Annotated in this window: 51 protein-coding genes (1 of these 51 running past the window's edge); 12 read left to right on the top strand and 39 right to left on the bottom strand. The window is 71.5% G+C overall.

The annotated features are described in order from the left end of the window. The 6 genes from IE198_RS22435 to IE198_RS22410 all read right to left on the bottom strand — a co-directional run. A protein-coding gene (locus IE198_RS22435; RefSeq protein WP_189889392.1) for a SigE family RNA polymerase sigma factor crosses the window boundary here: on the bottom strand, nt 1–330 show its 5' end (the start). The gene continues 333 nt to the left of window position 1, outside the view; 330 of the gene's 663 nt are visible here — the first part of the coding sequence; the start codon lies at nt 328–330; its stop codon lies off the left edge, out of view. A gap of 379 nt (nt 331–709) precedes the next feature. Beyond that, a complete protein-coding gene (locus tag IE198_RS22430) occupies nt 710–1762 on the bottom strand; it encodes an aspartate-semialdehyde dehydrogenase (protein ID WP_189889390.1) in 1053 nt (350 codons plus the stop codon). Nucleotides 1763–1787: 25 nt separating this feature from the next. Continuing rightward, the gene (locus IE198_RS22425) at nt 1788–3059 is read right to left on the bottom strand and encodes an aspartate kinase (protein ID WP_189889388.1); all 1272 of its coding nucleotides are present in this window, start codon (nt 3057–3059) and stop codon (nt 1788–1790) included. 430 nt (nt 3060–3489) lie between these two features. Then, nucleotides 3490–4149, bottom strand: coding sequence for a DUF5063 domain-containing protein (locus IE198_RS22420; RefSeq protein ID WP_189889386.1), 660 nt, complete (start codon nt 4147–4149; stop codon nt 3490–3492). Beyond that, nucleotides 4142–4741, bottom strand: coding sequence for a recombination mediator RecR (gene recR, locus IE198_RS22415; protein ID WP_189889385.1), 600 nt, complete (start codon nt 4739–4741; stop codon nt 4142–4144). Before recR ends, IE198_RS22420 begins: the two co-directional genes overlap by 8 nt. Nucleotides 4742–4820: 79 nt before the next feature. Continuing rightward, the gene (locus IE198_RS22410; protein WP_100108321.1) at nt 4821–5156 is read right to left on the bottom strand and encodes a YbaB/EbfC family nucleoid-associated protein; all 336 of its coding nucleotides are present in this window, start codon (nt 5154–5156) and stop codon (nt 4821–4823) included. Nucleotides 5157–5522: 366 nt separating this feature from the next. Between IE198_RS22410 and IE198_RS22405 the strand changes: the two genes are divergently transcribed. Further along, entirely contained in the window at nt 5523–6266 is a 744-nt protein-coding gene (locus IE198_RS22405; protein ID WP_189889383.1) for an SLATT domain-containing protein, read from the top strand. 152 nt (nt 6267–6418) lie between these two features. On the opposite strand, the gene IE198_RS22400 is transcribed toward IE198_RS22405, so the two are convergent. The 4 genes from IE198_RS22400 to IE198_RS22385 all read right to left on the bottom strand — a co-directional run bounded on the left by IE198_RS22400 (nt 6419) and on the right by IE198_RS22385 (nt 11493). Next, nucleotides 6419–7375 carry a class I SAM-dependent methyltransferase gene (locus IE198_RS22400; protein WP_189889381.1) on the bottom strand — a complete coding sequence of 319 codons (957 nt, stop codon included), beginning with the start codon at nt 7373–7375 and terminating at the stop codon, nt 6419–6421. Between the two features lie 92 nt (nt 7376–7467). Beyond that, nucleotides 7468–8118, bottom strand: a complete 651-nt coding sequence (locus tag IE198_RS22395) for a putative DNA-mimic protein (RefSeq protein WP_189889552.1) — start codon at nt 8116–8118, stop codon at nt 7468–7470. 190 nt (nt 8119–8308) lie between these two features. Then, the gene (locus IE198_RS22390; RefSeq protein ID WP_189889379.1) at nt 8309–10720 is read right to left on the bottom strand and encodes a dolichyl-phosphate beta-glucosyltransferase; all 2412 of its coding nucleotides are present in this window, start codon (nt 10718–10720) and stop codon (nt 8309–8311) included. Beyond that, nucleotides 10717–11493: a GntR family transcriptional regulator gene (locus IE198_RS22385; protein WP_189889377.1), complete on the bottom strand. Its 777-nt coding sequence runs from the start codon at nt 11491–11493 to the stop codon at nt 10717–10719. Before IE198_RS22385 ends, IE198_RS22390 begins: the two co-directional genes overlap by 4 nt. Before the next feature lie 82 nt (nt 11494–11575). Between IE198_RS22385 and IE198_RS22380 the strand changes: the two genes are divergently transcribed. Then, nucleotides 11576–12058 (top strand): hypothetical protein, encoded by a 483-nt coding sequence (locus IE198_RS22380; protein WP_229834225.1) that lies wholly within the window; start codon nt 11576–11578, stop codon nt 12056–12058. Nucleotides 12059–12070: 12 nt separating this feature from the next. On the opposite strand, the gene IE198_RS22375 is transcribed toward IE198_RS22380, so the two are convergent. After that, complete coding sequence (locus IE198_RS22375; protein WP_189889375.1) at nt 12071–13081, bottom strand: GlxA family transcriptional regulator; 1011 nt, start codon at nt 13079–13081, stop codon at nt 12071–12073. 120 nt (nt 13082–13201) lie between these two features. Between IE198_RS22375 and IE198_RS22370 the strand changes: the two genes are divergently transcribed. Next, nucleotides 13202–14146, top strand: a complete 945-nt coding sequence (locus IE198_RS22370; RefSeq protein ID WP_229834223.1) for an NADP-dependent oxidoreductase — start codon at nt 13202–13204, stop codon at nt 14144–14146. 254 nt (nt 14147–14400) lie between these two features. On the opposite strand, the gene IE198_RS22365 is transcribed toward IE198_RS22370, so the two are convergent. Continuing rightward, on the bottom strand, nt 14401–15756 hold the full coding sequence (locus tag IE198_RS22365; RefSeq protein WP_189889373.1) for an aspartate aminotransferase family protein: 1356 nt from the start codon (nt 15754–15756) through the stop codon (nt 14401–14403). A gap of 176 nt (nt 15757–15932) precedes the next feature. Here IE198_RS22365 and IE198_RS22360 point away from each other — a divergent pair, with 176 nt between their 5' ends. From IE198_RS22360 to IE198_RS22350, 3 genes are all read left to right on the top strand, one after another. Beyond that, complete coding sequence (locus IE198_RS22360) at nt 15933–16526, top strand: DJ-1/PfpI family protein (RefSeq protein WP_189889371.1); 594 nt, start codon at nt 15933–15935, stop codon at nt 16524–16526. Further along, nucleotides 16523–17023, top strand: coding sequence for a MarR family winged helix-turn-helix transcriptional regulator (locus IE198_RS22355; protein ID WP_189889369.1), 501 nt, complete (start codon nt 16523–16525; stop codon nt 17021–17023). Before IE198_RS22360 ends, IE198_RS22355 begins: the two co-directional genes overlap by 4 nt. Nucleotides 17024–17123: 100 nt before the next feature. Further along, a complete protein-coding gene (locus IE198_RS22350) occupies nt 17124–18803 on the top strand; it encodes a serine/threonine-protein kinase (protein WP_189889367.1) in 1680 nt (559 codons plus the stop codon). 32 nt (nt 18804–18835) lie between these two features. On the opposite strand, the gene IE198_RS22345 is transcribed toward IE198_RS22350, so the two are convergent. Then, nucleotides 18836–20185, bottom strand: a complete 1350-nt coding sequence (locus IE198_RS22345; RefSeq protein ID WP_189889365.1) for a S1 family peptidase — start codon at nt 20183–20185, stop codon at nt 18836–18838. Nucleotides 20186–20521: 336 nt separating this feature from the next. Here IE198_RS22345 and IE198_RS22340 point away from each other — a divergent pair, with 336 nt between their 5' ends. Further along, complete coding sequence (locus tag IE198_RS22340) at nt 20522–22369, top strand: serine/threonine-protein kinase (protein WP_229834222.1); 1848 nt, start codon at nt 20522–20524, stop codon at nt 22367–22369. Between the two features lie 127 nt (nt 22370–22496). Then, a complete protein-coding gene (locus IE198_RS22335) occupies nt 22497–24023 on the top strand; it encodes a substrate-binding domain-containing protein (protein WP_189889361.1) in 1527 nt (508 codons plus the stop codon). A gap of 5 nt (nt 24024–24028) precedes the next feature. Here IE198_RS22335 and IE198_RS22330 read toward each other — a convergent pair whose 3' ends face one another. Next, nucleotides 24029–25669 (bottom strand): serine/threonine-protein kinase, encoded by a 1641-nt coding sequence (locus IE198_RS22330; RefSeq protein WP_189889359.1) that lies wholly within the window; start codon nt 25667–25669, stop codon nt 24029–24031. A 211-nt stretch (nt 25670–25880) separates the two neighbouring features. After that, on the bottom strand, nt 25881–27164 hold the full coding sequence (locus tag IE198_RS22325) for an adenylosuccinate synthase (protein WP_189889357.1): 1284 nt from the start codon (nt 27162–27164) through the stop codon (nt 25881–25883). Nucleotides 27165–27368: 204 nt separating this feature from the next. On the opposite strand from IE198_RS22325, the gene IE198_RS22320 reads away from it, so the two are divergent. After that, nucleotides 27369–28133: a diacylglycerol kinase gene (locus tag IE198_RS22320; RefSeq protein WP_373299940.1), complete on the top strand. Its 765-nt coding sequence runs from the start codon at nt 27369–27371 to the stop codon at nt 28131–28133. A 79-nt stretch (nt 28134–28212) separates the two neighbouring features. Here the strand turns inward: IE198_RS22320 and IE198_RS22315 are convergent, their stop codons facing one another. The 21 genes from IE198_RS22315 to IE198_RS22215 form a co-directional block, all read right to left on the bottom strand. Next, nucleotides 28213–29430 carry a cytochrome P450 gene (locus tag IE198_RS22315; RefSeq protein WP_189889353.1) on the bottom strand — a complete coding sequence of 406 codons (1218 nt, stop codon included), beginning with the start codon at nt 29428–29430 and terminating at the stop codon, nt 28213–28215. 18 nt (nt 29431–29448) lie between these two features. Then, nucleotides 29449–30108: a response regulator gene (locus IE198_RS22310; protein ID WP_189889351.1), complete on the bottom strand. Its 660-nt coding sequence runs from the start codon at nt 30106–30108 to the stop codon at nt 29449–29451. Continuing rightward, nucleotides 30105–31442, bottom strand: a complete 1338-nt coding sequence (locus tag IE198_RS22305) for a sensor histidine kinase (protein ID WP_189889349.1) — start codon at nt 31440–31442, stop codon at nt 30105–30107. The genes IE198_RS22310 and IE198_RS22305 overlap by 4 nt, the downstream gene beginning before the upstream one ends. A gap of 95 nt (nt 31443–31537) precedes the next feature. After that, nucleotides 31538–32203, bottom strand: coding sequence for a response regulator transcription factor (locus IE198_RS22300; RefSeq protein ID WP_189889347.1), 666 nt, complete (start codon nt 32201–32203; stop codon nt 31538–31540). Next, entirely contained in the window at nt 32200–33513 is a 1314-nt protein-coding gene (locus IE198_RS22295) for a sensor histidine kinase (protein WP_189889345.1), read from the bottom strand. Before IE198_RS22295 ends, IE198_RS22300 begins: the two co-directional genes overlap by 4 nt. Further along, on the bottom strand, nt 33506–34669 hold the full coding sequence (locus tag IE198_RS22290) for an acyltransferase family protein (RefSeq protein ID WP_189889343.1): 1164 nt from the start codon (nt 34667–34669) through the stop codon (nt 33506–33508). The genes IE198_RS22295 and IE198_RS22290 overlap by 8 nt, the downstream gene beginning before the upstream one ends. After that, a complete protein-coding gene (locus IE198_RS22285) occupies nt 34662–35621 on the bottom strand; it encodes an alpha/beta hydrolase (protein ID WP_189889341.1) in 960 nt (319 codons plus the stop codon). The genes IE198_RS22290 and IE198_RS22285 overlap by 8 nt, the downstream gene beginning before the upstream one ends. Nucleotides 35622–35778: 157 nt before the next feature. Then, a complete protein-coding gene (locus tag IE198_RS22280) occupies nt 35779–36600 on the bottom strand; it encodes an NAD(P)H-binding protein (protein ID WP_189889339.1) in 822 nt (273 codons plus the stop codon). 51 nt (nt 36601–36651) lie between these two features. After that, nucleotides 36652–37524, bottom strand: coding sequence for an alpha/beta hydrolase (locus IE198_RS22275; RefSeq protein ID WP_189889337.1), 873 nt, complete (start codon nt 37522–37524; stop codon nt 36652–36654). A 287-nt stretch (nt 37525–37811) separates the two neighbouring features. After that, entirely contained in the window at nt 37812–39005 is a 1194-nt protein-coding gene (gene kynU / locus IE198_RS22270) for a kynureninase (protein ID WP_189889335.1), read from the bottom strand. Then, complete coding sequence (locus IE198_RS22265; protein WP_189889333.1) at nt 38998–39816, bottom strand: tryptophan 2,3-dioxygenase family protein; 819 nt, start codon at nt 39814–39816, stop codon at nt 38998–39000. The genes kynU and IE198_RS22265 overlap by 8 nt, the downstream gene beginning before the upstream one ends. 87 nt (nt 39817–39903) lie before the next feature. Continuing rightward, the gene (locus tag IE198_RS36395; protein WP_308426839.1) at nt 39904–40470 is read right to left on the bottom strand and encodes a DUF3152 domain-containing protein; all 567 of its coding nucleotides are present in this window, start codon (nt 40468–40470) and stop codon (nt 39904–39906) included. Nucleotides 40471–41076: 606 nt separating this feature from the next. After that, complete coding sequence (locus tag IE198_RS22255; RefSeq protein WP_189889328.1) at nt 41077–41490, bottom strand: DUF3151 domain-containing protein; 414 nt, start codon at nt 41488–41490, stop codon at nt 41077–41079. Nucleotides 41491–41528: 38 nt separating this feature from the next. Then, the gene (locus IE198_RS22250; RefSeq protein ID WP_189889546.1) at nt 41529–43049 is read right to left on the bottom strand and encodes an MFS transporter; all 1521 of its coding nucleotides are present in this window, start codon (nt 43047–43049) and stop codon (nt 41529–41531) included. A 156-nt stretch (nt 43050–43205) separates the two neighbouring features. After that, nucleotides 43206–44228 carry a class II fructose-bisphosphate aldolase gene (fbaA, locus tag IE198_RS22245; RefSeq protein ID WP_189889326.1) on the bottom strand — a complete coding sequence of 341 codons (1023 nt, stop codon included), beginning with the start codon at nt 44226–44228 and terminating at the stop codon, nt 43206–43208. A 188-nt stretch (nt 44229–44416) separates the two neighbouring features. Beyond that, on the bottom strand, nt 44417–44956 hold the full coding sequence (pyrE, locus tag IE198_RS22240; RefSeq protein WP_189889324.1) for an orotate phosphoribosyltransferase: 540 nt from the start codon (nt 44954–44956) through the stop codon (nt 44417–44419). A 10-nt stretch (nt 44957–44966) separates the two neighbouring features. Continuing rightward, nucleotides 44967–45764, bottom strand: coding sequence for an aldose epimerase family protein (locus IE198_RS22235; RefSeq protein ID WP_189889322.1), 798 nt, complete (start codon nt 45762–45764; stop codon nt 44967–44969). Between the two features lie 19 nt (nt 45765–45783). After that, entirely contained in the window at nt 45784–46896 is a 1113-nt protein-coding gene (locus IE198_RS22230; RefSeq protein WP_189889320.1) for an SRPBCC family protein, read from the bottom strand. Between the two features lie 123 nt (nt 46897–47019). Next, nucleotides 47020–48612 carry a polyamine aminopropyltransferase gene (locus tag IE198_RS22225; RefSeq protein WP_373299930.1) on the bottom strand — a complete coding sequence of 531 codons (1593 nt, stop codon included), beginning with the start codon at nt 48610–48612 and terminating at the stop codon, nt 47020–47022. A 53-nt stretch (nt 48613–48665) separates the two neighbouring features. Further along, nucleotides 48666–49235, bottom strand: a complete 570-nt coding sequence (locus tag IE198_RS22220) for a DUF2617 family protein (protein ID WP_189889318.1) — start codon at nt 49233–49235, stop codon at nt 48666–48668. A 362-nt stretch (nt 49236–49597) separates the two neighbouring features. Beyond that, nucleotides 49598–49825, bottom strand: a complete 228-nt coding sequence (locus tag IE198_RS22215; protein ID WP_189889316.1) for a hypothetical protein — start codon at nt 49823–49825, stop codon at nt 49598–49600. A gap of 188 nt (nt 49826–50013) precedes the next feature. On the opposite strand from IE198_RS22215, the gene IE198_RS22210 reads away from it, so the two are divergent. Continuing rightward, nucleotides 50014–51222 (top strand): pyridoxal phosphate-dependent aminotransferase, encoded by a 1209-nt coding sequence (locus IE198_RS22210; protein WP_373299928.1) that lies wholly within the window; start codon nt 50014–50016, stop codon nt 51220–51222. 84 nt (nt 51223–51306) lie between these two features. Here the strand turns inward: IE198_RS22210 and IE198_RS22205 are convergent, their stop codons facing one another. Continuing rightward, nucleotides 51307–51843 (bottom strand): type III secretion system chaperone family protein, encoded by a 537-nt coding sequence (locus IE198_RS22205; RefSeq protein WP_189889312.1) that lies wholly within the window; start codon nt 51841–51843, stop codon nt 51307–51309. Between the two features lie 138 nt (nt 51844–51981). Beyond that, on the bottom strand, nt 51982–54573 hold the full coding sequence (gene clpB, locus IE198_RS22200) for an ATP-dependent chaperone ClpB (protein WP_189889310.1): 2592 nt from the start codon (nt 54571–54573) through the stop codon (nt 51982–51984). A gap of 148 nt (nt 54574–54721) precedes the next feature. On the opposite strand from clpB, the gene IE198_RS22195 reads away from it, so the two are divergent. Beyond that, a complete protein-coding gene (locus tag IE198_RS22195) occupies nt 54722–55126 on the top strand; it encodes a pyridoxamine 5'-phosphate oxidase family protein (RefSeq protein WP_189889308.1) in 405 nt (134 codons plus the stop codon). A gap of 119 nt (nt 55127–55245) precedes the next feature. On the opposite strand, the gene IE198_RS22190 is transcribed toward IE198_RS22195, so the two are convergent. Then, entirely contained in the window at nt 55246–55563 is a 318-nt protein-coding gene (locus IE198_RS22190) for a Rieske (2Fe-2S) protein (RefSeq protein ID WP_100108277.1), read from the bottom strand. 326 nt (nt 55564–55889) lie between these two features. Here IE198_RS22190 and IE198_RS22185 point away from each other — a divergent pair, with 326 nt between their 5' ends. Further along, nucleotides 55890–56885 carry a helix-turn-helix transcriptional regulator gene (locus IE198_RS22185; protein WP_189889305.1) on the top strand — a complete coding sequence of 332 codons (996 nt, stop codon included), beginning with the start codon at nt 55890–55892 and terminating at the stop codon, nt 56883–56885. Nucleotides 56886–57032 lie beyond the last annotated feature (147 nt).

Genomic DNA, 57032 nt, shown 5'->3' with positions numbered 1-57032 from the left:
CGGGTCCCGCACGCGACTGCGCGCCGAGTGGACGCGGATGAACGCTTCCTGCACCACGTCCTCGCACGACGCCGTGTCGTCGAGGAGCAGCGCGGCAAGACCCAGCAGCGACCGGTAGTGGGCGCGGTAGGTCTCGGTGAGGAGGTCGACGGTGGTGCCCACGGCCATGGCGTCGTCAGCGCCTTGCTGCTGAGAGGGCATGCGGGTGGTCCGCGAAGCAGGCACGGGTGCGATCACCGGCATGCCGCCGGCCGGGCGGGGCCTTCGGTACGGGCGCACCGAAACGCCGCGGACCGGGGCCACCCTTGCGATGTCGAGAACCTCTGCCACGCCTGTTGGACACGCTGCCCCCCGCCAGGGTTGTACGCGTACGTCACCGCTTTTGACGGCGAACGAAATACCCGCATGCGCACCGCTCTTCCCCTATGCCCCTTTTTTACGGGCACCGCGTCGAGGTGCCCGTAAGGACGCCTCCCGCCCAACTACCGGTTGCAGCAAGGGAGAAGCGAATGATCAAACATGCCGATGCCCCAGTTCAAGTGGTGCAGACCATCGATTTCCTCACAGGGCATTCACAGATCCTACAAAGAACGGCGCCTGCACCACGCCGCATTAACTGCTGGGACCATGAGATTACGAGACGGCACCGACAGCCCGGCCGCCGCCTGCCCCTGAGCCGCGCCCGGGGCCTTGTACGGAGGGGCGGGACTCAGGTGTACTCGGCGGCCACGGCCTCGGCGATCTGGGCCGAGTTGAGGGCCGCGCCCTTGCGGAGGTTGTCGCCGCACACGAACAGCTCGAGCCCGCAGGCGTCGTCCGGCGAACGGCGAACGCGTCCCACCCAGGTGGGATCGGTTCCCACCACGTCCGCGGGCGTGGGGAAGTCGCCCGCCTCCGGGTTGTCGTAGAGCACGACACCGGGCGAGGTCGCGAGGACCTCGTGCGCCCGCTCCACGGTGATCTCCTTCTCGAAGCTTGCGTGCACCGACAGCGAGTGCGCGGTCAGCACCGGCACCCGTACGCAGGTCGCGGACACCTTCAGTGTCGGCAGGCCGAGGATCTTGCGGGTCTCGGACCGCAGCCCCAGTTCCTCGGAGGACCAGCCGTCGTCGGCGACCGTCCCAGCCCAGGGCATCACGTTGAGGGCCAGCGGGGCCGCGAACGGCCCCAGGTCGTCGCCCACCGCACGCCGTACGTCTCCGGGCCCCACGCCCAGCTCCGTACCGGCGACCAGCGACAGCTGCGCCCGCAGTGCGGCCACGGCCTCACGGCCCGCGCCGCTGACGGCCTGGTAGGACGAGACGACCAGTTCCTGAAGGCCGAATTCGGCGTGCAGCGCGCCGACGGCCGGGAGCATGGCGAGTGTCGTGTCGTGCGGGCTCGCGACGATGCCGCGCGGCCGCACCCGCACCGCGTGGGGATTGACCTCGGGCACGACCAGCGGGACGTCGGGGTCCGCCCGGAAGGCCGGTGAGGCGTCGACAACGACGGCGCCTTTGGCAACGGCCACGGGCGCCCATCGCTCCGACACCTCGCCAGGCACCAGGAAGATCGCCACGTCGATGCCGTCGAAGATGCTCTCGCCGAGCTCCAGTACCTCGCACTCCTCCCCGCGCACGGCCAGCTTGCGGCCGGCCGAGCGCGGGGAGGCGGCGAGTCGTATCTCGCCCCAGACGTCCGCGTGCTGGGACAGGATCTGGAGCATCACCGCACCGACGGCTCCGGTCGCTCCGACGACCGCGAGCGCCGGCTTGCAGGTCATCGCCGCACGCCTGCGTGCCGGCGGGTCATCGCCCGGTGCCTCCGTAGACGACCGCTTCGTCGGAGTCGGAGTCGAGACCGAAGGCAGTGTGCACGGCGCGCACGGCCTCGTTGACGTCGTCGGCCCGGGTGACCACCGAGATGCGGATCTCGGAGGTCGAGATCAGCTCGATGTTCACGCCCGCGTCGGACAGCGCCTCGAAGAACGAGGCGGTGACGCCCGGGTTGGTCTTCATACCGGCGCCGACCAGGGAGATCTTGCCGATCTGGTCGTCGTAGCGCAGCGAGTCGAAGCCGATGGAGGACTTCTGCTTCTCCAGGGCGGCCATCGCCTTGGCGCCGTCCGTCTTGGGCAGCGTGAAGGAGATGTCGGTCAGGGCGGTCGTGGCCGCCGAGACGTTCTGCACGACCATGTCGATGTTGATCTCGGCATCGGCGATCGCGCGGAAGATGGCAGCGGCCTCGCCCGGCTTGTCGGGGACGCCGACGACCGTGACCTTGGCCTCGGAGACGTCGTGGGCGACTCCGGAGATGATGGCGTGCTCCACCTTCTGATCCCCTCGCGGTTCGTTGCTGACCCAGGTGCCGCGCAGTCCGGAGAAGGAGGAGCGGACGTGGATCGGGATGTTGTATCGGCGTGCGTACTCGACGCACCGGTGCAGCAGCACCTTGGAGCCGGAGGCGGCGAGCTCCAGCATGTCCTCGGAGGAGATCCAGTCGATCTTCCGGGCCTTCTTGACGACCCGCGGGTCGGCGGTGAAGACGCCGTCGACGTCGGTGTAGATCTCGCAGACCTCGGCGTCCAGCGCGGCGGCCAGCGCCACCGCCGTGGTGTCGGACCCGCCACGCCCCAGGGTGGTGATGTCCTTCTTGTCCTGGGACACACCCTGGAAGCCGGCGACGATGGCGATGTTGCCCTCGTCGAGCGCGGTGCGGATCCGGCCCGGCGTCACATCGATGATGCGCGCTTTGTTGTGGACCGAGTCGGTGATGACGCCTGCCTGGCTGCCGGTGAACGACTGGGCCTCGTGGCCCAGGTTCTTGATCGCCATGGCCAGCAGGGCCATGGAGATCCGCTCTCCCGCGGTCAGCAGCATGTCGAACTCACGCCCGGCAGGGATCGGGGATACCTGCTCGGCGAGATCGATCAGCTCGTCCGTCGTGTCACCCATCGCCGACACCACGACGACCACCTGGTGGCCGTCCTTCTTGGCATCGACGATTCGCTTGGCGACCCGCTTGATGCCTTCGGCATCGGCAACGGAGGAGCCTCCGTACTTCTGCACGACAAGGCCCACGTGCGCTCCTCGCTCGGTCTTCTGCAGTCACTACTGCGGTCGGCTCAGTCTATCGAGCGGCCGCGGATCGCCCCTGTGATGTCACATCGTGAGATGTCCCGCTCAGCAAGTGATCACCCGGTGGTCCCGGAGGGCACCCGCGGCCGTTCGGACTGGCTACTGCCCAGGGCTCGCCGGGGTACGCGAGTATGTGGGCCGGCTCACACGCACCAGGTCGGCGGCGTCGGCCCTGGCACGCCGTGACCATCGGGGACGTGGCATCGGGGACGTGGCCCCGGGGACCCCACCAGGTTCCGCGCGGCCCGCCGGCGGCCGACGCCCACATCGATACGGCGGTCGGCCTCGGCCGACGCGTCGCGGCGGGCTGGGCCCGCAGGGCGCCGTGGCAGAGGTCCGGGGCAGAGGGGTCCGTCACGGCCTCATGGACAGTTCAGTGGGTCCGCCGCAGTCCCAGCGGAGCGGCGATCTCCTGGACCATGACCTTGCCGGCCTCTTCGGCCAGCGCGTCCTCGGTGAGGTCCTCGTCGGTGTCGAGGCCGTCCAGCTCGGCGAGGGGCTGGTCGAGACGGACGTGCGCGACGAGGGACTGCAGGGCGCGCAGGGTCGCGGAGGCCGTCGGGCCCCAGTTGGAGAAGTACGAGAACTGCCACCACCACAGCGCCTCTGTGGTGCGTCCCGCCCGGTAGTGGGCGAGGCCGTGGCGCAGGTCCATGATGATGTCGGCGAGGCTGTCGGAGATCCGTGACGGGACGGGCGCCTTGCGGGGCTCGTACGGGTCGAAGACCTCGGAGAAGACGTCGATCGGCTCGAGCATGGTCGCGAAACGCATGCGCAGCCCGTCGACGTCGAGGTCCGGCCCGATGTCCGGCTCGTACCGCTCCTCCGGGACGATGTCCTCGTGCGCGCCGAGCCGGCCGCCGGTCAGCAGCAGCTGGGAGACCTCCAGCAGCAGGAACGGGATCGCGCTGTCGGGCTCGTCGCCCTTCGCGACCTCGGTGGTCGCGACGATGAAGGATTCGATCGAGTCGGCGATCTGGACCGCGAAACTGTCCGGGTCCTGTCCTACGGCGTGCAGCATGGCGTCAGACATCGAGCAGTCGTCTCCCCTCGAAGGCCCGCCCGAGCGTGACCTCGTCGGCGTATTCCAAGTCTCCCCCCACAGGGAGTCCGCTGGCCAGCCTCGTGACCTTCAAACCCATCGGTTTGATCATGCGGGCGAGGTACGTGGCCGTCGCCTCGCCCTCCAGGTTGGGGTCCGTGGCCAGGATCAGTTCGGTGACCGTGCCGTCCGCGAGGCGGGCCAGCAGCTCGCGGATGCGCAGGTCGTCGGGACCGACGCCCTCGATGGGGCTGATGGCGCCGCCGAGGACGTGGTACCGGCCGCGGAACTCCCGAGTCCGCTCGATCGCGACGACGTCCTTCGGCTCCTCGACGACACAGATGAGCGTCGGGTCTCGGCGCTGGTCGCGGCAGATGTTGCACTGCTCCTGCTGCGCGACGTTGCCGCACACCGCGCAGAAACGGACCTTGTCCTTGACCTCGAGCAGCGCGTGCGCGAGGCGGCGGACGTCGGTCGGCTCGGCCTGGAGGATGTGGAAGGCGATCCGCTGCGCGCTCTTGGGACCGACGCCGGGCAGCCTGCCCAGTTCGTCGATGAGGTCCTGAACCACGCCTTCGTACAACGGAACGCCTCTCCTTGGAGTGCTTGCTGCTTACGGTAGTTGGTGCCGGTGGCCACCAGAAGGGCAACCGCACGAACGGTCAGAAGGGCATGCCCGGCATGCCGCCCAGTCCCTGCGCCAGGGGCCCGAGCTTGTCCTGCTGGAGCTGCTGGGCGTTCTCGTTCGCGGCCTGGACCGCGGCGACGACGAGGTCCGCGAGGGTCTCGGTGTCCTCGGGGTCCACGGCCTTCGGGTCGATGACGAGACCCCGCAGCTCGCCGGAGCCGGTGACGGTGGCCTTCACCAGTCCGCCGCCGGCCTGGCCGTCGACCTCTGTCTGCGCAAGCTCCTCCTGGGCCTTCGCCAGGTCCTGCTGCATCTTCTGGGCCTGCTGGAGCAGCTGCTGCATGTTGGGCTGGCCACCACCGGGGATCACGGTCACTCCTGGCTATGTCGACGGCTGAAGGCGCTGTACGCTTCGGTACCCCGAGCCTACGTGTTCGCCCAGCCGGCCGCCCCACCCCGCATCGGGTAACTCTTTCGAGTGAGCCGGACGAGCCTGATTAACGCTCCCATACCTGACCAGGACCCCCGTGCGGGCGGAAATACCGGGATCCCCGGCCCGCAGACCACCATTCGGCGGTATGAAGGGCCTGAGTCGCATCAGAACGCACGCGCGCCACGTACGTCACGCGGTGTAACGTCAGCACCTTTTCAGCACCTTTTCGGACCTGATAGTCAGTCCTGGCGTCAGTCCTGGGCGTCAGCCCTGGTCGTCAGCGAAGCGCAGAGGAGTGCACCGGTGAGCCAGCCGGAGATGCAGCCCGGGGGGCCGGCCCGCGGCGAGGGTGGCGAGGCGCCGCCGAGTGACCTGACGGGGCGGAGATTCCCCCTCGGTGACTGGGGCGAGCCTGCGGCCCGACTGGACGAGCTCTATCGCTGGGTCGAGGCGGACGCGCTGCGCACGGCGGACTGGTATCTCTCGGACCGGGTCCGCAAGCGCCGGGCCGCGCGACTGCTGCGCCTCGGCACTGCTGCGGGAGGCGTCACCGGTGCGGTCCTCCCCCTCCTGGACCTGACGCAGGCGATCTCCGGAGCCACCCCCTGGGGCTACCTCTCCCTGCTTGTGGCCGCCGCTTGCCTGGCCTGCGACCGGTACTTCGGCCTGACGGCCGGCTGGATGCGGGACGTGGCCACGGCGCAGGCGGTGCAGCGCCGGCTCCAGGCGCTGCGGTACGACTGGGCCTCGGAGAGCGTGCGCGAGGTCCTGGGCCCGACGGAGGGCACGGCGAGCGAGGCGGCCGAGCGCTGCCTGGGCGTGCTGCGGCGCTTCTCCGAGGACATCGCCGACCTGGTCCGGTCCGAGACCTCCGACTGGATGACCGACTTCCGACCTGGTCCGGCCCCGTTGCGCCTCTCGCCCACCCCTCAGCGCCCGGAGCCCGCGTCGCCGCCGCCCGGCGGCGTCATCCAGGGCCGCTTCCCCCTCCCGCCGACCACCCGCCCCAACATGCCCCGCCAGCGGCCCCCGGAGCCGCCGCGCTGAGGATCACCGGCCGGTCCGGTGGGTTCGTAGGTCCTCGTGGACCACAGGCTGACGGTAGAGGCTGTGCGAACAGCCGGGGAGCGACACGGAGAAGGACGCCCACGGGCCGGCGCCGGCAGGAGAGCTCCTGCCGGCGCCGGCCCGTCATCGCGTCAGCGGAAGGCCCGGCGAAGGGTGCGGGTGAGGATCGGCGGGAGGAGGTCGCGGGCCAGGCGGCGTGGCAGGGAGCGGCCGGCGGGGGGTGTCGCGGGGGACGGCGCGGGGACCGCGGGCTCAGGGGCGGGTTCGGGGGCGGGTTCGGGTTCGGGAAGGGGCTCGTGGCGGGAGGCCGGCGGGGGCGGGGCGGCGGCCTTGGGGCCCTTGATGCGGATCAGCGGCAGGCCGGCGACCTCCTCGACCCCGTGCCAGACGTCCGTCCGCGTCGCCAGCCACTCAAGGAGCGCCTCGGTCACGGGTGCCGGGTCGCCCCAGGTGCCGTAGAGCTTGCTGCCGGTGATCACGATCGGCTTGAGGCCCGTCGTCGGGACCGCGCCCCACACGGCCGCGGAGACGCCTGGGCAGTGCTCGGCCCGGAAGTCGTCGAAGGCGACGATGCCGTCGGCGTGGAGGAGTGCGCGGGCCGCCGCGATGTCGCCATGGACGTGTTCGTACAGGTGCGACGCGTCGACGTGGACGAAGCGGCAGCTGTCCGGGGCGACCTCGGTGGTGATCACGGAGGTGGGCGCCTGCACCACGGTGGGCAGTTCGTCGTGGAAGGAGAGGTAGTTCGCCTCGAAGGCCCGCCGGGTCAGGGTCGAGTAGGAGCGGCCCATCTCGGCGCTGTTGGGATCGTCCGGGGCCGGGGAGTCGAAGAGGTCGCAGACGGTGAACTTCTCACCCTCACCCAGGTACTTGCCCAGGAAGATCGCGCTCTTGCCCATGTAGGCGCCGAGTTCGAGGAGGTCACCCTGTCGGCCTGCCTCTCTCTGACGGGTCAGGAACCAGTCGAAAACCATCTGATCGACGGGCCAGAACCAGCCCTTGACGTCGGCGAACCGCTCCGGCCTGGGAAGTTCCTCCGCGGCCGTTCCCTCGGTGGGGGTGTCGGCGGAGGTGCTTGTCTGCGACATGTCCCGGTCCTACCGGGACAAGGTGTCCGACACTCGTCGGGCACCTGTCCGGCGTCTTAACCTCGCGGAGCGCGTAGCGGCGCGACGGGCTGTCAGCTGAAGATGATCATGGACCCCTGACCGAGACTCCGGGTCGCCGCCGCGTGCAGCCCAAGCCATACGTGCCGTTCGCGCGCGAACGGGCTCTCGTCGTACGGGATGGGCCCCGCCGGCTCCTCCAGGGCCGTCGGGCGCTCCGGGGGCTCCGGCGCGGCCGGCGGGTTCGCCGGGTCGATGCCGATGGACGGGGCCACGTACTCCAGCTCGCGCAGCAGGCCCTGGGTGGAACCAAGGGGGCCGCCGCCCTCGAGGAGTTCGTCGTTGAACAGCGGGGCCTGGAAGTCGACCGGCACGTACGCGCCGGCGTGGTCGTAGTGCCACACCAGATGGGACTGCTGTGCCGTCGACTCGAACATCTCCAGCAACTGCTCGTAGTCGCCGCCGAGTTCGTCCACCGGCGTCACTGCGAGCCCGCACAGCTGCAGCAGATAGGCACGGCGCAGGAAGTGCAGAGCGTCGTAGTCGAACCCGGCCACCGGTGCGACGTCGCCCGACAGGCCTGGCATGTAGGCGAAGACGGGCACCGTCGGCAGGCCCGCGCCGGTCAGTGCCTTGTCGTAGGACGCGATCTCTTCGGCGAAGGGGTTGTCGGGGCTGTGGCACAGCACGTCGACGAGGGGGACCAGCCACAGGTCACAGGCCAAGGGAGGGCTCGCTCTCAGCAGTTCGGGCACGGGTGGTGCGGTCGAGGGTCACCGGCCGTACGGGCGCGGAGCCGGCAGCCGGAGGTGAAGGAAGCGTGAAAAAGGACGATGGTCACAGCAGCGTAGTGCGACGGCAACGGTCCGCGAAGGGCGCGTTCAGTACGGTTCCGTACGGTCCAGTACCCCCTTGTCACTCCTCTCCCACGTCCCATACCCACACCCCGGCCACCCTCTCCCCCGGCCGGCCCAGCAGTTTCTCCACCGCCTCGTACAGCGGCCCCTCGTTGTACTGCGGCGCCAGCACCACCGCGCCCGCGTTCCACGCCTCGAGGTCGTGCCGTGCCTGCGCCCGCCAGTTGGGGCCGATCACGGGGACACGACCGGAGTTGCGGACATCGTTCAGGAGGTTGGAGGTGTGGCGCGGGGTCGCGCCGTAGATGCCGATGCGGTCCGGGCCCCACGGGCCGTTGAAATAGCCGCCCGCCACCCTGAAACCGAGTCCCGTCGCCGACTGCCAGTGCAGTGCCTCCGCGCTGCCCGGGTGCGGCAGCGGCACGGTGACCAGCGACTCGCCCTCCGCGAGGTACTTCTTGTACGTGCCCTGCACAATGAATCCCGGTATCTCGGACCGCTCGCGTACGGGGTACGGCGTCGGCAGCACCGGGACCAGTGCCGCCGCCAGCGCGGCGAATCCCAGCCCGCGCAGCACCGGACACCAGGCGGTCAGCCGCTGCGCCGTCAGCGCGAGCAGCATCCCGAGGACGGGCGCGCAGATCATCGCGACCCGCGACTCGATGACCGACTCGAACAACGGCTGGTGCGCCAGCGCCCGCCAAGGACCGGTCAGCACGATGTCCGTGTACGGGATGCGGAACTTCGGCCCGAGGGAGAGGAACGCCGCGGCGACCGCCGTGAAGGCGAGCGCCTTGACCAGCGGGAGCCGCCACAGGCGGATGACGATCGCGAAGGCCAGCGCGATCAGCGGCCAGCCGAAGAAGGCGTTCTGCTCGGTGCGGTTCATCGCCAGCGGATCGGCCCCGGCGTCGGAGCCCATCAGCGCCCGGCCGGAGAACTGCAGGAAGGCGAGCGGGCTGTTGCCGGCGTTGTCGCCGTGCAGCACGCTCTTGTAGCTCTGCGGCCCGAAGAACTGCCAGCCCAGCGGGAACGCCACCAGCGGCAGACACACCAGCAGCGCGATGCCGGTGCCGCGCAGCAGCGGCCGCCACGCCGCCCTTGCCACGTCACGGGTGGCGAGCGCGTACGAGAGCACGAACAGCAGCAGACCCATGGCGGCCAGCAGCAGCGGCTCCTCGCCGAGGAAGATCTGATAGGTGGCGAAGAGCCCCAGCAGTATCCCGTCACGCCGGACGCTCTGCCCCTCGCACAGCCGCAGCACCCGGTCGATGATCACCGGGAGCATGAACAGGACGAGGAAGTTCGGGTGCGCGTTGCCGTGCGACATCATCGGCGGCGCGAACGCGGCGAACGCCCCGCCGAGCGCCGCCGCCCACCGGTTGCGTACCAGCCACCGGGCGATCAGCCAGTACCAGGCGGTCGCGGTCGCGGCGAGCCCCAGGGTGAGGACGAGCGCCCAGGTGACGGTCGGGCCGAAGGCGAGCGTGACCGGGGTGAAGGGCACGGACAGGCCGAGCATCACCGTGTTGGCCATCAGGTTCACGCCCTCGGGGTTGTTCTGGAGGGTCGTGAAGAGCGGGTTGCGCAGATGGACGACGTTGTCGGCGGTGACGGCGAAGAACCACTCCCACTGGTTCTGGTCCTGGCCGGCGTCGCGGAGGTAGGCGTGGTCGAGGTCCGCCCACAGGCCCTTGTAGAGCAGTACGGAGGCGAGCAGAAACAGCCCGGTGACCACCAGGTCCACCCGGCGCACGGCACGGGTGCGCAGCCGTAGCAGCTCCAGCAGCACCTTGCCGTAGTCGGCCGGCCTGACCTTCGAGCCGGCCCGGTGCGACCAGCGGACGGGGACCTCGGTCACGGACCAGCCCGCCCGCCGGAAGAAGCGGAGTATCTCCACGTCGATGGCCCAGCCGTCCAGCCGGGAGTCGGCGAACGCGGCCCGGGCCTTGTCTCCGTCGAGGAGTTTGAAGCCGCACTGGGTGTCCCGGATGCCCGGGACGGCGACCGTTCGTATCAGGCGGTTGCCCATCCGGCCGAGCCACTCCCGGAGCCGCCGCTGGTGCACCTCGATCTGCGCGTCGGGGTGGGCGCGGGAGCCGATCGCAGCGGCGCCGCCGGTGGTCTCCAGCTCCGCCTCGAGCCGGTCCAGTTCCTCGACGGGTGTGGCCAGGTCGGCGTCCGTGATCAGCACCCGGGTGCCGTAGGAGGCGAGTACGCCGAGGCGCAGGGCGCTGCCCTTGCCTCGGTTGGTCTCGCTCGAGACGAGCTGGATCCGCGGTTCTTCCGACGCGGCCTCCTGCGCGATCTTCGCGGTGGCGTCGGTCGAGCCGTCGTCGACGACGATCAGCTCCCACTCGCCCCAGCGGTCCGGCTCCGCGCGGAGATATGCGCAAATGGCGTCCAGCGTCGGCCGCAGCCGCGCCTCTTCGTTGTACGCCGGGACGACGACGCTCAGATCCACGCTCACCGCTCTTGCCGCCCCCGCCGGTCCTCGTCCCGCCCGTCCTCGTCCGGTCGGCCCTGCTCCCGCCGGTACCGTCTCTCCAGCCGGTCCGCCCACGCCAGCGCATGGTCGTTGTACGCGCGGATCACGGCGCGCACCGCGGTCCTGTCTCCCCTGGTCACCGCGTCGACGACGTCCTGGTGCCCGGCCCAGAGCCAGGCGGGGAGCTCCGGATCGGCGCGCAGGAACGGCACGGAGAACACCCATCCCTGAACCCGCAGCCGGTGCAGGAAGTCGCAGAGATAGCGGTTCGCGACGAGCGCGCCGAGCTCACGCCAGAAGCGCAGGTCGTAGCCGACGAGGATGTCCAGGTCCCCGGCGCGCGCCGCCCGCGACGCCTCCTCGGCCCGGCGCCGTACGGACAGCACCGCCTGCGGGGCCGGCGGGCAGGGCCGGTCTCCCGCCATGTGCCCGAGGATGGCCTCCACGACCATCGACCGGGTCTCGACCATGGTCCGGTAGTCGTCGACCGAGAACTGATGCACCTTGAAACCGCGGTGCTGGTCGGAGTCGAGCAGACCCTGTGCCGACAGATCGACCAGGGCCTCGCGGACGGGCGTCGCGGAGACGCCGTACTGGTCCGCTATCTCCTTGACGGTGAACTCCTGACCCGGCTGCATACGGCCCGCAAGCACCTCGTCACGGAGCGCGTCGGCGATCTGCTGCCGCAGAGTACTGCGGGTGACGGCGCTCGTACCGCCGTTCCCGCCACCGCTGCCGCTCCCGTAGCCGGGCATCGTGGCCTTCTCCTTCGCCATTGGTCCCGGACACGATAGGCCAGGGGGATGGCGCGCCGGATGCGCAGCGTACGGTCTGACCGTGAGGGGAGGCGATGCCCGCGTGGAGGAGGTGTTCGAGCCGGCCACCGGCGACGGGCCCCAGGTGGCGGGCCCGAGCAGGGACGCGGAGGTGCGGACGGCGTTCGAGGGGCTGCTCCGGATCCGCCGGGTGACGAACACCACGGGCGGCGGGCCGGGCAACGAGAACGTGCCCGCGCCGTGGGAGCTGACCCGGACCGTCCGCGCCGTGTCGCTGGCCCTGGAGGCGTCCGGTTTCCCGCCGTCCGCCGTGGCCGCGGACGATGCCGGGCGGCGTACGGCCACGGGCTACCGCGTCCGGCCCGGTGACCGTCCGCGGACGGTGTACGTGGAGTGGCTCGGCCCGCCGGGCGGCGGAGCCGCCCAGGAGGAGGAGAGCCGGCTCAGGGCGTGCGCCGAGGTGCTGGCCGGGCTGGGCTGGGAGGGGCTGCTGTACCGGGGGCCGCGTAAGCGGCGGTTCCTGGAGGTCGAGCCGGGGGCGTGAGCCGGTGGCCGGTCAGGATGCGCCGGGCCGGGCGGCATGCTCGGACCCGGCGCGGAACGTCTGGCGGTACGTCATCGGAGAGACTCCGACGCTCGCCGCCATGTGCTGACGCAGCGAGGCAGCCGTACCGAAGCCGGATTCGTCGGCGACCCGGTCGACCGGGAGGTCCGTGGTCTCCAGCAGCCGGCGGGCGTGCTCGATGCGCTGCTGCGTCAGCCACTGCACCGGAGTCGTGCCGACCTCCTCCCGGAAGCGCCGGGAGAAGGTGCGCACGCTCATCCGCGCGTGAGCGGCCAGCTCGGCCAGCGTTACCGGGCGGCCGAGACGGCTCAGGGCCCAGGCCCGGGTCGGGGACGTGGTCGCGGCGGTCTGCAGCGGAACCGGCCGCTCGATGAACTGCGCCTGGCCGCCCTCCCGCCACGGTGGCACGACACACAGCCGTGCCACCCGGTTGGCGACGTCGCTGCCGTGGTCCCGGCGTACGAGATGCAGACACAGGTCGACACCGGCCGCGACGCCGGCAGCGGTGAGCACGTCGCCGTCGTCGACGAACAGCACGCCGGGGTCCACCTCGACCTCGGGGAAGGCCCGTTGGAAGTCGGCCGCCTCGTTCCAGTGCGTGGTCGCGCGCCGCCCGTCGAGCAGACCGGCGGCGGCCAGCACGTACGAGGCGGTGCAGATGGACACGATCCGGGCCCCGGGGCGCAGCCCGCGCAGCGCGTCGGCGAGCGGGGCGGGAAGCCAGTCCCTGGTCTGGTCGGGCCCGCAGGCGAAGGGCGGGACGACGAGGGTGTCCGCCGTCGCGAAGGCGTCGGCGGAGTGCTCCACCGTGACCGAGAAGTCCGCGCTCGTGCGGACCGGGCCGCCGTCGAGGCTGCAGGTGATCACCTCGTAGAGCGGTTCGCCGTCACGGCCGGCCGCGGTGGCGAATATTCGCGCGGGGATGCTCATTTCGAAGGGGTAGACGCCTTCGAGGGCGAGTACGACGACTCGGTGCGGGCGCTCGGGCGAGGACAGCGGCATGGCCAGATCCTTGCACACCCTGGCCATCCGGCCACTCGTGGGGGCGTGTTGGTCGGCGGAGGGTGGTCCTACACCCGGTTCGACCGCCTGTTGGTCGACCGCCTGCTGAAGGAGCGGAACATGCCTGCCGTCATGCGTGCCATCGGCCAGAGGACACTCGGTGGACCTGAGGTCCTGGAGGTCGTGGAGGTGGAGCGACCGGAGCCGGGCCCCTCAGAGGTACTGGTGCGGGTGCACGCCGCCGGGGTCAACCCCACGGACCGATGGCACCGTGCGACGGGCGGGCTGCTCTCGGACGGGCCGGTGCCGCTGGGTTGGGACGTCTCGGGTGTCGTCGAGGCGGTCGGGCTCGGTGTGACCATGTACCGGCCGGGCGACGAGGTGTTCGGCATGCCGAGACTGCCGCAGCCGGCCGGCGCGTACGCCGAGTTCATGACGTCGCCCGCGCGCCACCTCGCCCGCAAGCCGGCCGGGCTCTCGCACGTCGAGGCGGCGGCACTGCCGGTCGCGGCGCTGACTGCGTGGCAGTCGCTGGTCGACACGGCGGACGTCCGTCCGGGGCAGCGCGTCCTGATCCACGCCGCGGCGGGCGGCGTCGGCCACCTCGCCGTCCAGATCGCCAAGGCCCGTGGCGCATACGTGATCGGCACGGCGTCGGCGCCCGCGCACGACTTCGTGCGGGGCCTCGGGGCGGACGAGGTCGTCGACTACCGGGCGACGGCCTTCGAGACGGCCGTCGCGGAGGTGGACGTCGTGCTGGACACGGTGGGCGGCGAGTACGGGCCGCGCTCGCTCGACGTGCTTCGGCCGGGTGGCGTGCTGGTCTCGCTCGCCTCGCCGGCGGAGGCGTACCTCACGGATGTCGCCGAACGGCGCGGTCTGCGCGCCGGTTTCACGATCGTCGAGCCGGACGCGGGCGGCCTGAAGGAGATCGGGGCGTTGGTGGAGTCGGGCGTGCTGCGGGTGCACGTGGAGGCGGTACTGCCGCTGGAGGAGGCGGCGAAGGCGCATGCGATGGGGGAGGAGGGGGGCGCGCGGGGGAAGGTGGTGCTGACGGTCGGGTGAGGCGCGGGCGGGGCTGAGTCGTGGGCGGCGGACGGAGGCGCGCCTTGGCCGCCGTGCGGAGGCGGGGCGCTACGGGGCGACGGACGGGGCCGGCCCGCTGGGTGGGGCCGTTCCCCACCCCGCCCCTTCCCCCTGGGCCTGGCGGCGCGGTTCCCCGGGGCGCGGCCACCGGGCCGTAGGGGAGTTCGAGGCGCGGGGTCCGGGGTCCGGGGCGGAGCGGTCCGGGAACGGCGGGGTGGGGGAAAGGCTGCCCGCTAAGCCACCCACTCGTCCGCCACCGCCAGCGCGGCGTCCAGCGCTGCCAGCCCCTCCTTCGCCTCCGCCTCGCTCACATTGCACGCCGGCACCGCGTGCGTGCGGTTCATGTTGACGAAGGGCCACAGGCCGTTCTTCTTGCAGGCCGCGCCGAACGCCGCCATCGCGGCGTTCGCCTCGCCCGTCGCGTTGTACGGCACCAGCGGCTCGTGGGTCTCGCGGTCGCGCACCAGGTCAAGGGCCCAGAAGACACCGAGGCCGCGCACCTCGCCCACCGACGGGTGACGCTCCGCCAGCTCCCGCAGGCCCGGGCCGAGGACGGTCTCGCCGATCATCGCCGCGTTCTCGACGACCTTCTCGTCCTCCATCACCTGGATCGTGGCGACGGCCGCCGCGCACGCCAGCGGGTGGCCGGAGTAGGTGAGCCCGCCGGGGTAGGGGCGCTTGTCGAAGGTCGCGGCGATCTCCGCGGAGATCGCGACACCGCCCAGCGGTACGTATCCCGAATTCACCCCCTTGGCGAAGGTGATCAGGTCCGGCACCACGTCGAAGTGCTCCGCGGCGAACCATGTGCCCGTGCGGCCGAAGCCCGCCATGACCTCGTCGAGGACGAAGACGATGCCGTAGCGGTCGCAGATCTCGCGGACGCCCGCGAGATAGCCGGGCGGCGGCGTCATGATGCCGGCGGTGCCGGGGATCGTCTCGAGGACGATCGCCGCGATCGTCTGCGGGCCCTCGAAGGCGATGGTGTCCTCGAGGTGGGTCAGGGCGCGGGCGCACTCCTCGGACTCGGTCGTGGAGTAGAACGGCGACCGGTACAGGAACGGCGCCCAGAAGTGGACGACGCCCGCCGTGCCGTTGTCGCTGGCCCAGCGGCGCGGGTCGCCGGTGATGTTGATCGCGGTAGCGGTGCCGCCGTGGTACGAGCGGTAGGCGGAGAGCACCTTCGGGCGGCCCGTGTGCAGCCGGGCCATCCGGACGGCGTTCTCGACGGCCTCCGCACCGCCGTTGGTGAAGAAGATCTTGTCCAGGTCGCCGGGGGTGCGCTCGGCGATCAGCCGGGCGGCCTTAGAACGCGACTCCACGGCGAACGCGGGCGCGAACGTGGCCAGCTTCCCGGCCTGCTCCTGGATCGCCGCGACGACCTTCGGGTGCTGGTAGCCGATGTTCGTGTAGACGAGGCCGCTGGTGAAGTCGAGGTAGCGGTTCCCGTCGTAGTCCCAGAAGTAGGACCCCTCTGCGCCGGCGACGGCGAGCGGGTCGATCAGGCCCTGGGCGGACCAGGAGTGGAACACGTGGGCACGGTCGGCGGCCTTCACGGCGGCGCCGGCCTCGGGGTCGGCATGAGGGGTCATGCCGGCCAGCGTAAGGAGGCGCCGAGGGGCCACGACATGGCCATCTTGTATGGACCGGGCCTCATATCTGGGCAGGGTGTCGGGCCGCCCGCCCGGCAGCCATTGACAGCATGTTGTCGATATGACAGCCTGCTGTCATATGAGGCAGTGCAGGGGCACGCGTCGAGGAGGGCACCATGACCCGCAGGACCGTTCATCTGGCCGTGTACGACACCTATGCCGACTGGGAGACGGGCCACACCACCGCCCACCTCACCCAGAACGGCTTCACCGTGAAGACGGTCGGCCTCACGACCGACCTCGTCACCACCATGGGCGGCGTAGGCATCCGGCCCGACCTCGCGCTCGCCGACCTGGACCCGGCCGACAGCGCGCTGCTGATCCTCACCGGGGCGACCCTGTGGGACACGGGCGACGACCTCGCCCCGTTCACCGCCAGGGCCCGTGCGTTCCTGGACGCGGGAGTGCCGGTCGCCGCGATCTGCGGCGCGACCGCCGGCCTGGCCCGCGAGGGTCTGCTCGACGCCCGCGCGCACACCAGCGCCGTCTCGTTCTATCTGGACGCCACGGGCTACAAGGGCGGTGAACACTACGTCGACGCGGACGCCGTCACCGACGGGGACCTGATCACCGCCGGCCCCACCGAGCCGGTCGCCTTCGCCCGCGAGGTCTTCGCCCGCCTCGGGGTGTACGAGGGCGAGAAGCTGGACGCCTGGTACCGGCTGTTCCACGACTCGGACCCGTCGGCCTACGAGGTCCTGAACGCATGAGGCCCGCGGACCACCCCCAGGAGCTGCTGACCCGCACGGCTCTCGGCGTCTTCCGGCTGAACGGGCAGTTCATCACCGTCTCCGACGGCCTGGCCCGGGAGGCCGGACTCTCGGCGGCCCGCTGGCAGGTCCTGGGCGCCGTGCTGCGGGAGCCGCAGTCCGTCGCGCAGGTCGCCCGCACCATGGGCATCACCCGGCAGAGCGTGCAGCGCATCGCCGATGTGCTGGCGGAGCAGGGCCTGGCGGAGTACCGCCCCAACCCGGCCCACCGGCGCGCGAAACTGCTGCACGCGACCGAGGAGGGGCGGGCGGCGATCCAGCGGATCGACCCGGGGCACGCCCGCCTGGCGAACCGGCTGCTGGACGCGCTCGGGCCGCAGGAGTTCGCGGAGACCGTACGGGTGCTGGAGCAGCTCTCGAAGGCGATGGCGGCGATCGAGGCGGACGACGAGGGCCGGGTCCAGGACGAGGCCAGGGCCGGGCCGAAGGTGCGCTGACGCCGGGCCGGCCGCGCCGATCCTGACCTGTATGGCCGACGGCGGGCCCACTATTCTCGGTCCGTCGGGGGATTCGGTACGGGGGAAGGGCCGCGCGGCGATGGAGCAGTTGGCACCGGGGGATCCGCAGAGCATCGGCGAGTACCGGATCCTGGCCCGGCTCGGCGCGGGGGGCATGGGTCAGGTGTACCTCGCCCGGTCCGACCGCGGCCGGACGGTCGCGGTCAAGCTCGTACGGCAGGAGCTCGCCGAGCAGGAGGAGTTCCGCAACCGCTTCCGCCTCGAGGTGAGGTCCGCCCTGCGCGTGGGCGGGCAGTGGACCGCGCCGGTGCTCGACGCGGACACGGAGGCGCCGATCCCCTGGGTCGCCACCGGTTACATCGCCGGGCCGGCGCTGCACACGGTCGTCTCCGGCGAACACGGCCCGCTGCCCGAGCGCAGCGTCCGGCTGCTGGCTTCCGGACTGGCCCACGCGCTGACGGACATCCACGCGGCCGGCCTGATCCACCGTGACCTCAAACCGTCGAACATCCTGCTCACCATCGACGGGCCGCGCGTCATCGACTTCGGCATCGCCCGCGCACTGGAGACCGTCACCGACGGCGGCCTCACCCGCACCGGCGCGCTCGTCGGCTCTCCCGGTTTCATGGCTCCTGAACAGGTGCGCGGCGACCGGATCACCCCGGCGTGCGACGTCTTCTGCCTGGGGTCCGTCCTCGCCTACGCGGCCACCGGCCGGCTCCCGTTCGGCTCGGTGGACAGCGGCGGGCACGCGCTGATGTTCCGTATCGCGCAGGAGGAACCGGATCTGACCGGCGTCCCCGCCGGCCTGGCCGATCTGGTCCGCGACTGCCTGCACAAGGATGCGCAGGCACGGCCGACGCTCGCACAGCTGCTGGAGCGGACCGCCGCCGACGCCGACGGTGAGCCGTGGCTGCCGGGGGCGCTGATCGCTCAACTGGGGCGTCATGCGGTGCAGTTGCTCGACGCCGAAGCCCAGCCCCGTACACCCGCCACCCAGCCCCACGCGCCCGCAGGGCCTCCCACGCCCGAGCAGCCGCCGACGCTGACCGCTCCCCCTCGTCCGGCACCCGCGCCGACACCGCCGCCGATGCCCGCACCGGCTCCGCTCCCGCCGCACGGGCAGGCGTACGGCTACCCGCAGCCCTACCGTCCGGCCCCGTACGCACCGCCCGGCCACGCTCCCGCTGCCGCCCCGCGCCGCGGCTCACGGGGCGGGACGCTCGCGCTGATCGCCGTCGCTCTTGTCGTCGCACTCGGCGCGGGTGGCTCGGTCTACGCGCTGATGTCCAAGGACCAGCACGGCAGGAGCACCGCGGACGACCCGAAGCCGGGGCCCGTGACAACGGGCCCCTCCTCCGGCGCCCCTTCGGGCAACTCCACCCCGGCGCCCGGCACTACGCCTCCGACCGCCCGGACCGCCGGCGAGGTGCCGGGGGAGTACGTCGGCACCTGGCGGGCGTCCTTCGAGACGGCGGACGGCACCAACACCCGGATCATGACGATCACCCAGGGCACGGCGGGCGAACAGGTGATGACCCTGACCGGCACCGGCCCCAACTACGACTGCCGCTGGTCCGCCGCCCTCCGCGCCGCGGGCCCGCCCCTGGAACTCGATCCCACCGCCGTGACGTTCGGAGACAGTACGTCCTGCTCGCCTGGCCAGTGGAGCCGGCTGAACATGCCGAACGACACCACCATCGTGCGCGAACTCGTCGGCTCGGGCGGCGAGCCCCTCACGTACACCAGGACGGGCTGAGCCACCCGACGCCGCGCCCTCGGTGCAGCGGATCAGCCCCAGCTGGCGTTGTGGAAACTGCGGTACTCCCTGCGTTCCTGGGCCGACACGAGCCAGCGCGCGGCCAACAGTCCCGTCAGGCTGACGCCGATGAGGCCCGCGCCCAGCACGGGGTTGCCGATGTCGACGATCGAGGTGACCGCGCGTGACCCGAACCCTTCCTCGGTCCCCGCAGGCGATGCGGGCGGGGCGGGTACGGGCGGTGCACCGCCCCCGCTCTGCCCGTTCGCGTTCGCTTCGCCGGTTCCCGGCGGGCCGCCCGTCAGGTTCACCCCGAGGCTCTCCATGGCCGTGGTCACGGGCTGGAAGTACGTCGTGCCGCCCGTGGTGCAGTCCCCGTCGCCTCCGGAAGTGACACCGAGCGCCAGCCCCTCGGAGAACAGCGGGCCGCCGCTGTCACCGGCCTCCGCGCAGACCGTGGTCTCGATCAGTCCGGTGACCGTGCCCTCCGGGTAGTTCACCGTCGCGTCGACTGCCGTCACCTCCCCGGAACGGAAGCCGGTCGAGCTGCCGCTGCGGAACACCCGCTGGCCCACGGCCGCTTCGCCGGCCCCGATGATCGGAACACCCCTGCCGTTGCCGATGTCCACGACATTGGTGCGGTCCAGGGTCCGGGCGTCCTCGTAGCGCACCAGGGAGTAGTCGTCGCCGGGGAAGCTGGACGCGGTGGTCGTGCCGACGAGTTCGTCGCCCTGGCGGTCCCGGAACCAGGTGGTGTCCTGCGGTCCGCAGTGCCCGGCCGTCAGGATGAAGGTGTCCTGGCCGTTGGTGACGTTGAAGCCCGCGGAGCACCGCCGCTGGTCGCCGAAGACCGGGGTACCGCCGCTGACCCTGGTGGTGAAGGTGCCGGAGGTCCGCTCCATGCGGACGAACCCGCCGATCCGCTCCGCGAGCCCGGAAAGGCTCGACCACTCCTGCGCGGAGACGGTGCTGTCGGCCCGCACGGTGATGCTGTTGTCGGCGTAGTCGACCGACCATGCCGTGCCCGCCACACGGGGGGACGAGCGCAGTGTCTCGGTGGCCGAGCGGAGCCGCTCCATGCTGTGCTCGACAACCTTCGCCTCCGCGCCCGCCCGCCGCACATCCTCCGCGGCGTCCTGGTCGGTGACGGCGACGACCGTCCGCCCGTCGGCCCCTGTCCAGCTGCCCGCAGTACGGGACGCCCCGAGCCGCGAGACGAGTTCCGCGGCCGGATCCTCCGAGACCGCCGGCTCACCGGGCGGCGCCTCGCCCGCCACGGCGCCGGAGACCATGAGTCCGCCGCTGAGCAGCCCGACGGCGGCAGCCAACCGCACCAACCGCTGGAGTTTGTGTCGTACGCGCCTTTGACGTGCGTGCATCATCCGCGGCCCCAGGATCGTGACGGAACGGCTTCTCCAGTGGCGGGGGGCCTCGGGCACCGAGGCCCCCCGTCTCAGTACGTGCCGCAACGCCCGGGTGTTCACCTGCGGTCCGGACAGCCCGCACGCAGGCCCCGTTCCTGCGGTCATCGGCATGGACACCACACGGAGATGGATCCTGCGGGGCATGGCGGCGGCCCCCGTGGCGGCCGCCACGGAATCCTCCGGCCCGAAGCAGCAGCAGGCCGCCGACGGCAACCCGCCTTCCTTGCAGGGGCGTTCACCAGAGGCCCGGCCGGCGCCACCACCGTGTGCGAAGATCCGGGCGTGGATGCCTTGATGCCCGAAGACCCCCCGCAGATCGGCCCCTTCCGGCTGCTCGGACGACTCGGCGTGGGCGGGATGGGGCGGGTCTATCTCGCCCGGTCCGCCGGCGGGCGCACCGTCGCCGTCAAGCTCGTACGGGCCGAGCTCGCCGCGCAGGACGAGTTCCGTCGCCGGTTCGCGCGCGAGGTCGAGGCGCTGGAACGGGTCGGAGGGACCGGGACCACTCCCGTCATCGCGTCCGACACCGACGCCGAGTCGCCCTGGGTCGCCATCGGGTACGTACCGGGACCGTCGCTGCGGAGCGTGGTCGTCGACCAGTACGGGCCGCTGCCGGCGAACTCGGTACGCGCGCTCGCCGCGGGCCTGGCCGACGCGCTCGGGCACATCCACGCCGCCGGGCTGCTGCACCGGGACCTCAAGCCGTCCAACATCCTGCTCACCGTCGACGGGCCCCGCATCATCGACTTCGGCATCGCACGCGCCGTGGACACCGTCACCGACGGCGGGCTGACCACGACCGGCGCGGTCGTCGGCTCACCCGGTTTCATGTCGCCCGAGCAGGTGCGCGGCGAGCGGCTCACGCCCGCGTCCGACATCTTCTGCATGGGCGCCGTACTGGCGTACGCGGCCACCGGGCGCCCGCCGTTCGGGTCTGCCGACAGCGGGGTGCACGCCGTCCTGTTCCGTATCGCGCACGAGGAGCCGGACCTGGCCGGGCTGCCGCCCGAGCTGGATCCACTCGTACGCCGGTGCCTGGACAAGGATCCGGCCGCGCGGCCGGCGGCCGCCGAGCTCGCGAACGTGCCGCTCCCCGAAGAACCCTGGTTGCCCGCAGGGCTGCTGGCGGGGCTCGGACGTCACGCGGCCCGGTTGCTCGACGCCGACGGGGACCCGACTCCTCCGACGCCCGTGGGCCCCGCGCCGGCCGCGGCTGCCGCACCCGGCAGGCGGCGGCGTACCGTCCTGGCCGCCACGTCTGCTGCCGCCGTCCTCGCCGCCGCCGGCACCTTCGCCGCCCTGTCCTGGCACGGCGGCAGCGGGACGGACAACGCCAAAGGGACGCCCGGCAGGACCGGCGCCCCGGTCGCGTCGTCCGTCGGTGCCGACGTCTCCGACGGGATCGTTCCGGACGACTTCCTCGGCGCCTGGGAGGGCGTGCTGCGGGGCAGCGCCGACGCACCCTACGAGACCGGGCGTATCGAGATCACCCAGGGCCGGGCCGGTGAGAAGACCGGTGTGTACGTCCACGTGACCGGCGAGCGGCTGTGCATGGGACGCTCGACGCTCGTCTCCGCGGACGCCGACAGAATCGTCTTCGGTGAGAGCGACGTCACCACCAGCGTGCCGGAGAAGCGCTGCACTCCGGCGGCGCACCAGACCCTCACCGTACGGTCGCCGGAGGTGCTGGAGTGGACGTCGGGCGACGTCAGCGCCACGTTCCACCGGTCGAAGAACGGACCCAGGGCCCTGCCGCCCGCCTTCGTCGGTCACTGGCAGCAGAAGTTCGGCGTCCTCGACGCCCCACCCGACCACGAGGATCCCCGCACCTTCGAGATGACCGTCACCCAGGGGCCGGTCGGCGCCCCGCTCGTGCGGTTCACGGAGAACTATCCGCGCACCGACGACGAGACCGGCGAGCAGACCGGCGACCTGGTGCACTGTGAGAGCACCGCCGTGCTCGGCGGCGTCGGCGACCTTCTCGTCCTCGGGCCGCCACAGCTGGAGCCGGGTTCCGATCCCGAGTGCTCCCCGTCGGGCTCGGCGCAGAACCTGCGCATCGACCGCTTCGAGGGCAAGGAGCGCCTGCTCATGTACGGGATGAGTGCGGACGGCGAACCGGCGGAGTACTTCCGCAAGTGAGCGGCCGCATCGTCTGAACGACGGACCAACATCCGGCGTCCGGTCGCGAAAACGACCCTCTGGCAAGGACTCTCCTCCGTACGGTGGCCGCTCCATCGTGGGACGTGAGCCGTGCGAGGGGGCACCCGTGGAGTGGTTCAGTGCCGAGAACGTCGTGGCCGTGTTCACCGCCGTGCTCGGCATTCTCGCCTCCGGCGGTGTGCTCTGGTACGAGCGGCGGGTGCCGCGGCGCAGGCGGATCGGGTACCGCGTGCAGATGGACACCCCGATCGGCAGCGATGTACGTGCCGGGCGGCCCAACTTCCGGCTCGGGCTGTTCAACGACGCCCCCGAGATGTCCGACGCGACGCTCGTCCTGCTGCGCATCGAGAACGACGGCTCGCAGAGCATCGCGGACAACGACTACACGGGCCGTGAGGTGCACGGCCTGACCGCCGAGTTCACCGATCGGACGGTACGCGCCATCGCGGTCACCCAGCCGCCGGGCGCCGAGCACCTGATGGACCACTTCACGGCCGCGGCCGGCATGCGCCACAGCGAAGGAACGATCCATCTGCCGCGTGTCCCGCTCAACCAGGGCCAGCACTTCAAACTGCTGGTGCTGCTCACCGGCGGCCCGGTCGGCAGCGCGATCCGGGTCACCGGCGGTCTGCGCGACGGTGCCGTGGCCCCCAACCACAGCACCACACCCGACGACACTCCGCCGTTGTTCAGCCGGGCGGCCCGGGTGATCACCGTGCTGCTCACCGTCTGCGTCGTGGCACTCGCCACGATCATCATCGCGCGCGACGACTCCCGCCCGCCGATCGGCTGCGCCCGGGGCGAGTTGACGGTCATCGGGTCGACCGCCTTCGCGCCGGTCGCGCGGGAGCTGGCGAAGAAGTACGAGAAGGACTGCGAGGGCGCCACCGTCACCGTCGACGCGCACGGCAGCAACGCAGGGATCAGGGCGCTGGCGGACGCCGGCGCCGCGGCGGAGAACCGCTCCCCCGCGGTGATCGCCCTCGCCGACGGCCCGAAACCCGGAGGCTATCCACAACTGCGTGAGACCCGTGTCGCCGTCTCCGTCTTCGGGCTGGTCGTCAACGACCGCGTCCCGCTGAACAACCTCACCCTGGCGGACATCCGCAGGCTCTACCGCGGCGAGATCACCAACTGGCGGCAGCTCCGCGGCCCCGACCTGCCGGTCCTCCTCGTCAGCAGGGATGCCAACTCAGGAACCCGCGAGGTCTTCCAGCGCCGGGTCCTGCACCGCAACGAGCCCGCGAACTCCTCACGCGACTGCCGGCACAAGGACGACGCCGAGGCCACGGTCGTCCGCTGCGAACTCGGCAGCACCGAACAGGTGCTGGCGACGGTCGCCGAGCTGCCCGGCGCCATCGGCTACAGCGAGCTGCGTTCCGGCAGCGACCTGAAGGGCCTGCACCGCCTGACCATCGACGGTGCCGCCCCGTCCGTCGACACCATCGGCGAGACCGGCTACCCGTACCGCGAGATCGAGTACGCCTACACCTACGGCCGCCCGCCCGCCGACTCGCTCGTCTCCAGCTTCCTCACCTACCTGAGCCGCGGCGGCGGCCAGGACGTGATCACCACCCACGGCCATCTACCGTGCGCGACGCCGAAGGGCCTGCGGGTCTGCGGCGAGGGATGAGCCGTTCAGCTGTCGGTGGGCATCACGCGGGTCACCTTGCCGTCGAGGTCCGCCTCCAGATAGCCGCTGCCGCCGTACTCGTCGGACAGATAGACGGCGAGGAGCAGCGGGGTGTCGAACACGTCGTTCGGCGCCCGGACCACCAGATAGCGCATGGTCGGGTCCTTCACGTTCAGATCCTTGTGCGCTCGCTCGAGCAGGGCGGGGACGACGTCCCAGTCGAAGTCGTCCAGGCTGAACGGCATGTCGCCGCCTTGGAGGGTGCCATTGATGATGCCCTTCTTCGCCCCTTCGCCGACGCGATAGGTCCAGTCGTCGTACTTCTTGTCGCTGCCCTTGACCATGACGCTGGCGGACACGTACTCCGGGTACACGGTGAGGTCGCCCACCTTGTCCGTGCCCGTCTGCGCCTTGATGTCCGCGACGGCCGTGCGAATGCCGTCCGGCGTCAGCAGGTCCACCTGTTCGGCGCTCTTCGAAGGCGTGGAGGTGCCAGGGGTCGGATCGGGCGCGGGGGTCCTCACCCCGGTGACCGACGGCCCGGAGGGCTTCGCCCCCGCCTCCCCGCCCTCTCCCCCGCCGGGGAGCAGCGCCCAGACCAGCACGCCCGTCAACGCGGTCGCGGTGATCGAGGAGCCGATCGCGATGCGCCGGGTCGCCCGGGCGCGTCCCTCCGACACGGGCCGGGTCACCGTCGCCCCCGGCGGCACAGGCCCGGCCCACGGGGGCGGCACCGCGTCCTGGTATCCGGGCGGCGGGGGCGGCACCAGCCGGTACGAGGTCGTCGACGGCGGCGCCGAGGCATGCCCCGCCGCCACTTCGGCCAGCATGCGGTCCACCGTCGCCGGGTCGGGCCGCGCGGCCGGGTCCTTGACGAGCACGGCGGCAAGCACCGCCGCCAGCGGACCGGCCTGACGCGGCGGCGGCAGCTCCTCGCCCAGGACGGCGGCCAGAGTGGCGAGCGTGGTACCGCGCTGCAGCGGATGGTGGCCCTCGACGGCGACGTACAGCATCATCGCCAGCGACCACACGTCCGAGCCCGGGCCGCCCTCGTCGCCCGAGATGCGCTCGGGCGCCATGTAGTCGGGCGTCCCGATGACGGACCCGGTCACGGTCAGGACGGTCGACTCCCGGATCGCGGCGATCCCGAAGTCGGTGAGGACCGGGCGCCCGTCGGGCCGCAGCAGCACGTTGGCGGGTTTCACGTCCCGGTGCTGGATGCCGGCGTCGTGCGCGGCCCGCAGCGCCGCAAGCACCTCCCGTCCCAGCCGGGCCGCCTCGACGGGCGCCATCGGGCCCGTGGCGAGCCGGTCAGCCAGCGACCCGCCGGTCACCAGCTCCATGACGAGCCATGGATAGGTGCCCTCGCCGCTGTCCACGACATGGTGGATCGTCACCACGCCTGGATGCTCGACCCTGGCCAGCGCGCGGGCTTCCCGCAGCACCCGCGCCCGCAGCATGCTGGCCGCCTCCGGGTCGTACTCCGCGAGCCCCGGATCGGGCGGCCGCACCTCCTTCAGCGCCACGGCCCGGTCCAGCACCACGTCCCGCGCCCGCCACACCGTGCCCATACCGCCGCCGCCGAGCCGCCCTTCCAGCTCGAACCGGCCGTCGATCACCCGTCTGCCGGGCCCCCCGTCGCTCATGGCGGGAGCATAAGGGACGCCGGTGACGGCAGCTGCCGGGCCGTCGCCCTACGGCCGTCGCACCGCAGGTCACGTCGTGGCCTGCGGCACTCCGGGTCGCCGGCGCCGGTGGCTCGGCGCGGAAGAACCCCCGGACGCGGATCCGCGGCGAAAGCGCTCGGCCCTCGCCGCGGGTCTGCCCCTCGGGGGTTTCCAGTGTCCCGCGGATGTCCTACAGGAACGAATTGATCTCGATCGTCTCGGTCCGGCCCGGGCCGACGCCGATCGCGGAGATCGGGGCGCCGGACAAGTCCTCCAGCGCCTTCACGTACGCCTGCGCGTTCTTCGGCAGGTCGGCGAAGGTCTTCGCCTTGGTGATGTCCTCGGACCAGCCCGGCAGCATCTCGTACACCGGCTTCGCGTGGTGGAAGTCGGTCTGCGAGTAGGGCAGCTCCTCGACGCGCTTGCCGTCGATCTCGTAGGCGACGCAGACCGGGATCTGCTCCCAGCCGGTCAGCACGTCGAGCTTGGTGAGGAAGAAGTCGGTGAGACCGTTGACCCTGGTCGCGTAGCGCGCGATGACCGCGTCGAACCAGCCGCAGCGACGGTCGCGGCCGGTGGTGACGCCGCGCTCGCCGCCGATGCGGCGCAGAGCCTCGCCGTCCTCGTCGAACAGCTCGGTCGGGAACGGGCCCGCGCCGACACGTGTGGTGTACGCCTTGAGGATGCCGATGACCCGGCTGATCTTCGTCGGACCCACGCCCGCGCCGGTGCAGGCGCCGCCCGCGGTCGGGTTGGAGGAGGTGACGAAGGGGTACGTGCCGTGGTCCACGTCCAGCAGCGTGCCCTGGCCGCCCTCGAAGAGGACGACCTTGCCCTCGTCGATGGCGTTGTTCAGGATCAGCGTGGTGTCGGCGACGTACGGCCTGATCTGCTCCGCGTACTGGAGCATCTCCTCGACGATCTTCGCGGGCTCGATGGCGCGGCGGTTGAAGACCTTGCTCAGCAGTTGGTTCTTGGTGTCGAGGGCCGCCTCGACCTTCTGCTGGAGGATCGACTCGTCGTAGAGGTCCTGGACGCGGATGCCGGTGCGGTTGATCTTGTCGGCGTACGTCGGGCCGATACCCCGGCCGGTGGTGCCGATCTTGCGCTTGCCAAGGAACCGTTCCGTCACCTTGTCCACGGTGACGTTGTACGGGGTGATCAGATGGGCGTTACCGCTGATCAGGAGCTTGGACGTGTCAATGCCGCGGTCGTTCAGCCCGCTCAGCTCGGAGAGCAGAACCGCCGGGTCCACGACGACGCCGTTGCCGATGACCGGAGTACATCCGGGCGAGAGGATTCCGGAAGGGAGGAGATGCAGCGCATACTTCTGGTCGCCGACGACAACCGTGTGGCCGGCGTTGTTACCGCCCTGGTAGCGCACCACATAATCAACGGATCCACCGAGCAGGTCAGTGGCCTTTCCCTTGCCTTCGTCACCCCACTGAGCACCGAGCAGCACAAGTGCGGGCACAGGCGTACACCCCTTCCGGGCGGGGCAAGACCAAGGTCAGGGGGCCGGAGCCGTGCCTGAGTCCTGGGACAGGTTGCCCCGGAATAGACGAAGCCCCTGGCGCAATAGCGCAAGGGGCTCTTGCACAAAGATGCTACCCGAGGAAGGACCGAGGTGTCGGCTCACGACCAGCTGCTGGTGGTCATCGACCCGGTCGCCCGCCAAATGGACGGCGAGTCCGTGCGCATCGCGAAAGATGTGCTGTGCGGCGGGTCGGAGGCGAAAATCTGTTTCCCCCAGGGGCCGGAGGAGTTCGCCCGGGCACTGGCCCGCAGGGGATCCCGCCGGCCGGTCGTCGTGGGCGACGACCGCGCGTTGCTGCGCGCCGTGGCTCTGCTGCACCGCGACCGCTCGCTCGGCGACGGCGTGCTCGCACTGGTCCCGGTGGGCGCCTCGGTGCAGCTCGCGCACTCGCTCGGCGTCCCCGCCGGGGCGGTCGCGGCGGCCAGGGCCGTGCTGGACGGCAGCCCGCGCCGGCTGGACCTCCTGGTGGACGAGAGCGACGGGGTGGTGCTGGGCGACCTGGCGATCCCGGCGGCGCGCCGGACGACACCGCACGAGGAGGCGGCGTCGGTGTGGACCACCGCCCGCTCCCTGGTCCGTACGCTGGTGCGCCCCGCTCCCGCGGCCGCTCCGGTCCGTACGCACCGGCTGCGGGTGGAGGCGGACGGCGTCCTGCTGTCCGACCTCGACCGGCCCGTCGAGGACGTGACCGTCCGCGCCGGGCTCGGCGGCCGCGCCGAGGTCGTCGTACGGCACGGGACGTCAGAGGAGCCGCTGCGGGCGAGTGCCCTGTCGGTCACGGTCTCCGGCCCGGACTTCCGCTACCGCGCGGACGCGCACGTCACAGGCCCGGTCCGGACGCGGACGTGGACGGTGCGCGCGGGGGCCTGGGGGCTGACGTTGCCGGTGGCCGCTCCGGCGGCATGACGGGCGCGGCCCGGCCCACGCGCTCGGCGCGCGCCGCCCCACGGGCCGCCGACCCCGGGCGCGGCGGCCACGCCCACCGTCACAGCTCGACCCGCAGCTCCTCCAGCCCCCTGATCACAAAGCCCCCCTTCCACCGCGGCTCCGCCGCGAGCCGCATCGTCGCGCACTCCCGCAGCAGCTCTCCGAAGGTCGCCGCCAGTTCGATCCGAGCCAGCGGCGCGCCCAGGCAGTAGTGGATGCCCGCGCCGAAGCTGACGTGCGGGTTGTCCTGACGCGCCAGATCCAGCTCGTCGGGGCGGTCGAAGCGGGCGCCGTCGCGGTTCGCGGAGCCGAAGAGCAGGGCGAGTTCGCAGCCGCGCGGCACGAGCGTGCCGTCGATCTCGATGTCGTCGAGCACCCAGCGTTCGAAGAGCTGCAGCGGGGTGTCGTAGCGCATCAGTTCTTCCACAGCCGTGGACAGCAGCGAGTGGTCCGCGCGCAGCGCCGCCAGCTGCTCCGGATGCCGGAAGAGCGTCCACCACCCGTTGACCGTGGTGTTGACGGTCGCCTCGTGTCCCGCGTTCAGCAGCAGCACGCAGGTGGAGATCATCTCCTGCTCGCTGAGCCGGTCGCCCTCGTCGTATGCGGCGATCAGCGCGGAGATCAGGTCCTCGCCCGGCTCGGCCCGGCGCGCGGCGATCAACTCCCGCAGATACGAGCTGAATTCCACCGAAGCCCGCACCGCCCGTGCCGCCGTCTCCTGCGACGGGTTGAGCTCGTACATCCCGCAGATGTCCGCCGACCACGGCCGCAGCAGCGGACGGTCCCGCTCCGGGATGCCCAGCATCTCCGCGATCACCGCGACCGGCAGCGGCTCCGCGACGTCGGCGAGCAGATCGCCGCCGCCCGCTTTCCTGAAGTCGGCGACCAGGCCGGCTGCCAGCCGCTGCACGACCGGCTCCAGCGCCTGCACGGTCCGCGGGGTGAACGCCTTGGTCACCAGTCGACGGATCCGGGTGTGGTCCGGGGCCTCCAGGTCCAGCAGGCCGTTGTCGCCCAGCGTGTGGAACGGCTCGTGCGCGGCGGGCGGCGGGGTGCGGCCGAACTCCTCGTGCGTGTAGCGGTGCAGATACGTCCGCCCCAGCCGCCGGTCCCGCAGCAGCGCCGACACGTCCGCGTGGTGCGGCACGAGGAACTGCCGTGTCGGCTCGAACCAGTGCACCCGGCCCCGCGCCCGCAGCTCGGCGAGGGCAGGGTACGGGTCGGCCACGAAGGAGGAGGACCAGGGCTCGAAGGGCACGTCGTCCGAAGCGTCCATGCCGGGACGCTAACGCCGCTACCCGGGCGTGACCAGCCTCGCCTCGTACGCGAACACCGCCGCCTGCGTACGGTCCCTCAGGCCCAGTTTCACCAGGACCCTGCTGACGTGCGTCTTGATGGTCGACTCCGCGACGACCAGGTGCGAGGCGATCTCGGCGTTCGACAGGCCCTGCGCGATCAGCACCAGGACCTCCGTCTCTCGCTCGGTCAGATCGGCGACCTGGGTCATCGCGGCCGGGCGCGGTGTCTCGGAGAGCTTGGAGAACTCGGTGATCAGCCGGCGGGTGACCGTCGGCGCCAGCAGCGCCTCGCCGGCCGCCACCACCCGCACACCGTCGGCGAGCTGCCGGGCGGAGGCGTCCTTCAGCAGGAACCCGGAGGCCCCGGCGCGCAGCGCCTGGTACACGTACTCGTCCAGGTCGAAGGTGGTGAGCACCAGCACCTTGGCCCCGGGGTGCGCGGCGACGATCTCGCGGGTCGCGTCGATGCCGTTCAGCTCGGGCATACGGATGTCCATCAGGACCACGTCCGGCGTGAGTTCCGCGACCTTGGAGACCGCCTCGCGGCCGTTGACGGCCTCGCCGATGACCTCGATGTCGGGCATGGCGTTCAGCAGGACCGAGAAGCCCTCGCGGACCATGATCTGGTCGTCGACGATGAGGACCCGGATCGTCATGACGTCTCCTCGGCGGGCTTGGCGGAGTCGGCGGGTGTGTCGGATCTTGCGGGTGTGGCGGCGACGGGGATGAAGGCCGTGACCTCGTACCCGCCCTCTTCGGTGGGTGCGGCGGTCATCTCGCCGTTCAGCATCGTCACACGTTCCCGCATGCCGGTGATGCCGTGGCCGGCGCCCGGTGAGGGATGGACCGGTCCCTGCGGCGCGGTGTTGACGACCCGCAGTCCGAGACCGCCCAGCACGTAGGAGACCTCGATCTTCGCGGTCGAACCGGGGGCATGGCGCAGCGCGTTGCTGAGAGCCTCCTGGATGATCCGGTAGGCCGACAGCTCCACGCCCTGCGGCAGCTCACGCACCGCACCCGTGATCGTCTTCTCGGTCTCCAGGCCCGCCTCGCGGACGTTGGAGAGCAGGTTGTCGAGGTCCGCGAGGACCGGCTGCGGCGCGTCGGGGGCCTGGTAGTCCTCTGCCCGTACGACGCCGAGGATGCGGCGCAGCTCGGTGAGCGCCGCCACCGCGTTCTCCCGGATCGTGGCGAACGCCTGCTCCAGCTCCTCCGGCGGGTTCTCCACCCGGTAGGGGGCGGCCTCGGCCTGGATCGCGACGACCGACATGTGGTGGGCGACCACGTCGTGCAGTTCACGGGCGATGGTGGTGCGCTCCTCCAGCAGGGTGCGGCGGTCGCGCTCGGTGGCGGTGACCGTCTGCTGGGCGGCGACCTCCTGCTCCGCGTGACGGCGGATCAGCATCATGCTGACGAACAGCAGGGACACCGCGGAGGTGAAGAGCATGGCGGGGGCGTCGGAGCTGTAGCCGTTGCTGAGGACCGTGTCGGCGAAGACCGAGTACCCGGCGGTGATGAACCACATCCAGCCGGCGGCGCGCGGCCGGGTCCGCATGGCGACCACGATCAGCACCGTCAGGTGGGACAGGAAGCCGGGGGGCGACCAGGGCCAGTCCTCGTAGGAGCCGCCCAGCACGCTCACGAACGGTGTGCTCAGGATCGACACCCACCAGGCGCCGACCGGTCTGATCAGCGTTATCGCCACGGCGCCCGTCGGGACGAGTGCGAACAGCAGGGCGCTGAACTCACCGTCGCCGGTACCGCCCGCCAGCAGCAGCACGCAGAAGGCGACGAACAGCACGACGGCATGCGGCAGCCACACCGCGGCCCGGCGTATCCGTTCGCCGGGCAGCCGGCGCACCAGCCGCCCGTCCGGCCGCAGAGGCGGCAGCGGCCGGTAGGCGAAGGCGTCGTGGAACAGGTCCTGGCGGAGGCCGCTGAGCGCCCCTTGGGCCAGTCGGTACTCGGGGCTGCGGGTCTTCTCGGTCACGTGAAGAAAGGTAAGCGGCCGCCGTGGCCCCGGTCGTCAGCATCGCTACGGATCCTGCGGCCTCCCCCCTGAGTACTACCTGGTGGGCCGGGCTTTCAGTAGCCCGCCGGGCGCACGAGACCCGTCTCGTAGGCGAAGACCGCCGCCTGGGTGCGGTCGCGGAGCCCGAGCTTCACCAGGACCCGGCTCACATGTGTCTTCACGGTCTGCTCAGCGACCACCAGGGTGCCCGCTATCTCCGCGTTCGACAGGCCCTGCGCGATCAGCGACAGCACCTCTGTCTCGCGTTCCGTCAGGTCGCCCGTCCGCTGCTTGAGCGGAGCCCGCGGCGCGCCCGTCGTACGGGAGAACTCGGCGATCAGCCGCTTGGTGATGTTCGGCGAGAGCAGTGCGTCCCCGCCCGCGATCACCCTGACCGCGTTCGCCAGTTCGTCCGCGGACGCGTCCTTCAGCAGAAAGCCGGAGGCTCCGGCGCGCAGCGCCTCGTAGACGTACTCGTCGAGGTCGAACGTGGTCAGCACCAGCACCTTCACCGCGGGGAGCGCCGCGGTGATCCGGCGGGTGGCCTCGATGCCGCCGAGCTCGGGCATCCGGATGTCCATCAGGACCACGTCGGGCGGTGTGTCCGTGACCTTGGCGACCGCGTCGAGCCCGTCGACGGCCTGGCCGATCACCTCGATGTCCGGTTCGGCGTTCAGCAGCACGGTGAAGCCCTGGCGGACCATCATCTGGTCGTCGGCGATCAGCACCCGGATCGTCATGTCTGCTGCTCCGTGGGTAGAGAGTCCGTCGGTAGAAGGGCGGTCACTTCGTAGCCGCCGTCCGGTGCGGGCCCGGCGGCGAGGTCGCCGCCCAGCATGGCCGCCCGCTCGCGCATCCCGAGCAGCCCGTGCCCGGCGCCCGGCGACGGGGGCGCGGACCGGAGCGGCGCGGTGTTGGTGACGCTGACCCGCAGCCCGGGCGCGGTGTGGGCGAGCTCTATCCGTACGGCCGTGCCGGGCGCGTGGCGGATCGCGTTGCTCAGCGCCTCCTGCACGATGCGGTACGCGGACAGTTCCACACCCGGCGTCAGCGGGCGCACGTCGCCGGTCGTGACGCACCGCACGGTCAGCCCCGCGGCGCGGGCGTTCTCGACGAGGGTCCCGAGACGGGCCAGCGTCGGCAACGGGGCGTGCGGTGCGGGCTCCGCCGCTTCCGGGTTCTCCGAGCGGAGGACGCCCAGCACCCGGCGGAGTTCGGTGAGCGCGTCGAGGGCGTTCTGCCGTATGCCCGCCAGGTTCTCCCTGAGCTCCTCCGGCGGGTCCTTCACCAGGTGCGGGGCGACCTGCGCCTGGATCGAGATCACCGACATGTGGTGGGCGACGACGTCGTGCAGTTCGCGGGCGATCCTGCTGCGCTCCTCCAGGACGGTCCGGCGGGTGCGCTCCTCCGCCGTGAGCACCTCCTGCTCCACGAGCCGGCCACGCGCCTCACGCAGCCCGCGCCGTGCGGAGCCGAGCACGACGGCGACGGTGAAGACGACCCCGGAGAGCACCACCGACGAGACGTGGGGGTGATCGCCGGACAGCGTTTCGGCGGCCAGCCCCAGCAGCACGCTGAGCACCAGCGCCTCGACGGCCACCCGGGTACGCACCCGGAGGGTCAGCAGGAACAGCACCAGGGCGTGCGCCAGGATCCCGGTGAACGGCCAGGGCCACGGCCCGTCCGACCCGAAACGGTACGTCCTGCCGAACTCGGCGCCGAGCGCGGCGACCGCCATGGACAGCCACCAGGCGGGCAACGGCCGGAAGACGGCCAGTACGATCGCGCCGCCGAGGGCGATCGCGAGCGGCATCGCGTTCGGGGGCGCCATGCTGTAGCTGGTGACGAGTTGGTCCCCGTGCCCAACGGTGAAGACGATCGCCAGCCACACCACGACGGTGTGCGGCAGCCGGCGCAGCCACCGCGGACCGCGCATCGGCGGCAGCGGGTGGCGCCCGCCGGCCCCCAGGTCGCTGCGGAAGGCACGCACGGCATCCCTCAGTGCGGTGCGCGCGGCGGCGGTCGTCTTCACCGGCCCAACCCTAGACATGCGTCCTGCTCCTTCGGGCGGGGGCCGATCCGAGGACCACCCTGGAGCCCCGGCCGCGCCTCGTGCCGTGCTCGTGGGTACGGAACGCCGCCAGGCACACCGCGAGCGCCGCGGCGAACACCGGCAGCCAGGCGAACCGGGCGAACACCCAGGCCGGGCCGTCGGGGGCGGTGTGCAGTCCGGGCAGTGGCGCCCCGGCGAGCAGCCCGGCGGCGGTGACGGCCATCAACGCCGTCTGGTGCCAGAGGAAAACGGTCATCGCCGACAGGTTCAGCAGGGCGACGGCCGCCCACAGGACCGGCCGCCGCATCGCCCGGCGAAGCGGGCCGAGCAGCAGCAGCGCGGCGCCGCACTGGGCGAGGCCGAAGGTGACGGCCGCGAGCGTCGGCGGGGCGAGATTCGAGACGGCCTGACCGGGCACCCCGACCATCGACGCCGGATAACCGGCCCACAGCACGAGCCCGGCGGTCGTGACGGCACCCGCACCGAGCAGCGCCCACCGGGTGTCACGGCCGCGCAGTCCGCCGCGCGCCCAGGCGGCGCCAAGACAGTACGGGACGAGCCAGCCGGCGGCGAGGTTGATCCAGCCCAGGGCCACGGGAGCTTCGAACCCGAACCGGAACACGTCCACATGCAGCACCACCGCCAGCGGCCACAGTGGATGCAGCCGGGACACGAAGGGTGTCGCAGCGGTCAGTGCGGCGAAGACCAGCAGGAACCAGAGCGGCGACAGGACCAGGTTCAGCAAGGTGCGCAGTGTCGCCAGGGCGGTCCCGCCGGCGAGCATCGCCGCCGAGGCGACCGTCCACAGGGTGAGGACGGCCGCGACCGGACCGAAGAGCCGGGCGAGGCGGCTTCCCAGCCACTGCCCGTACGCGGTACCGCGGGACCGCGCACGGCCGTGGCTGCGGGTGGCGGCGTAACCGCCGACCAGGAAGAACACCGCAAGGGTCTGGAACGTCCATGACACCGGGGCCAGTTGGCGCATGTGGACCAGCGGGCTCGTCCCCCGCAGCTCCCCGCCGTCGGTGACGAGCGCGGTGACCAGCCAGTGCCCCAGCACGACACCGAGAACGGCGATCGCGCGCAGCGCGTCGACTGCCCGGTCGCGTCCGGGCGGGGTGGCGGCGTCGATGCGGCGCGCGAGTTCACGCACGGGTCACCTCACCGGTGCGGCCCGCGGCGATGAGCGCGAGGTTCTCCAGGGCGGTTGTGCCCGGCTTCAGGTAGTCGCTGTGCCCGCAGTCGCCGGCGTCGAAGACGCGGGCACCGAAGGCGGCGGCGACCGGATCGGTGCCGAAACCGACTTCGCTGCCGAGGAGTTCGAGCCGTATGTGGGGCACGTCCGCGATCCAGTCGCCGCCGCCGCGCCCGGCCCAGACGGTGGCACGGCTGCGGAGTTCGCGGACCGTGCCGAAGCCCGTACCCGGGCTGCCGTAGAGGGCGATGTCCGCGGCGGCGAGCCGGTGCGCGGCGCGGGCGCAGACGACGGAGCCGTACGAGTGACAGAGCAGCGACAGCCCCGCCATCGGCCGCGCCGCGCGCAACTCATCTGCGAAAGCACGAAGTTGCACAGCCGCACCGTCCGCCCGTCCGGTCGTCAGCACATCGGTGCTCACGGTCCCGGGCGTTGCGTAACCGAGCCAGGCGACGACCGCCGTACGCGGTCCGCCCGCCTTCCGCACGGCGTCGTGGAGCGCCACGGCCCCGGCGTGCAGGCGTGCATAGGTGTCGAGGTTCGTGTCGGAGCCGGGGACGAGAACGGCGATCCGGTCGGCGCGGGCGAGGTCGCCGAACACCTCGGCGCTGCGGCCGCCCTCGCGCCCGTCGAAGGTGAGGAACTGCCGTCCGGCGGCGGCCATCTCGCGCAGCGCGGCCGCCCGGGTATGGTCGCCGTGCTCGTCGGCAGCCCGTGCCGCCGCCCGGATGTTGTCGCGGTTGACGACGAACCGCTGCTCCAGCCGGGGGAGTTCAGCGGCGTTCAGCGGGCCGACGGTGGCGGGCCGCGGCGCCGGGACGGCGGAGGGCCGCGCCGCGGCCGAGACCGGGACGACCACGGTGGCGGTGACGAGGGCGGCGAGCAGAGCACGCCGAAGGCGGGACGCCATGGAGTTCCTTCCGGTCCGGATCGCTGTGTCCGGACCAGAAGTTATGAATCGGGGCGTGTCGTCTGCGTCCCGCCTCGGAGCGCATCTGCGGCGTAGCTCTCAGGTATGACGGGTAGGGGCAGCACCCCCCGGGCCGTGGCCCCCTACCCGTGGCGCATCAGCTCCTGAACGTGTCCGCGTGCTCCTGCGCCCACTCGGCGAAGGTACGGGCCGGCCGGCCGGTGACCTTCTCCACCGTGTCGACGACCGTACGGCCGACGGGCGGTGTGTTGCCGTAGGCCTCCAGCAGGAAGCCGATGACGTCTTCGCCCTGGCCTGCGGCCCGCCACTGCGCGACGGCCTGCTCCTCACTCAGCTCGACGAGCCTGATCTTCCGGCCACGGGCGGCGGCGAGTGCGTCGACCTTGTCTGCCAGGGACAGCACTTGGGGACCGGTGAGCACGTACTCCTGCCCGCCGTGGCCCTCCTCGGTGAGGGCCACCGCCGCGACGGCACCGATGTCCGCCTCGTGGACCATGGCGCTGAGCCTGCCGACGAACGGCTCACGGACCTCGGCGTCCCTGCGGATGCCGTCCGCCCACTCCAGAGCGTTCGCCATGAACTCCACCGGCATCAGCACGGTCCACGTGAAGCCGCTCGCCCGGACCGTGTCCTCCAGGAGGCTCGGACCGCCGCCGTGCAGCACGGTGATGCGCTGCACGCCGGCCTCCTTCGCCAGCTCCAGGATGCGCGTTCCGGTCTCCAACGGGGCGAAGTACGGGCCACCGAAGGTGATCAGGTGCAGGCCGGTGACGCCCGCCAGGGCGGGGGCCAGGGTCTCGGCGTCGGTGAGGTCGCCCTGCACCACCTCGACGCCATCGGGGAAGTCGGCCTTCGCAGGATCGCGGGTCAGGGCACGGACGGACTGTCCACGGCGGAGAAGCTCCGCGACCACCTGGCGGCCTACGGTTCCGGTTGCTCCGGTCACGAGATTCGTCATGGGAAGAACGTATGAGGGCTTGCGGTCAGCTTTTGTCCGCAATACCCCCTGTCACCAAGCCAGTTGGGCAATTTCCTCCGCGACCACCGCGCAGGCGTCCGCCGCCGGGTCGATCAATGGGAAGTGCCCGACCTCCTCCAGCAGCGTCCAACCGACGGTCTCGCCGGCCTTCGCCGCCGCTTCGACGTACGCTTCCGCGACAGTCTGCGGCACGACGATGTCCGCACGCCCCTGCACCACGACCGTGGCGATTCCGGTCGGCAGCAACGCGGCAGGGTCCGTGTGCGCGGCCCGCTCGTCGTACTGCTCCTCGCCACCCAGCAGTTGCCGCACCGCGCCGCCGCACACCCCGAGCTCCACGGCCGCGCCGAAGTCCGCGATCGGCGCGAGAGCGACGACCCCGCGCAGCGCGGGCGGCGCGGCGAGCCGCCACGGCGAGCCGGCCGGCAGCACGTGCCGGGCGGCCGCCCACAACGCGAGATGACCACCGGCGGAATGCCCGGTCACCACGATCCGCCGCGGGTCCGCCTGTGGCAGCGTCTTCCGCGCGAGGTCCGGCAGCGCGTCCAGTGCCGCTGCCACGTCGTCGAACGTCTCCGGCCACCGCCCGGCGACCGGGCCGGCGTCGCCCCGCTGCTGCGGAATCTCCCGGCCGCGCCGGTACTCGACGTTGGCGACGGCGAGCCCGCGCCGCGCCAGGAAGTCGGCGAACGGCGTCACATGCTGCCGGTCGTACGGCGCCCGCCACGCCCCTCCGTGCAGCACGACCACCAGCGGCACGGCGGCATGCCCGGTGCGGGGCGCATAGAAGTCGACGACCTGGTCGGGGTGAGCCCCGTACGCGGCGGATGCGTCCGCTGCGACGGCGGGATGCGACATCGCCGACGCTTCCTCTGCGGCGTCACGGGCGACGGGGTCCGGCATGCGTGCTCCAACAGTCCCGCGGTGGTGGCCTGTTCCACCTGACCAGCGCGGACGCTACCAGCCGGGGTGGTGCGGGTGGGGAGATGTCCCCCCACCCGTCCTGCCCAACGCCTGGCGGCGTGGGTGGTACCCCACACCGGGACGGGCTCGCCCGGAGTATTGCCGCGTGGCGGCAATACAGCCCGTCCGGCGCCCCCCGGACACCGCGCTTCGCGCGGTACCGGGGGTCCGGGGCGGAGCCCCGGTACCGGGAAGGGTCGGGGTGGGGAACAGCCCGCGCGGTGGCCCTACACGGAGAGCACCTCAGCCAGTACCCGCGCCGCCCGTTCCGTGTCGGCGAAGCCGACGTACAGCGGGGTGAAGCCGAAGCGCAGCACGTCCGGGCGTCGCAGATCGCCCACGACGCCGCGGGCGATCAGCTCCTCCATGACCCTCGGCGCGTCCCCGCAGCGCAGTGCGACCTGGCTGCCGCGGGACGCGTGGTCCACGGGGGTGAGGGACACGACCCGGCCTGCCAGGGCGTACGCCTCGACGCACTCCAGGAAGAAGTCCGTCAGGGCCAGGCTCTTGGCCCGTACCGCCTCGATCGAGACCCCGTCCCAGACGTCCAGTGCCGCCTCGAGGGCGAGCATGGACAGGATGTCGGGCGTGCCGACCCGGCCCCGGGTCGAGCCGGAGGCCGCCTCGTAGCCGGGTGTCATCGCGAACGGGTCGGCGTGCGACGTCCAGCCCGGCAGGGGCGAGTCGAAGGACGCCTGGTGCCGCTCTGCGACGTACAGGTACGCGGGCGAACCGGGCCCGCCGTTCAGGTACTTGTAGGTGCAGCCCACCGCGAGGTCGACGCCGTGCGCGTCGAGCCCGACCGGCATCGCGCCCGCGCTGTGGCACAGGTCCCAGACCGCGAGGGCGCCGGCGTCGTGGATCGCCGCCGTGAGGCCGGGCAGGTCGTGGAGCCGACCGGAGCGGTAGTCGACGTGGTTGAGGAGCACGACGGCCGTGGCCGGGCCGAGCGCCGAGGGAAGGCCGGCCGGGTCGACGGGAACGATCCGCCGACCGGTCATCCGCGCGGCGGACGACGCGATGTACCCGTCCGTGGGGAACGTCGTCGCATCGACGAGGACGTCGGTCCGTGCCGGGTCGTCGACGAGCCGCACCGCACCCACGACTGCCTTGAAGACGTTGACGCTGGTGGAGTCGCCGACCACGATCTGCCCGGGCGCCGCGCCCACCAGGGGCGATATGCGGTCGCCGATCCGCTCGGGCGCGGTCCACCAGTCGCCTTCGGTCCAGGAACGGATGCGCAGCTGTCCCCACTGGCGGTTCACGACGTCGGCGACCCGCTCGGGCACGTGCGCGGGCAGCGCGCCCAGCGAGTTGCCGTCGAGGTACACCGTCTCGTCGAGGGTGAACAGCTTTCGCGCATCGGCGAGTTCGTCTGCGGCGTCGAGCGCCGCGGCCCGCCGGGCCAGAGACTCAGACATGGCTGCGCGCCGTCCACAGCTCGGGGAAAACGTTCTTGCGGGCGCGCTTCTCCAGCCAGGTCACCCCGGCTGAGCCACCGGTGCCGACCTTGGAGCCCATGGCCCGCCGGGTCGCCACGAGATGGTCGTTTCGCCATCGCCAGACCAGTTCACCGACGTCGGTGAGCGCCTCGCCGAGCCGCACCAGCTCGGTCTCCTGGTCGCCCGAGTAGACCTCGGCCCAGGCGTCCTCGACCGCCTCGGACGGCTCGTACTTCTGGGACAGGTCGCGCTCCAGCACCTCGGCCGGCACCGCGTAGCCGCGCCGTGCGAGGAGCCGCAGCACCTCGTCGTAGAGGCTCGGCTCGTGCAGCGCCTTCTCCAGTTCCGCGTGGACGCGCGGGGCACCGCGGTGGGGTACGAGCATGGAGGCGGACTTGTCGCCGAGCAGGAACTCCATCCGCCGGTACATCGCGGACTGGAAGCCGGAGCCCTCGCCGAGGGCGTCGCGGTAGGCGTTGAACTGCGCAGGCGTCAGGTTGGCGATCGGCTTCCAGGAGGCGTTCAGTGCCTCCAGCTCACGTACCGATCGCTTGAGCGCGTCCATCGCCACGGGGATCCGGTCCTCGCGCAGGGCGCGTGCGGCGGTCTCCCACTCGTGGACGACGACGGTGAACCACAGCTCCATGACCTGGGTGGTGACCAGGAAGACCATCTCGCCGGGGTCGTCGGACCGCGGATGCTGGAGGTGGGTGAGGACGTCCGCCTGTACGTAGTCCTCGTACGGCGTGGTGCCCGCGAAATCCAGGTTCGGGGCGGCGTCATGTGACATCGCTGTCTCCTCGACGATCCGGGTAGCGGTCCGCCCCTTCCTGTTCCGGTGTGGGCCCCGGTCCCCACCGGCATCATAAACAGAAGTTCACGCGGGCGGGCCGGTGAGATACGCCCCTTCGTCGTCGTACGGCCAGGCGTTGGAGATGCATCCGTTCAGGCCCTTGATCTGCTGCATCATCACCGGCGCGGGCCTGCCGGGGCCGGGGCAGCCCATGTGCTGCCGGATGCCGATCTCGTGCCCGACCTCGTGGTTGATGATCAGGTGCCGGTACTCGGCGGAGGTGCCGGCGAACGTGGGCGAGCCCAACAGCCAGCGCTTGAGATTCACCACGACGCCCTCCACGGTCTCGCAGTTCAGCTCACCGTGCGTGTTGAGCCCCACGGCCAGGCACAGCTTGTCCGCGGTGGCGGGAGTGGCGATCTTGATCACGAAGTCGGCATTCGACGAGACGAGCTGGAAACGGCCCCGGCCGTTCGCCGCCCAGCCGCGCGGGTGGGCGAGGATCTGCTGGATCTCGGCGGCCGCCTGCCGGGCGGAGACGTCGGTGCCGTCCTCGACCTCCACCCGGTAGCGGCGCAGCGTGCCGCTGTCTCCGGTCGCCTCACCGCTCGACTGCGCCGCGGTGAACGTCCCGGGGCCGGAGGCGGGCACGGAGGGCTTCTTGCTTTTGGACGCGGACGAGGACGGGGACGGGGACGGCTTCGGCTCGTGCTCCGGGGAGCGCCCGGGACTCTTCGAGGGGGACGGCGACGCGGCCTCCGGTGACGCCGTAACGGACATCAGCGGCGAGACCTCCCGGCCGTCCGCCACCGTCCTGGCGGGCGGGACGCCCCGCCAATGCGCGAGGGCGGCTCCCGCGCCGACCGACAGGAGAGCCACGCAGAGGCCCAGCAGCACTATCGGACCGGTGGGACGGCGCCGGGCCGTACCCCGACGGCTCCGTCCGCGGCTGCGCCCTTTGCGGGCGGCGGCACGCTGGCCCAAGACAGACCTCTCCCCTGGTTCGGCCGGCGTTGGGGGGAGAGGTGAGTGGGGGGCCTCTGACCGGCTGTGGCTTGCTGAAACAGCAGTACGACCTGCGATAGTACCGGCCGTGCAACGGCCGGTACGGCGTCCGGTCGTCGGCCCGCGGCCACGGCATCGGCGCGGTGACGTCCCGGCGTCGCACCGCCGGCCGCCCGGCTGCGGCAGGGTGCCGGGCGGCCCTCGGCTCCGGCGGGTCTGCGACCGGAGCCGAGGGCCGGGTGCTCTCTCAGGTCAGCGCAGCGTCTCCGCCGCGGTCTGCGACGAGTCGCGCAGGAAGGTCGAACAGCGCTCGTGCTCGTCCTTCTCGCCGATCGTCCCCGCCGCGCGGGCGAGCGCGTTCAGAGCCCGCAGGAAGCCGCGGTTGGGCTCGTGCTCCCACGGCACCGGGCCGTGGCCCTTCCAGCCGTTGCGACGCAGCGCGTCGAGGCCACGGTGGTAGCCGGTGCGGGCGTAGGCGTACGACTCGATGACGTTGCCCTTCTCGAAGGCGTCGTCGGCGAGCTGCGCCCAGGCCAGCGAGCTGGTCGGGTACCGGGCGGCGACGTCTGCGGCGGCGGCGCCGCCGGCCAGCAGCTCGCGCGGACCGGGCTCGTCGGGCAGGTGGGTCGGGGGCGGGCCCCCGAGCAGGTTCTCGTGGATGGACATGGGCCCCAGTCTCACAGGTCGGGCGGCGTTCCGGTGCGTCAGTGGTGTCGACGGTCCCCGGAAGCCGGTGGTTCCAGCGGCGGCGCGGCGATACCGCAGTTGACCTTGCACTCGGGGTGGCAGACCTCGGCCTCCTTGGGCGGCACCCGTACCGTCCACCAGGCGATCAGCGCGCCGGCCACCAGCACCCCCGCACACATCGGGATCGCCCGCCGGAACGTCTCCCCGAACTCGGCCGCCGAGCGGTACGCCTCCGGTCCCATGCCTGCCAGCAGCGGCAGCGCGGCCACGGCGATCAGGCCGGCCGCGCGGGCCGCCGCGTTGTTGATACCGCTGGCGATGCCGGCCCGGGCGGTCTCCACGGACGCCAGCACGGTCGCGGTGAGCGGCGCCACCAGCGTGACCATGCCGAGGCCCAGGATCAGCAGCGCCGGCAGCACATCGGTGAGGTACGAGGCGTCCTCCCCGATCCGCAGCGTCAGCATCATCCCGGCGGCGCACAGCAGCGGCCCGACGGTGAGCGGGACGCGGGGGCCGATCCGGTCGCCGAGCTCTCCGGACCGCGCGGACAGCAGCAGCATCAGCACGGTGGTGGGCAGCAGCGCCGTCCCGGCGGCGAGGGCGGAGTAGCCGGACACGACCTGGAGCTGCAGAACGATGAGGAAGAAGAAGCCGCCGAACGCCGCGTAGACGCAGAGCGTCACCAGGTTCACGGCGGTGAACTGGCGGGATGCGAAGATCGACAGGGGCAGCATCGGTTCGGGCGTGCGCCGTTCGCGCAGGAAGAAGAGCACCCCCACCGCCCCGCCCACGAGCCCGGCCCACACCGTGGCTTCGATCAGCGCATACGTCACGAGGCCCAGCGCCACGGCGCACAGCAGCGCGCCCAGCGCGTCGAAGCGGCCGGTTGCCGCGGGGTCCCGGGACTCCGGTACATGCCGCAGCGCCACCGGCACGCACAGCGCGGCGAGCGGCACGTTGAGCAGGAACACCCACCGCCAGCCGGGGCCGTCGACCAGCCAGCCGCCGACGAACGGCCCGATCGCCGCGCCGACCCCGCCGAGCCCGGACCACAGTCCCACCGCGCGGGAGCGGTCGTCCGGATGGAAGCTCGCCTGGATCAGTGCCAGCGATCCCGGGGTGAGCAGGGCTGCTCCGATGCCTTGGAGGGCGCGCGCGGCGACCAGTACGCCCCCGCTCGGTGCGATCCCGCACAGCAGGGAGCCGACCGCGAACCAGACCACGCCGAGCACGAAGATCCGGCGGCGTCCGTAGCGGTCGCCGAGCGCTCCGCCGAGCAGGATCAGCGCCGCCAGCGTCAGCATGTAGGCGTTGACCGTCCACTGGAGGACGGCCAGGTCGGCGTCGAGGTCCTCGCCGATGCGGGGCAGGGCGACGTTGACGACGGTCGAGTCGAGCAGCGCCATGCCGGATCCGAGAACGGTCGTCAGCACCACCCAGCGGCCGGTGGCCGACGACAGCCTGATGTCCCCGGGACGGCGGTCGGCACCGGCGCCGTCGCGTCCGACCGCCCGTCCCGCGGGGTCCTCGGCCCGCATGTCGCGCTCACCGTCCGGACGTTCGCCCATACGAGGATCATCCCAGCCCACCCGCCGCGGGACGACCCGGCGCGCACCCGTTGGAGCGCGGCGACCGGCAGGGCAGAAAACGGGCAGCCCGGCACGCCGGAAGGGGTGCCGGGCCGGGGAGCTGTCCTACTTGATCCTGGTGCCGGTGGAGCGCAGGGCCGCACAGGCCTCGGTGACGCGGGTGGCCATGCCGGCCTCGGCCGCCTTGCCCCAGGTGCGCGGGTCGTAGGTCTTCTTGGAACCGACCTCGCCGTCGACCTTCAGGACGCCGTCATAGTTCTTGAACATGTGGTCCGCGACGGGGCGGGTGAAGGCGTACTGGGTGTCCGTGTCGAGGTTCATCTTCACGACGCCGTTCTCGAGCGCGGTGGAGATCTCCTCGGCTGTCGAGCCCGAGCCGCCGTGGAAGACGAAGTCGAACGGGTCCGCCTTGCCGTACTTGGCGGCGACACCGGCCTGCAGGTCCTTCAGCAGCTCGGGGCGGAGGACGACGTTGCCCGGCTTGTAGACGCCGTGCACGTTGCCGAAGGAGGCGGCCAGCAGGTAGCGGCCCTTCTCACCGAGACCCAGGGCCTCGGCGGTGCGGATGGCGTCGTCGACGGTGGTGTACAGCTCGTCGTTGATCTCGTGGGAGACACCGTCCTCCTCGCCGCCGGTCGGGGTGATCTCGACCTCGAGGATGATCTTGGCGGCGGCGGCCTGCGCCAGCAGCTCCTGGCCGATGGCCAGGTTGTCGGCGAGGGTCTCGGCGGAACCGTCCCACATGTGGGACTGGAACAGCGGGTTGCGACCGGCCTTCACACGCTCGGCGGAGATGTCGAGCAGCGGACGTACGTACCCGTCCAGCTTGTCCTTCGGGCAGTGGTCGGTGTGCAGTGCGACGGTGATGTCGTACTTCGCGGCGACGATGTGCGCGAACTCGGCCAGGGCCACGGCGCCGGTGACCATGTCCTTGTTGTGCTGGCCACCCAGGAACTCGGCACCGCCGGTGGAAATCTGGATGATGCCGTCGCTCTCGGCCTCCGCGAAGCCACGCAGTGCAGCGTGCAGGGTCTGGGACGAAGTCACGTTGATGGCCGGGTAGGCAAACTTGCCTGCCTTCGCCCGGTCGAGCATCTCGTTGTAGACCTCGGGAGTCGCGATGGGCATGTGTCCGCTCCTTGTGATGTGCGGGTGTGTGTTGCTTGGCCCTGACCTTGGGCGACGTCATCGTCGCGGCCTATCTTTCCAGACTCCCGGCCGGGGTCCACCATGCCTGCCTTGCGTGCAACGCGAAGGGGCGTGCTGTTTCACGTGAAACAGCACGCCCCTTGAAGGAACTCCAGGTCAAGCCATGATCAGGCGAGCCCGAGCTCTTCGAGCGAGTACGCGTTGACGTAGGTGAGGCCGGCCTCGGCGATCTTGGGGGCGGCACCGCGCTCCACGATGACGGCGACCGCGACGACCTCGCCGCCGGCCTCCCTGACGGCCTCGACGGCGGTCAGGGGGGAGCCGCCGGTGGTGGAGACGTCCTCGACGACGAGGCAGCGGCGGCCCTTCACGTCCGTGCCCTCGATCCGGCGCTGCATGCCGTGAGCCTTGCCGGCCTTGCGGACGACATAGGCGTCGAGCCGCTTACCGCGCGCAGCGGAGGCGTGCAGCATCGACGTCGCCACCGGGTCGGCACCGAGCGTCAGACCACCTACGCAGTCGTAGTCCAGTTCGGCGGTGGCGTCGAGCATCACCTGACCGACCATCGGCGCGGCCTCGCCGTCCAGCGTGATCCGGCGCAGGTCGATGTACCAGTCGGCCTCGATGCCCGAGGAGAGGGTCACCTTGCCGTGCACCACGGCCTTGTCCTTGATCTGCTGAAGCAGCTCAGCACGTACGTCAGTCATGCCCAAGAGCTTAAAGCCGCCGCCAGCTCCAGGTCGTCGCGATCTCCAGCGGCTCGATGGGGGTGACGTACCGGGGATCGGTGTTGAGGCCGTTCGGCGGGCCCGACTGGGGCTCCACACAGACCGCCTCCGCCTGCTCGTCGTAGACCACGACCCACTCCGCCGGGCTCTTGACCGTCAGCTCCAGCTCTCCCGGCCATGTCAGGGTCACATCGACCCCGTCGGGCATGCCGAAACAGTCGTCCCAGGGGCCGGGAAGCGGCGTGATGCGCTTGCCCGTGGGGAGATGGTCGTCACCGAGCTCCTCCTGCCACTCAGGCGTGAAGTCGACCCGTACGTCATCGCCGCCGGCCCCGAGGTTGCGCAGGAACCAGGGGTGCCAGCCGGCCTGCGCGGGGAACGACGTCCCGTACGTCTCCACCCCCATCCGGATGGTGAGGGAGTCGTCCGTCAGCGCGAACGTCTGTGTGACACGCCCGGTGTACGGCCACGGGTCGGCCAGGTCGTAGAAGAAAGCCGCCTCGCCGCCGCCTGCCCGCGCGGTACGCCAGGCGGTGTCGCGGCCGGTGCCGTGGATGGCGTGCGGCGGCGCGTTGAGCGGCAGTCGGTGGTGCACAGCGCCGTTGCTGAACTCCCCGTCCCGAGTGCGCCCGCACCACGGCACCATGGGGAACGAGCCGTACCGCTCGCCCTGGCGCAGCAGCTCGGTGCCGCCGACGCGAAGGCTGTCGATGCGGCAGCCGCTCTCCGGTTCCACGGTCAACTCGACGTCACCGGCGGCCAGCCGAATGCTCTTTTCGCTACTCACACCCCGACATTACGGCGTGTCACCTACGACGGCGCAGCGCCCTGCCGACCACGACCGCCGATGCCAGCGCGAGGGCCGCGGCAGGCGCGAGCCACCGCAGCGTCGCACCGGCGGAGCCCGCGTCGGGCGCGGGGGTGGGCGCGTAACGCCCGCGTGGCGGGGCGTGGTCGACCTCCTCGGCGCTGCGGCCGATCATCGTGCGCCGTGCGTGGGCGGCCTCTGCGGGCACGGCGCCGGGCAGGCCGGAGAGGTCGTCGAGATCATCGACGCCGTCGACATCGTCCAGGTCCTCGAACTCGTCGTCTGCGTCGGGACCGAGCGACGGCAGAGGCACGGGCGTCTCGAACACGGACCCGCCGGCGATGTCGGCGTCCCCCGCCCCGCCGGGGCCGTCCGGCACGTCCGGGCCGGTGGATCCGTCGGCTGCGTCGGCACCTGCTGCGGTGTCCTCGTCCCCGGGGCCGGCGGCGCCGTCGGTCGACCGGTCCTTCCGTGAATCCTCGGCGGACGGGCCCGGCTGCGCCTGGTCGTCAGCGGTCCCCTTCGTACCGGACTCCCGGCCCTCGCCGGGCGCCCGGTCCTCCGGCCCGCCGGTCACCTCGCCCTGCGGGCCGGCCTGAGCTGCCGCCTGCCCGGCAGCACCCTCTCCTGCGCCTTCGGCGCGCGGCGAGCGCCCCGTCGGACGAGGGTCTTCCAAGGCGGCGTCGGCCAGCGCCTCGGCGAAACGGTCGAGCAGTCGCTGGGCGGCCGACACCTTCGCCCCTGCCGCGAGGTCGGCCAGCCGGCCCTCCGCGTGCGCCGAGCCGGTGAACGTCACCGTCGTGCCGCCGTCGGTCGGTGCCGGGCGGATGGTCAGCGTCAGTTTCACGGAGCCGCCACCGCGGGCCTCCGCCCCCTCGCCCTCGACCGAGAAGGCACCTCCCCGCTCGTCGTCCTGCTCTCTGACGTGCAGGGCTCCGCGGTAGGTGATGGTGTGGCCGGCGACTCTGACCTTGAGCCTTCCGGAGAGAGGGCCGGCCGAATCGTCCGCGTCCCGCTGGAGCCCCGGGACGCAGCGGGCGACCCGGGCAGGGTCTCTGAGCGCCTGTCGGACGGTCTCGGCCGGTACCGGAACGAACACCTCATGCTCCATGGACACCGAGCCTACTCAGCACGGCCCGCCGCGTCTGCCCTTCGGCGCGTACCCGGCGCGTGCCCGGCCCGTCCGCCGTCCGCCGGTGCGTGCCTCCGGCCTTGTGTCAGGGCGTGCCTTGCCTCAGGGCGTGTAGCGCGGGTGCACCAGCGTGGAAGGTGCCACGCCTCCGAGCCGGGTGCGCTCCGCGGCAGCCGCGTCCTGGGCCAGCGTGTCCTCGGTCTCCGAGCGCAGCGGCGGCGTGTCCGGACCGAGTCCGAGGTGCGGTGTGCGGTTCTCGGCAGCGATCAGCAGCCCCCAGTCGGTGGTCTCGCCGGCGGTGGCCCTGAACCGCTCGGGCCCGCCGGCCGCACCCGCCCCTGCGCCGCGCACCCGGTACGCGGCCGTGCCGAACCCGGCCGCGCGCAGGGTCGCGTCGACCGTCCAGTACGTACGGGGCCTCGAGGTGGGCCCGGCGTGGACCACGAGCCGTCCGCCGTCCGCCAGGACCCGCCGGGCGAGCCCGTAGAACTCGAGGGAGTAGAGCTTGGTGCTCGCGGTGATACCGGGGTCGGGGAGGTCGGAGACGATCACGTCGTACCTCTCGCGGTGCTCGCGCAGCCAGGAGAAGGCGTCCGCCGTGAAGACCCGTACCCGCGGGTCGTCGTACGCGTGGTCGTTCAGCGCGGTGAGCCCCGGATCGCTGCGGGCCAGCCGGATCACTCCCGGGTCGATGTCCACGACGGTCACCGTACGGACGTCCGCGTAGCGCAGCGTCTCCCGTGCGGCGAGTCCGTCGCCGCCGCCGAGGATCAGGACGCGTTCGTGCGGTCCTCGCATGGCGGGGTGGACCAGTGCCTCGTGGTACCGGTGCTCGTCACGGCCCCGCACCTTCAGCCGCCCGCCCAGGAAGAGGTCCGGCGGCCGGGACGGCGCCCCGGTGAGCACGACCTCCTGGACGCCGGTGCGCACGGCGACCCGTACCTCCGAGCCGTAGACCGCCCGGCGGGCCGCCGCCTCGAAGGCGTCGACCATCATCGTTGCGACCGCGAGCAGCGCCAGCACCAGCACGTTGACCATGAGCAGCCGGGTCCGCCAGCGCGCCGTGAGATCCCGGCGGAACAGCCACAGCACCACCGCTCCGCCGGCCACGGCGTTGACCGCGCCGGTCAACAGCGCGCCGGTGAGCTCGCCGAGCCACGGCAGCAGCAGGAAAGGGAAGGCCAGCCCTCCGACGAGTGCCCCCACGTAGTCGGCGGCGAAAAGATCGGCGACCGTGCCTTCCGCGTCCCGCCGGGAGATGCGCTGGATCAGCGACATCAGCAGCGGTATCTCCGCACCGATCAGTACGCCGATGGTCAGACTGAAACCGACCAGGGCGATCCTGGACTCGCCGATCCAGGCGAACGACGCGTACAGCACCATGGCCGAGAGGCCGCCGACCAGGGCCAGCGCCGCTTCGAGGAGTCCGAAGCCGACGGCCGCACGGCAACGCAGCCGCTTGGCGAGGAGCGACCCCACCCCCATCGCGAAGACCATCACCGACAGGACGACGGACGCCTGGGTGACGGAGTCCCCGATGAGATACGTGGCGAGCGCGACCAGTTCGAGTTCGTAGACGAGGCCGCAGGCGGCGCAGACGAAGACCGCGGCAAGCACGAGATGGCGGCCGGCCTCGGGGGTCACGGGCAGCAGCACCATGCCCTGGGGCGGCGAGGTCTGCGGCCGGTCGATCACTCGTGAAACGCTACGTGACGGGCCGCGCACCGTTTGTCACCCACACGTGTCAACTACAGCGCGGAAGGCTCGGGGTGGCGCTCCGGGTGGCGTGAGGGCGGCGCGCCCTGCGGCCCCTGGGGCACGACACCGACACGCGTACGGGTGACCACGAGTCGGCCTTCCTGCGGGTACGCATGCCAGGTGCGCCACCGGACCTGACCCTCCTCGCTCTGCGCCACCATCGCGGTGAACGCGTGCGGGGAACCGGGGAACGTACCGGCCAGACCCTGCGGGTGGTCGGCCACCAGGGCAAGCAACTCCTGTGCACGGCCGGCGAAAGAGCGCTGCGAGAGCGTCTCGACGCGGGCCGCGAAGTCGTACTCCCAGTCGCCGAGCCGCTTGGCCACACCCAGCGGCAGCGGGGTGCTGCTGCCGGGGATGCAGGCGACGGTCTCCGAACAGATGCCCCGCTCCTCCTCGAGCAGCACCTGGTGGGACGCGCCCAGCAGCCGCAACTGCACTTTGGAGCCGGAGAGTTCGAGGTCGAGGACGGCCAGGGCGGGAAGCGGCTCCCGGCCCAGGGCCCAGGCGAGGTCGTCGGCGCGGGTGTCGGTGTAGGCGGTATCGATGGTCGTGAGCATGGGTCGGCTCCGCAAGAGCGCTTCGGCGGGGTGGACGCGTGGACCTGGCGCTCCGGGAAGGGAGCACATGACATGTGGGAGGTGGCCTGCTCGGGTCCACGTGAGGTCCGAGGGCTGGATGGATCCAACAGGTTCCGACAGCGAGAGAATCACGAAGTGGGCGACGTCCACAGCGTTTTTACCCAACTTGCCGTGCTTTCCACCCCCTCGGGGGCAGAGCGGTTCAACTGTTCAACGGAAAACGGGGGAATGAAGTCAACACGCCTGCCGGACATTCTTTCAACACCAAGGCGCCCGGCGGGTGTTGGACCAAGAATCGGCACACCCGCCGGGCACATTCACGCCGGACCAGCTGCCCCGTGTCAGCTGCCTCCGCCGCATCCCCCGCCGCCACCGCAGGACGAGCTGCTGCCGCAGGAGGACGAACCGCCGCACGACGAGCCACCGGAGTCACCGCCCGAGGCCCACCAGCCGCCACCCGAGCCGGCCGCCCCGCTGCTCCGCCGGCGCCTGCGGCTCCCGCTGGACGCCGAGACCGCGAAGATCACGACCAGCAGCAGTCCGATCAGTACGAACCCGAGAACCATCATCTTTCCCACCGTCCTTCTCGTTCCCCCGATGGGGGTACCTCCCAGGCCGAAGGCTCTGGGGGAGAGACCCCCGCGACGCTGCGTGACCGCTTCTTGTGGCTACGGGACGCATATCTGCGTGCCAGAGGGATCCCCTCCGCCGCGCGGAGCCAAAGCAGACTTGAGCAACTCAAGAGGTTCCGCGCAGGATGGCCGCCATGACGACGGACTGGACGGCACGCGAAGAGGGCCCACGACCGCTGCTCAACCGCAGGCTGGCGGAGTTCGGCACCACGATCTTCGCCGAGATGTCGGCACTGGCGCTGCGCACCGGCTCGATCAACCTGGGCCAGGGTTTCCCCGACACCGACGGCCCCGAGGAGATCAGGGAAGCGGCGGTGCGGGCCCTGCGGGACGGCCGCGGCAATCAGTATCCGCCAGGCCCCGGCGTCCCTGAGCTGCGTCAGGCGATCGCGGAGCACCAGCAGCGCTTCCACGGTCTCGTCCACGACCCCGACACCGAGGTGCTGGTCACGGCGGGCGCCACAGAGGCGATCGCGGCCGCGCTGCTGGCGCTCGTGGAGCCCGGCGACGAGGTGATCGCCCTGGAGCCGTACTACGACTCGTACGCGGCCTGCATCGCGATGGCCGGCGGCGTACGGGTGCCGGTGACGTTGCGGCCGCACGAGCAGGGCTTCCGCCTCGATCTGGACGAGCTGCGGGACGCCGTCACCGAACGCACCCGGCTGCTCCTGATCAACACCCCGCACAACCCCACCGGCACGGTCCTGACCCGCGACGAGCTCTCGGCGATCGCCGCGCTCGCGGTCGAGCGCGACCTCCTGGTGGTCACCGACGAGGTCTACGAGCACCTGGCCTTCGACCGCGAGCATGTGCCGCTGGCGTCGTTCCCCGGGATGCGCGGGCGCACGGTGACGATCTCGAGCGCCGGGAAGACGTTCTCCTTCACCGGCTGGAAGGTCGGCTGGGTGACCGCGGCGGCGGAACTGGTCACGGCGGTCCGCTCGGCGAAGCAGTTCCTGACGTACGTCTCCGCGGGCCCGTTCCAGTACGCGGTGGCCGAGGCGCTCCGGATGCCCGACACGTACTTCGAGGGCCTCCGTGAGGATCTGCGGGCCAAGCGCGATCTGCTGAGCGAGGGGCTGGCCGCCGCCGGTTTCGCGGTGCACCGTCCGGCGGGCACCTACTTCGTCACCACCGACGTCCGGCCGCTCGGCGAGTCGGACGGTTTCGCGTTCTGCCGCGCGCTGCCCGAGCGCTGCGGTGTGGTCGCCATCCCGAACGCGGTCTTCTACGACCACCGCGAGGAGGGCGCGCCGTTCGTGCGGTTCGCCTTCTGCAAGAGGGTGGACGTCCTGCAGGAGGCGGTGGCCCGGCTGAAGTCCCTGGCGTCCTGAGCGATCACCAGGACACGAAGCGGCCCGGCCGGCTCGCGATCACCAGGATCGTGCGCCGGCCGGGCCGTGTTCCGTGCGGACGCGTCAGGCGTCGTCGGCCGGCTTCTCGTCCTCCTGGACTGCCAGGCCGAACTGCTCCGCGAGCCACTTGTCGAACTCGATCGAGGCACGCACCCAGCTGACGGTGGACGACACGAAGTGCTCGAGGCTCACGCCCGTGCCGATCAGCATCTGCGCCTCACCGATGAGGCGGATCGTCGGCAGGTCGGCGCCCTCCTCCTCATGCAGGTGGGTGTAGACCTTCGGCCACAGCGTGCGGCGGTTCCAGTCGTCGATCGCGTCGAGGATCTTGGCCTTCTCCGTCACCGCGTGCGGACGGTCGTAGAAGGTCCGCACGGAGAACACCTGCTGCTCGCTCTCGCCGCGGAACATGAAGTACGTGCGGAAGTCCTCCCACGGCGCCGCGAGGTCGCCCTCGTCGTCGACGACGTACTTCAGCTCCATCTGGTCGAGGAGCTGCTTGACGAGGTCCTGGTCGGGAACGACGGGGCCCGCCGGTCCTGCGGCCTGGGGCTTGGGCTGGCCCCCGAAATTCGGAATCGAGGACGGATCGATGGTCACCGGGTATTTCCCTTCGTACGGATGCCGCCATCCTCCCCCATCCCCGGCGGGGGGTGGCAAGCCCCGCCCCCGGCGATCCGCTGCGGGCTGACAAAGATCCGGCCGCCGGGCCGGGGCACCGGCGGCCGGGGGCGGGTGCTAGCGCACCGCGCCGACGATCAGGCCGTCCTCGAAGCGGTCCACGCGTACGGTGTCGCCGTCCTTGACCTCGCCCGCCAGGATCTCCCTGGCGAGGCGGTCGCCGATCGCCGTCTGGATCAGCCGGCGCAGCGGCCGCGCGCCGTACGCCGGATCGTTGCCCTCGTCGGCGAGCCAGGCCAGTGCCTCCTCGGTGACGTCGAGCGTCAGACGGCGGTCCGCCATGCGCGCCGCCAGCCGGCCGATCTGCAGCTCGGCGATGTGCGCCAACTCGTCCCTGGACAGGGCGGAGAAGACCACCAGGTCGTCGAGCCGGTTCAGGAACTCCGGCTTGAACGAGGCCCGTACGAGCTTCAGTACCTGCTGCTTCTTCTCCTCCTCGCTCGTCGCCGGCTCGACGAGGTACTGACTGCCCAGGTTGGACGTCAGGATCAGGATGGTGTTGCGGAAGTCCACCGTCCGGCCCTGGCCGTCGGTCAGCCGTCCGTCGTCGAGGACCTGGAGCAGGATGTCGAAGACCTCCGGGTGGGCCTTCTCCACCTCGTCCAGCAACACCACGCTGTACGGGCGGCGCCGCACGGCCTCGGTGAGCTGGCCGCCCTCCTCGTAGCCGACGTACCCGGGAGGCGCGCCGACCAGCCGGGCGACGCTGTGCTTCTCGCCGTACTCCGACATGTCGATGCGGACCATGGCCCGCTCGTCGTCGAAGAGGAAGTCGGCCAGCGCCTTCGCCAGCTCGGTCTTGCCGACACCGGTCGGGCCGAGGAACAGGAAAGAGCCGGTGGGACGGTCCGGGTCGGCAATCCCGGCCCGGGTCCTGCGCACAGCGTCGGACACGGCCTGCACGGCCTCGGTCTGCCCGATCAGGCGACGGCCCAGCTCCTGCTCCATGCGCAGCAGTTTCTGCGTCTCGCCCTCGAGGAGACGTCCGGCCGGGATGCCCGTCCAGGATGCGACCACGTCCGCGATGTCGTCGGGGCCGACCTCCTCCTTGACCATCGTGTCCTTGGCGGCCTCCTGCTCGGCCTCCGCCTCCGCGGCCGCCTCCAGCTCCCGCTCCAGGCCGGGGATCTCCCCGTACAGCAGCTTCGAGGCGGTGTCGAAGTCCCCGTCGCGCTGGGCCCGTTCGGCCTGGCCGCGGAGATCGTCGAGGCGTTCCTTGAGCTCACCGACGCGGTTGAGGCCCTGCTTCTCCTTCTCCCAGCGGGCGGTGAGACCGCGCAGCTCCTCCTCCTTGTCGGCGAGGTCGCGGCGCAGCTTGTCCAGACGCTGCTTGGAGGCAGGGTCGGACTCGTTCCTGAGCGCCAGCTCCTCCATCCGCAGCCGGTCGACGGCGCGCTGCAGCTCGTCGATCTCGACGGGCGAGGAGTCGATCTCCATGCGCAGCCGGGACGCGGACTCGTCGACGAGGTCGATGGCCTTGTCGGGCAGGAAGCGGGAGGTGATGTACCGGTCGGAGAGGGTGGCGGCGGCGACCAGCGCGGAGTCGTTGATCTGCACCTTGTGGTGGGCCTCGTAGCGCCCCTTGAGGCCGCGCAGGATTGCGATCGTGTCCTCGACGGTCGGCTCGGCCACCAGCACCTGCTGGAAGCGCCGCTCGAGGGCCGCGTCCTTCTCGATCCGCTCGCGGTACTCGTCGAGCGTGGTCGCGCCGACCATGCGCAGCTCGCCGCGTGCCAGCATCGGCTTGAGCATGTTGCCCGCGTCCATGGCGGAGTCGCCGCCGGCGCCCGCGCCGACGACGGTGTGCAGCTCGTCGATGAAGGTGATGATCTGGCCGTCGCTGTCCTTGATCTCGGACAGCACGGTCTTCAGCCGCTCCTCGAACTCACCGCGGTACTTGGCGCCCGCGACCATCGCACCGAGGTCGAGCGAGACCAGCCGCTTGTTGCGCAGCGACTCGGGGACGTCGCCCTTGACGATGCGCTGGGCGAGGCCCTCGACGACGGCGGTCTTGCCGACACCGGGCTCGCCGATGAGGACCGGGTTGTTCTTCGTGCGCCGCGACAGCACCTGTACGACGCGGCGGATCTCCTGGTCCCGGCCGATGACCGGGTCGAGCCTGCCCTCGCGGGCGGCGGTGGTGAAGTCCGTACCGAACTTCTCCAGCGCCTTGTACTGACCCTCCGGGTCGGGTGTGGTCACCCGGCGCCCTCCCCTTGCCCTCTCGAACGCGTCCAGCAGTTCCTTCGCACCGGCGCCCTGCCGGTCGAGCACCTGGGCGACCGCGCCGCCCTTCGCCGCGACACCGATGAGCAGGTGCTCGGTGGACAGATAGTCGTCCCCGAGCTCCTTCGCCCGCTGCCCGGCGTCGGCGATGACGGCGAGCAGCTCACGGTTGGGCTGCGGCGGGGCGACCGTGGAGCCCGTGACCCTGGGCAGCGACGCGAGGACGCGCTCCGCGCCGGACCGCACGGCGGCCTGGTCCGCCTCGACGGAGGCGAGCAGGTCGGTGATGTTCTCGTTGTCCTGGCCCTCCAGGAGGGCGAGCAGCAGGTGCGCCGGGGTCAGATCGGGGTGCCCGTCGGACACGGCCCGGCTGGTGGCGGCGTTGATCGCGTCCCGGCTCTTGTTGGTCAGCTCGGCGTCCACGTGGGGTCTCTCCTCCTCGCTGATGGACTGTCGTCAGTACTGATGGACTGTCGTCAATACTGACTCAGTCAACGTGCACAAAGTTGAGTCTATTCCACTCAGGGTGCTCCCGGACAGCCTGATTTGCCGCAGAGATAGGTTCCGCCCCATGGCCATCGACCCGCGCAACCCCGACGCGTCCTACCTCAGCTTCTGGCGCGACCACCACATGTGCACCCTGACGACCCCGCGTCCGGACGGCACCCCGCACGTGGTCGCGGTGGGCGTCACCTACGACCCGGAGGGCGGCAGGGCCCGGGTGATCACCAACAAGAACAGCCGCAAGGTCGCCAACATCCTGGCCGCGGGACCCGAGGGGGCACGGGTGGCGGTCTGCCAGGTGGACAAGGGCCGCTGGGCGACGCTGGAGGGCGTCGCGACCATCCGCACGGAGGCGGAGGTGGTGGCGGACGCGGTGAGCCGCTACGCGGAGCGGTACGGGCGCACGCCCACACCCAATCCGGACCGGGTGGTCATCGAGATCGCGCTGACCCGCGCGATGGGCCGGGCATAGCCGACCGGGCCCGGGAGAAGACTTCCGGGCAGCACAACGGCGCCATCGTGTTTCAGGTCCACGATGGCGCCGTTGTGTGGGGGAAGCACCTGGGCGATTTGAAACGACGGGGGAATCGCTCAGGCACTGCGGGGGGTGGCGGTGGTGTCCGGCTCGGCCAGCTGGTGGTCACGCTGGTCGAGATTGACAAAGATCATGCCGTACCGGATGGCACAGCGGACGGGCTGCGGAGCCCCTCTCGGCCGGCGCAGACAGCGGTAGGCGCGGACATCCTCGTCCTCCTCGCGGGCGACGACGATCGGTTCGCCGAACAGGGTGACCATCAACGAGTCGCCACGATGTGGAATCGCCGTGACGAGGTCGATGAAATGCCACCCGGAGCGGTAGGCCGTCGCCATCTCGCGCCGGAAGACACGATCGTCCGGAGGGATGGTCACGCCGTCACATCCGCATCGACGCTGTCCCAGCCGACGTCGCCGTCCGCCAGTCGATGGGCGACGGCGTCCCCCTTGCCGGGGGCGGGGCCCCAGCCGACGTCAGAAGTACCCAACGTCCCGATCATCAGCGCAGCAGCGGCTATCGCGGTAGCAAGCACTGACCGAAGCATTCTCGTGTACATAGTCGGCTTCGTCCTCACTTGATGACTTCCATTCCCCCGCGCAACAAGACGATGGCCCATCCGGGCATGTCAAGCCACAGGGGCGATGCATCATGTTCCTGCACGTGCAGGACCCTGGGGGGTGGAGATTTGCCAAGAAAGCACATGAAACCGACACATCCTCACCTCGTCACAGAACTTTGTGACGAGGGAGTACGTCTCTACGGCAGTGCCTTGACCAGCGGTCGGATCGCACGCGTTGAAGTGGAGCCCGCCCCCTGTCTGCTGGAGTTCGCGCTCCTCCACCCGGATCCGGACGACCCCAACTGGCTGCGGCCGGTCCCTCCGGCCTCCGCCTTGGCGCAGCGGCTGCACCCCCTGGAACGCGACATCCAGGAACGCCGCCGGCTGGCACTGGACCTGACCGACGCGTTTGAGCCATTCATGGCCATCAGCACCCAGCAGCCGCCCACCACACACGCGATCACTGTCCTCGAAGGCTTCGACCGGATCAACGCGGCGCTGGACGCGGCAATAGCCGAGAGCCAGACGGAAGTGCTGACCGTCCAGCCCGGCGGGGGCCGCAGCGAGCACACCCTGAGCGAGGCCCTGAACCGCAGCAAACCCCTCATCGAACGCGGCATACGGGTCCGCACCCTCTACCAGCACACGGTCCGCCACAGCCAGCGCACATTCGCCTACGTCGAGCGCATGGCCGGCGCCAAGATGGAGATCCGCACCCTCGAGGAGCTCATCCAACGGCTCATCATCTGCGACGAGTCGGTCGCCTTCATCCCCGCGCAGGACGACCGGCAGGTCGCACTGGAGCTCCGCCACCCCGGACTCGTGGCCTACCTCACCAGAGTCTTCGAGCACCTGTGGGAGCGAGCCGTCCCGCTCATGGAAGAGGTCCCGTACGGCCCCGACTCCCACGGCATCAGCGGCGTACAGCGCTCCATCGCGAAGCTCCTGATCGAAGGCCACGTGGACGAGGCCATCGCCCGCCGTCTGGGCATGAACGTCCGCACCTGCCGGGCGCACATCGCCAAACTGGGCGCAGCCCTCGGCAGCGGCAGCCGGGCACAACTGGGGTACCGGATCGCCCAGTCCGGGATCCTGGGCAACGAGCATCAGGCGCCGCTGTGCCCCGAGGGCAACTGATCACCTCATCTCCCGGCCGTCCTCCGGGAGATCGGGTGGCCGTGGCCGCACATCGGAAGAACGCGGCGAGCACGGCCTGCCCCCGCACGGCCCGAACGGACACCGTCGGCAACGACTCCCCCGGGGACGCTCGCAGGGCCGGGAGGC

The sequence above is a fragment of the Streptomyces xantholiticus genome (assembly GCF_014651015.1).
Lineage (GTDB): Bacteria > Actinomycetota > Actinomycetes > Streptomycetales > Streptomycetaceae > Streptomyces > Streptomyces xantholiticus.
The sequence above is the reverse complement of the archived record's forward strand: the minus strand, read 5'-3'. Positions and strand labels throughout refer to the sequence as shown.

What these genes read in the sequence shown, in the direction of transcription:
- IE198_RS22340 (WP_229834222.1), top strand. Translation starts at nt 20,522, where the DNA reads ATGCCCGAAGACCCCCCGCAGATCGGCCCCTTCCGGCTGCTCGGACGA.
- IE198_RS22280 (WP_189889339.1), bottom strand. Translation starts at nt 36,600, where the DNA reads ATGACGAATCTCGTGACCGGAGCAACCGGAACCGTAGGCCGCCAGGTG.
- IE198_RS22210 (WP_373299928.1), top strand. Translation starts at nt 50,014, where the DNA reads ATGGCCGCCATGACGACGGACTGGACGGCACGCGAAGAGGGCCCACGA.
- IE198_RS22250 (WP_189889546.1), bottom strand. Translation starts at nt 43,049, where the DNA reads ATGCGGGCCGAGGACCCCGCGGGACGGGCGGTCGGACGCGACGGCGCC.
- IE198_RS22310 (WP_189889351.1), bottom strand. Translation starts at nt 30,108, where the DNA reads ATGACGATCCGGGTCCTCATCGTCGACGACCAGATCATGGTCCGCGAG.
- IE198_RS22275 (WP_189889337.1), bottom strand. Translation starts at nt 37,524, where the DNA reads ATGCCGGACCCCGTCGCCCGTGACGCCGCAGAGGAAGCGTCGGCGATG.
- IE198_RS22370 (WP_229834223.1), top strand. Translation starts at nt 13,202, where the DNA reads ATGCCTGCCGTCATGCGTGCCATCGGCCAGAGGACACTCGGTGGACCT.
- IE198_RS22185 (WP_189889305.1), top strand. Translation starts at nt 55,890, where the DNA reads ATGAAACCGACACATCCTCACCTCGTCACAGAACTTTGTGACGAGGGA.
- IE198_RS22365 (WP_189889373.1), bottom strand. Translation starts at nt 15,756, where the DNA reads ATGACCCCTCATGCCGACCCCGAGGCCGGCGCCGCCGTGAAGGCCGCC.
- IE198_RS22355 (WP_189889369.1), top strand. Translation starts at nt 16,523, where the DNA reads ATGAGGCCCGCGGACCACCCCCAGGAGCTGCTGACCCGCACGGCTCTC.
- IE198_RS22350 (WP_189889367.1), top strand. Translation starts at nt 17,124, where the DNA reads ATGGAGCAGTTGGCACCGGGGGATCCGCAGAGCATCGGCGAGTACCGG.
- IE198_RS22215 (WP_189889316.1), bottom strand. Translation starts at nt 49,825, where the DNA reads ATGATGGTTCTCGGGTTCGTACTGATCGGACTGCTGCTGGTCGTGATC.
- IE198_RS22420 (WP_189889386.1), bottom strand. Translation starts at nt 4,149, where the DNA reads ATGTCTGACGCCATGCTGCACGCCGTAGGACAGGACCCGGACAGTTTC.
- fbaA (WP_189889326.1), bottom strand. Translation starts at nt 44,228, where the DNA reads ATGCCCATCGCGACTCCCGAGGTCTACAACGAGATGCTCGACCGGGCG.
- IE198_RS22255 (WP_189889328.1), bottom strand. Translation starts at nt 41,490, where the DNA reads ATGTCCATCCACGAGAACCTGCTCGGGGGCCCGCCCCCGACCCACCTG.
- IE198_RS22375 (WP_189889375.1), bottom strand. Translation starts at nt 13,081, where the DNA reads ATGCCGCTGTCCTCGCCCGAGCGCCCGCACCGAGTCGTCGTACTCGCC.
- IE198_RS22220 (WP_189889318.1), bottom strand. Translation starts at nt 49,235, where the DNA reads ATGCTCACGACCATCGATACCGCCTACACCGACACCCGCGCCGACGAC.
- IE198_RS22330 (WP_189889359.1), bottom strand. Translation starts at nt 25,669, where the DNA reads ATGAGCGACGGGGGGCCCGGCAGACGGGTGATCGACGGCCGGTTCGAG.
- IE198_RS22265 (WP_189889333.1), bottom strand. Translation starts at nt 39,816, where the DNA reads ATGTCACATGACGCCGCCCCGAACCTGGATTTCGCGGGCACCACGCCG.
- IE198_RS22400 (WP_189889381.1), bottom strand. Translation starts at nt 7,375, where the DNA reads ATGTCGCAGACAAGCACCTCCGCCGACACCCCCACCGAGGGAACGGCC.
- IE198_RS22295 (WP_189889345.1), bottom strand. Translation starts at nt 33,513, where the DNA reads ATGTCTAGGGTTGGGCCGGTGAAGACGACCGCCGCCGCGCGCACCGCA.
- IE198_RS22385 (WP_189889377.1), bottom strand. Translation starts at nt 11,493, where the DNA reads ATGCCCGGCTACGGGAGCGGCAGCGGTGGCGGGAACGGCGGTACGAGC.
- pyrE (WP_189889324.1), bottom strand. Translation starts at nt 44,956, where the DNA reads ATGACTGACGTACGTGCTGAGCTGCTTCAGCAGATCAAGGACAAGGCC.
- IE198_RS22315 (WP_189889353.1), bottom strand. Translation starts at nt 29,430, where the DNA reads ATGGACGCTTCGGACGACGTGCCCTTCGAGCCCTGGTCCTCCTCCTTC.
- IE198_RS22230 (WP_189889320.1), bottom strand. Translation starts at nt 46,896, where the DNA reads ATGGAGCATGAGGTGTTCGTTCCGGTACCGGCCGAGACCGTCCGACAG.
- IE198_RS22300 (WP_189889347.1), bottom strand. Translation starts at nt 32,203, where the DNA reads ATGACGATCCGGGTGCTGATCGCCGACGACCAGATGATGGTCCGCCAG.
- IE198_RS22360 (WP_189889371.1), top strand. Translation starts at nt 15,933, where the DNA reads ATGACCCGCAGGACCGTTCATCTGGCCGTGTACGACACCTATGCCGAC.
- kynU (WP_189889335.1), bottom strand. Translation starts at nt 39,005, where the DNA reads ATGTCTGAGTCTCTGGCCCGGCGGGCCGCGGCGCTCGACGCCGCAGAC.
- IE198_RS22345 (WP_189889365.1), bottom strand. Translation starts at nt 20,185, where the DNA reads ATGATGCACGCACGTCAAAGGCGCGTACGACACAAACTCCAGCGGTTG.
- IE198_RS22195 (WP_189889308.1), top strand. Translation starts at nt 54,722, where the DNA reads ATGGCCATCGACCCGCGCAACCCCGACGCGTCCTACCTCAGCTTCTGG.
- IE198_RS22285 (WP_189889341.1), bottom strand. Translation starts at nt 35,621, where the DNA reads ATGGCGTCCCGCCTTCGGCGTGCTCTGCTCGCCGCCCTCGTCACCGCC.
- IE198_RS22430 (WP_189889390.1), bottom strand. Translation starts at nt 1,762, where the DNA reads ATGACCTGCAAGCCGGCGCTCGCGGTCGTCGGAGCGACCGGAGCCGTC.
- IE198_RS22320 (WP_373299940.1), top strand. Translation starts at nt 27,369, where the DNA reads ATGGACGGCGAGTCCGTGCGCATCGCGAAAGATGTGCTGTGCGGCGGG.